The 57,671-nt window shown below is 61.1% G+C and carries 43 protein-coding genes and 2 pseudogenes (2 of these 45 running past the window's edge); 12 read left to right on the top strand and 33 right to left on the bottom strand.

All coding sequences use genetic code 11. The features are described 5' to 3' along the window. On the top strand, positions 1 to 566 hold the final stretch of the coding sequence (locus tag CKW11_RS00845; RefSeq protein ID WP_095135562.1) for a bifunctional diguanylate cyclase/phosphodiesterase. It extends 1,516 nt beyond the left edge of the window; only the last 566 of its 2,082 coding nucleotides appear in the window; the start codon falls outside the window, past its left edge; its stop codon occupies positions 564 to 566. 243 nt (positions 567 to 809) lie between these two features. After that, positions 810 to 1,556 carry an SDR family oxidoreductase gene (locus tag CKW11_RS00850; protein ID WP_095135563.1) on the top strand — a complete coding sequence of 249 codons (747 nt, stop codon included), beginning with the start codon at positions 810 to 812 and terminating at the stop codon, positions 1,554 to 1,556. A gap of 141 nt (positions 1,557 to 1,697) precedes the next feature. Here the strand turns inward: CKW11_RS00850 and mapR are convergent, their stop codons facing one another. The 3 genes from mapR to CKW11_RS00865 form a co-directional block, all read right to left on the bottom strand. Then, entirely contained in the window at positions 1,698 to 3,107 is a 1,410-nt protein-coding gene (mapR, locus tag CKW11_RS00855; protein ID WP_095135565.1) for a GntR family transcriptional regulator MpaR, read from the bottom strand. 169 nt (positions 3,108 to 3,276) lie between these two features. Continuing rightward, a complete protein-coding gene (ccoG, locus tag CKW11_RS00860; protein WP_095136744.1) occupies positions 3,277 to 4,707 on the bottom strand; it encodes a cytochrome c oxidase accessory protein CcoG in 1,431 nt (476 codons plus the stop codon). A 195-nt stretch (positions 4,708 to 4,902) separates the two neighbouring features. Beyond that, the gene (locus CKW11_RS00865) at positions 4,903 to 5,151 is read right to left on the bottom strand and encodes a DUF3203 family protein (protein WP_095135567.1); all 249 of its coding nucleotides are present in this window, start codon (positions 5,149 to 5,151) and stop codon (positions 4,903 to 4,905) included. A gap of 124 nt (positions 5,152 to 5,275) precedes the next feature. Here CKW11_RS00865 and CKW11_RS00870 point away from each other — a divergent pair, with 124 nt between their 5' ends. Beyond that, positions 5,276 to 5,788 carry an MgtC/SapB family protein gene (locus CKW11_RS00870; protein ID WP_095135570.1) on the top strand — a complete coding sequence of 171 codons (513 nt, stop codon included), beginning with the start codon at positions 5,276 to 5,278 and terminating at the stop codon, positions 5,786 to 5,788. A gap of 118 nt (positions 5,789 to 5,906) precedes the next feature. On the opposite strand, the gene CKW11_RS28615 is transcribed toward CKW11_RS00870, so the two are convergent. Beyond that, positions 5,907 to 6,065, bottom strand: a complete 159-nt coding sequence (locus tag CKW11_RS28615) for a hypothetical protein (protein ID WP_003224520.1) — start codon at positions 6,063 to 6,065, stop codon at positions 5,907 to 5,909. 217 nt (positions 6,066 to 6,282) lie between these two features. Between CKW11_RS28615 and CKW11_RS00875 the strand changes: the two genes are divergently transcribed. From CKW11_RS00875 to glgB, 3 genes are all read left to right on the top strand, one after another. Next, positions 6,283 to 8,280 (top strand): alpha-1,4-glucan--maltose-1-phosphate maltosyltransferase, encoded by a 1,998-nt coding sequence (locus CKW11_RS00875; protein ID WP_095135572.1) that lies wholly within the window; start codon positions 6,283 to 6,285, stop codon positions 8,278 to 8,280. A 183-nt stretch (positions 8,281 to 8,463) separates the two neighbouring features. Next, entirely contained in the window at positions 8,464 to 11,805 is a 3,342-nt protein-coding gene (gene treS / locus CKW11_RS00880; protein WP_095135574.1) for a maltose alpha-D-glucosyltransferase, read from the top strand. Positions 11,806 to 11,807: 2 nt separating this feature from the next. Continuing rightward, positions 11,808 to 14,039: a 1,4-alpha-glucan branching protein GlgB gene (glgB, locus tag CKW11_RS00885; RefSeq protein ID WP_095135576.1), complete on the top strand. Its 2,232-nt coding sequence runs from the start codon at positions 11,808 to 11,810 to the stop codon at positions 14,037 to 14,039. A 129-nt stretch (positions 14,040 to 14,168) separates the two neighbouring features. Here the strand turns inward: glgB and CKW11_RS00890 are convergent, their stop codons facing one another. Beyond that, positions 14,169 to 15,239: an autotransporter outer membrane beta-barrel domain-containing protein gene (locus CKW11_RS00890; RefSeq protein WP_095135578.1), complete on the bottom strand. Its 1,071-nt coding sequence runs from the start codon at positions 15,237 to 15,239 to the stop codon at positions 14,169 to 14,171. Between the two features lie 268 nt (positions 15,240 to 15,507). Next, entirely contained in the window at positions 15,508 to 16,290 is a 783-nt protein-coding gene (locus tag CKW11_RS00895) for an endonuclease/exonuclease/phosphatase family protein (RefSeq protein WP_007966768.1), read from the bottom strand. Positions 16,291 to 16,994: 704 nt separating this feature from the next. Between CKW11_RS00895 and CKW11_RS00900 the strand changes: the two genes are divergently transcribed. Together CKW11_RS00900 and CKW11_RS00905 are read left to right on the top strand one after the other, a co-directional pair. Further along, positions 16,995 to 17,366 (top strand): DUF6124 family protein, encoded by a 372-nt coding sequence (locus tag CKW11_RS00900; RefSeq protein ID WP_095135580.1) that lies wholly within the window; start codon positions 16,995 to 16,997, stop codon positions 17,364 to 17,366. 141 nt (positions 17,367 to 17,507) lie between these two features. Then, a complete protein-coding gene (locus tag CKW11_RS00905) occupies positions 17,508 to 17,867 on the top strand; it encodes a DUF6124 family protein (RefSeq protein WP_095135582.1) in 360 nt (119 codons plus the stop codon). Positions 17,868 to 17,959: 92 nt separating this feature from the next. Here CKW11_RS00905 and CKW11_RS00910 read toward each other — a convergent pair whose 3' ends face one another. The 18 genes and pseudogenes from CKW11_RS00910 to CKW11_RS29000 all read right to left on the bottom strand — a co-directional run. Beyond that, positions 17,960 to 22,171 carry a hypothetical protein gene (locus tag CKW11_RS00910; RefSeq protein ID WP_095135584.1) on the bottom strand — a complete coding sequence of 1,404 codons (4,212 nt, stop codon included), beginning with the start codon at positions 22,169 to 22,171 and terminating at the stop codon, positions 17,960 to 17,962. 255 nt (positions 22,172 to 22,426) lie between these two features. After that, positions 22,427 to 23,185: a PIG-L deacetylase family protein gene (locus tag CKW11_RS00915; protein ID WP_095135586.1), complete on the bottom strand. Its 759-nt coding sequence runs from the start codon at positions 23,183 to 23,185 to the stop codon at positions 22,427 to 22,429. A 157-nt stretch (positions 23,186 to 23,342) separates the two neighbouring features. Then, positions 23,343 to 24,029: a glycosyltransferase family 2 protein gene (locus CKW11_RS00920; RefSeq protein WP_095135588.1), complete on the bottom strand. Its 687-nt coding sequence runs from the start codon at positions 24,027 to 24,029 to the stop codon at positions 23,343 to 23,345. Then, positions 24,026 to 24,625 (bottom strand): SAM-dependent methyltransferase, encoded by a 600-nt coding sequence (locus tag CKW11_RS00925; RefSeq protein WP_095135591.1) that lies wholly within the window; start codon positions 24,623 to 24,625, stop codon positions 24,026 to 24,028. The genes CKW11_RS00920 and CKW11_RS00925 overlap by 4 nt, the downstream gene beginning before the upstream one ends. Continuing rightward, on the bottom strand, positions 24,622 to 25,395 hold the full coding sequence (locus tag CKW11_RS00930) for a PIG-L deacetylase family protein (protein ID WP_095135593.1): 774 nt from the start codon (positions 25,393 to 25,395) through the stop codon (positions 24,622 to 24,624). The genes CKW11_RS00925 and CKW11_RS00930 overlap by 4 nt, the downstream gene beginning before the upstream one ends. After that, the gene (locus CKW11_RS00935; RefSeq protein ID WP_095135595.1) at positions 25,392 to 26,390 is read right to left on the bottom strand and encodes an acyl-CoA dehydrogenase family protein; all 999 of its coding nucleotides are present in this window, start codon (positions 26,388 to 26,390) and stop codon (positions 25,392 to 25,394) included. Before CKW11_RS00935 ends, CKW11_RS00930 begins: the two co-directional genes overlap by 4 nt. Position 26,391: 1 nt before the next feature. Beyond that, positions 26,392 to 28,551, bottom strand: coding sequence for a glycogen debranching protein GlgX (gene glgX / locus CKW11_RS00940; protein ID WP_095135597.1), 2,160 nt, complete (start codon positions 28,549 to 28,551; stop codon positions 26,392 to 26,394). Positions 28,552 to 28,774: 223 nt separating this feature from the next. Continuing rightward, positions 28,775 to 29,095, bottom strand: coding sequence for a DUF2934 domain-containing protein (locus CKW11_RS00945; RefSeq protein WP_095135599.1), 321 nt, complete (start codon positions 29,093 to 29,095; stop codon positions 28,775 to 28,777). Between the two features lie 27 nt (positions 29,096 to 29,122). Then, complete coding sequence (locus CKW11_RS00950; RefSeq protein WP_095135601.1) at positions 29,123 to 31,891, bottom strand: malto-oligosyltrehalose synthase; 2,769 nt, start codon at positions 31,889 to 31,891, stop codon at positions 29,123 to 29,125. Then, a complete protein-coding gene (gene malQ, locus CKW11_RS00955) occupies positions 31,888 to 33,966 on the bottom strand; it encodes a 4-alpha-glucanotransferase (RefSeq protein WP_095135603.1) in 2,079 nt (692 codons plus the stop codon). Before malQ ends, CKW11_RS00950 begins: the two co-directional genes overlap by 4 nt. After that, positions 33,963 to 35,765, bottom strand: a complete 1,803-nt coding sequence (treZ, locus tag CKW11_RS00960; protein ID WP_095135605.1) for a malto-oligosyltrehalose trehalohydrolase — start codon at positions 35,763 to 35,765, stop codon at positions 33,963 to 33,965. Before treZ ends, malQ begins: the two co-directional genes overlap by 4 nt. A gap of 18 nt (positions 35,766 to 35,783) precedes the next feature. Continuing rightward, positions 35,784 to 37,370: a glycogen synthase GlgA gene (gene glgA / locus CKW11_RS00965; protein WP_095135607.1), complete on the bottom strand. Its 1,587-nt coding sequence runs from the start codon at positions 37,368 to 37,370 to the stop codon at positions 35,784 to 35,786. 573 nt (positions 37,371 to 37,943) lie between these two features. Further along, positions 37,944 to 38,897, bottom strand: a complete 954-nt coding sequence (locus CKW11_RS00970) for a D-2-hydroxyacid dehydrogenase family protein (RefSeq protein ID WP_095135609.1) — start codon at positions 38,895 to 38,897, stop codon at positions 37,944 to 37,946. Positions 38,898 to 38,910: 13 nt separating this feature from the next. Continuing rightward, positions 38,911 to 39,975, bottom strand: coding sequence for an alpha/beta fold hydrolase (locus tag CKW11_RS00975; protein ID WP_095135610.1), 1,065 nt, complete (start codon positions 39,973 to 39,975; stop codon positions 38,911 to 38,913). Positions 39,976 to 40,061: 86 nt separating this feature from the next. Further along, positions 40,062 to 40,496: a YqaA family protein gene (locus tag CKW11_RS00980; protein WP_095135612.1), complete on the bottom strand. Its 435-nt coding sequence runs from the start codon at positions 40,494 to 40,496 to the stop codon at positions 40,062 to 40,064. Further along, positions 40,496 to 40,942 carry a DUF411 domain-containing protein gene (locus tag CKW11_RS00985; RefSeq protein ID WP_095135615.1) on the bottom strand — a complete coding sequence of 149 codons (447 nt, stop codon included), beginning with the start codon at positions 40,940 to 40,942 and terminating at the stop codon, positions 40,496 to 40,498. The genes CKW11_RS00980 and CKW11_RS00985 overlap by 1 nt, the downstream gene beginning before the upstream one ends. 277 nt (positions 40,943 to 41,219) lie before the next feature. Then, positions 41,220 to 41,747: pseudogene (locus CKW11_RS28995) on the bottom strand (methyl-accepting chemotaxis protein); the annotation flags it as partial. Between the two features lie 333 nt (positions 41,748 to 42,080). Continuing rightward, positions 42,081 to 43,211 (bottom strand): annotated as a pseudogene (locus CKW11_RS29000) (cache domain-containing protein); the annotation flags it as partial. 380 nt (positions 43,212 to 43,591) lie between these two features. Between CKW11_RS29000 and CKW11_RS00995 the strand changes: the two are divergent. Beyond that, complete coding sequence (locus tag CKW11_RS00995; RefSeq protein WP_027612032.1) at positions 43,592 to 44,119, top strand: hypothetical protein; 528 nt, start codon at positions 43,592 to 43,594, stop codon at positions 44,117 to 44,119. A 48-nt stretch (positions 44,120 to 44,167) separates the two neighbouring features. Here the strand turns inward: CKW11_RS00995 and CKW11_RS01000 are convergent, their stop codons facing one another. From CKW11_RS01000 to CKW11_RS28725, 6 genes are all read right to left on the bottom strand, one after another. Continuing rightward, the gene (locus CKW11_RS01000; RefSeq protein WP_095135618.1) at positions 44,168 to 45,091 is read right to left on the bottom strand and encodes a GNAT family N-acetyltransferase; all 924 of its coding nucleotides are present in this window, start codon (positions 45,089 to 45,091) and stop codon (positions 44,168 to 44,170) included. After that, on the bottom strand, positions 45,091 to 46,380 hold the full coding sequence (locus CKW11_RS01005) for a phenylacetate--CoA ligase family protein (RefSeq protein WP_095135620.1): 1,290 nt from the start codon (positions 46,378 to 46,380) through the stop codon (positions 45,091 to 45,093). The genes CKW11_RS01000 and CKW11_RS01005 overlap by 1 nt, the downstream gene beginning before the upstream one ends. Before the next feature lie 49 nt (positions 46,381 to 46,429). Continuing rightward, positions 46,430 to 48,832 (bottom strand): aldehyde dehydrogenase family protein, encoded by a 2,403-nt coding sequence (locus CKW11_RS01010; protein ID WP_095135622.1) that lies wholly within the window; start codon positions 48,830 to 48,832, stop codon positions 46,430 to 46,432. Between the two features lies 1 nt (position 48,833). Beyond that, the gene (locus CKW11_RS01015) at positions 48,834 to 49,964 is read right to left on the bottom strand and encodes an acyl-protein synthase (RefSeq protein WP_095135624.1); all 1,131 of its coding nucleotides are present in this window, start codon (positions 49,962 to 49,964) and stop codon (positions 48,834 to 48,836) included. Continuing rightward, positions 49,961 to 51,217: an MdfA family multidrug efflux MFS transporter gene (locus CKW11_RS01020; protein WP_095136745.1), complete on the bottom strand. Its 1,257-nt coding sequence runs from the start codon at positions 51,215 to 51,217 to the stop codon at positions 49,961 to 49,963. The genes CKW11_RS01015 and CKW11_RS01020 overlap by 4 nt, the downstream gene beginning before the upstream one ends. 263 nt (positions 51,218 to 51,480) lie before the next feature. Then, the gene (locus CKW11_RS28725) at positions 51,481 to 51,615 is read right to left on the bottom strand and encodes a hypothetical protein (RefSeq protein WP_256214187.1); all 135 of its coding nucleotides are present in this window, start codon (positions 51,613 to 51,615) and stop codon (positions 51,481 to 51,483) included. Between the two features lie 157 nt (positions 51,616 to 51,772). Here CKW11_RS28725 and CKW11_RS01025 point away from each other — a divergent pair, with 157 nt between their 5' ends. Further along, positions 51,773 to 51,961 (top strand): hypothetical protein, encoded by a 189-nt coding sequence (locus CKW11_RS01025; protein ID WP_025109975.1) that lies wholly within the window; start codon positions 51,773 to 51,775, stop codon positions 51,959 to 51,961. 18 nt (positions 51,962 to 51,979) lie between these two features. Here CKW11_RS01025 and CKW11_RS01030 read toward each other — a convergent pair whose 3' ends face one another. After that, a complete protein-coding gene (locus CKW11_RS01030) occupies positions 51,980 to 52,357 on the bottom strand; it encodes a fe2+ zn2+ uptake regulation protein (RefSeq protein WP_095135626.1) in 378 nt (125 codons plus the stop codon). Positions 52,358 to 52,634: 277 nt separating this feature from the next. Between CKW11_RS01030 and CKW11_RS01035 the strand changes: the two genes are divergently transcribed. Next, positions 52,635 to 54,980, top strand: a complete 2,346-nt coding sequence (locus CKW11_RS01035) for an acylase (RefSeq protein ID WP_095135628.1) — start codon at positions 52,635 to 52,637, stop codon at positions 54,978 to 54,980. An 89-nt stretch (positions 54,981 to 55,069) separates the two neighbouring features. Here CKW11_RS01035 and CKW11_RS01040 read toward each other — a convergent pair whose 3' ends face one another. Then, positions 55,070 to 56,077 carry a FecR family protein gene (locus CKW11_RS01040; RefSeq protein ID WP_095135630.1) on the bottom strand — a complete coding sequence of 336 codons (1,008 nt, stop codon included), beginning with the start codon at positions 56,075 to 56,077 and terminating at the stop codon, positions 55,070 to 55,072. A gap of 152 nt (positions 56,078 to 56,229) precedes the next feature. Between CKW11_RS01040 and CKW11_RS01045 the strand changes: the two genes are divergently transcribed. After that, positions 56,230 to 56,499 carry a PepSY domain-containing protein gene (locus CKW11_RS01045; protein ID WP_007961867.1) on the top strand — a complete coding sequence of 90 codons (270 nt, stop codon included), beginning with the start codon at positions 56,230 to 56,232 and terminating at the stop codon, positions 56,497 to 56,499. Between the two features lie 54 nt (positions 56,500 to 56,553). Here CKW11_RS01045 and CKW11_RS01050 read toward each other — a convergent pair whose 3' ends face one another. Then, positions 56,554 to 57,671, bottom strand: partial view of a hypothetical protein gene (locus CKW11_RS01050; protein WP_371917848.1) — the 3' portion only. The gene runs 3,709 nt beyond the window's last position; only the last 1,118 of its 4,827 coding nucleotides appear in the window; the start codon falls outside the window, past its right edge; the stop codon is at positions 56,554 to 56,556.

Below are 57,671 nucleotides of genomic sequence, written 5' to 3' on the forward strand. Positions count from 1 at the left end.
ATGAAGCTTGCCGGCAGATGCGCGAATGGTACGTGCTCGGTTACACCGAATGGCGCATCGCGGTGAACCTCTCGGCCTTGCAGTTCTGTCACGCGGGGCTGGTGCAGAGCGTGGCCAGGGCGCTGGCGACGCATCATCTGCCGGCCAATAGTCTGACCCTGGAGATCACCGAAACCACGGCCATGAGCGACGCCGATGCGAGCATGAAGGTGTTGCAGGAGTTGTCGGACATGGGCGTCGACCTGTCGATCGATGACTTCGGCACCGGTTATTCGAGCCTGATGTACCTCAAGCGCTTGCCGGCTAACGAGCTGAAGATCGACCGCGGTTTCGTCCGCGATCTGGAGCACGACAGCGACGATGCGGCCATCGTCTCGGCGATTGTGGCGCTCGGCCAGGCACTGGGTTTGCGGATTGTTGCCGAGGGGGTCGAGACCGGCGTGCAGCAGGATTTCCTCACGCAGTTGGGCTGTGATTCGTTGCAGGGTTATCTGTTGGGGCATCCGATGCCGGCGGATCGCTTCATGCAGAACATTGCCCGTGGAGAGGCTCTGGCCGCTGTCTGACTGCATTTTGTGGCGAGGGAGCTTGCTCCCGCTGGGGCGCGAAGCGGCCCCGTTTTTACTCGGTTGTACCGTATTGGCCGGATTCACGGCTGCTTCGCAGCCGAGCGGGAGCAAGCTCCCTCGCCACAAAAAAACCTTCAGTCTCATGCAGGGTTTTGTCTTTGACAGAGCCCATGCAAAACCGCCCAATGGCGGTTATTCTTCCACCCGACTGTTACGTGTGCATTGGGGGGAAGGGCCAGCATGGATAAAGTCATGGTTATCACCGGTGGCGGGCGCGGAATCGGCGCCGCTACGGCGTTGTTGGCTGCCGAACAGGGCTATCGGATCTGCATCAACTATCAGTCGGATGAACAGGCCGCGCAAAGCGTGCTGGAGCAAGTGCGGGCGCTGGGGGCGCAAGCCATTGCGGTACGCGCCGATGTCAGCATCGAAGACGAAGTGATCGCGCTGTTTCAGCGGGTCGACACCGAACTCGGTCGGGTCACCGCGCTGGTGAACAACGCCGGCACCGTCGGACACAAGTCGCGGGTCGATGAAATGTCCGAATTCCGCATTCTCAAAATCATGAAAACCAACGTTCTGGCGCCGATCCTCTGCGCCAAGCACGCGATCTTGCGCATGTCGCCCAAACACGGCGGGCAGGGCGGCAGCATCGTCAACGTCTCCTCGGTCGCCGCACGCCTGGGCTCGCCCAACGAGTACGTCGACTACGCGGCGTCCAAAGGCGCGCTCGACACCTTCACCATCGGTTTGTCCAAGGAAGTGGCGGGCGAGGGGATTCGGGTCAACGCGGTGCGTCCGGGCTATATCTATACCGATTTCCATGCATTGAGTGGCGATCCGGATCGGGTCAGCAAGCTTGAGTCGGCGATCCCGATGGCCCGGGGCGGGCGCCCGGATGAGGTGGCGGAGGCGATTGTCTGGCTGCTTTCCGACAAGGCTTCGTATGCGACCGGGACGTTTGTTGATCTGGGTGGTGGGCGCTGATCGTTGGGATTTGTGTTGCCTGATCCGGCCTCTTCGCGAGCAAGCCCGCTCCCACAGTAGACCGAGTTCCCCAGATGGAATGCGGTCTACTGTGGGAGCGGGCTTGCTCGCGAAGGCGTCATGAGCGGCAACATCCAACTGTCAGAACGACCGCACAATCCGCCCCAACGTCTCCATCGCCTTCTCCGAATCCTCGGTCCACGGGCTGCCGTAGTTCAGGCGAATACAATTCCTGAACCGCTGGGTCGGCGAGAAGATCGGCCCCGGCGCGATGCTGATGCCCTGCGCCAATGCCATCTGAAACAACTTCAACGAATCCATCTGCGGTGGCAGTTCCAGCCACAGGAAGTAGCCGCCGGCCGGCTGGCTGACGCGGGTCTGAGCCGGGAAATACCGAGCGATCGCTGCGAGCATCGCGCTTTGCTGTTCTTCCAGGGCATAGCGCAGTTTGCGCAGGTGACGGTCGTAGCCGCCGTGTTGCAGGTAGTCGGCGATGGCCGCTTGCGCCGGCATTGAGGCGCAGAGCGAGGTCATCAGTTTCAGTCGTTCGATTTTCTGTGCGTAGCGCCCGGCAGCGACCCAGCCGATGCGGTAGCCGGGGGCCAGGCTCTTGGCGAACGAACCGCAGTGCATCACCAGCCCTTCGGTGTCGAACGCCTTGGCCGGTTTCGGCGCTTGCTGACCGTAATAGAGTTCGGCGTAGACATCGTCCTCGATCAGCGGCACCTGATGCAGGCGCAGCAGTTCGACCAGTTCCTGTTTCTTCGCCTCGGGCATGGTCGCGCCCATCGGGTTCTGAAAACTGGTCATGCACCAGCAGGCTTTGACCGGGTGCCGTTCCAGGGTCTGTGCGAGCACGTTGAGGTCGATACCGTCGCGCGGGTGCACGGGGATTTCCACGGCTTTGAGTTTCAAGCGCTCCAGCACTTGCAGGCTGGCGTAGAACGCCGGGGCTTCGATGGCCACCAGATCGCCCGGCTCGGTCACCGCTTGCAGGCACAGGTTCAGCGCTTCGAGGGCGCCGTTGGTGATCAGCAGTTCTTCCATCGGCAGCATCAGCCCGCCGACCATGTAGCGCAGAGCGATCTGCCGGCGCAATTGCGGGTTGCCCGGCGACATGTCGGTGACCACCATGCGCGGGTCCATCTCCCGCGCCGCACTGGCCAGCGAACGTGACAGCCGTTGCAATGGGAACAGGGTCGGGCTGGGGAACGCCGAGCCGAAGGGCACGGTGCTCGGATCCTTGATCGATTCCAGCACCGAGAACACCAGTTCGCTGACGTCAACTTCGGTGGAGTCGTTGACGTGGCTGCTGATCACCGGCTCCGAGAACGGACTTGGTGCATGGGTGTTGACGAAGTAGCCGGAGCGCGGCCGGGCGCGAATCAGGCCGCGACGTTCGAGCAGGTAATAGGCCTGGAACACCGTCGACGGGCTGACCCCGTAAGTCTGGCTGGCGTAGCGCACCGACGGCACCCGTTGCCCGGGGCCGAGGACGCCGGAGCGGATCAGTTCAGCGATGTCGTCGGCGAATTTTTCGTAGCGTTTCATCGGTATCCCGCGATGGACTGAATTCGGATTGCTTGTTGTGGCGAGGGAGCTTGCTCCCGCTGGGCTGCGCAGCGGCCCCAAAAGCTTGTGAGTGCTGCGCACTCAAGCGGGAGCAAGCTCCCTCGCCACAGGTATCGCATTGTGAAAAAGAGGACTGCATCTTAAAGGCTCAGCGATTCATCGGCGCCACAAACCTGCTTTTCGCCACGCTATAAATCTGCGGCTCGTCGCTGTCGGCGATCTTGAAGCTCAAGGTCTGCGAGCTGCTGGCCGGACGCTCGGTGGTCATCGCTACCGACACCGGTACATCGACAATCTCCCCTGGCGCCAGGCTCAGTTCGGTCTTGCCCTGCAACTGGAAACCGTCGCCGTCCACCAGGCTCAGGTGGTAGTCCTGGCGCTGCTGGGTCTTGTTGATCACCTTGAGGGTGTAGATGTTCTCGATCTGGCCCTGACCGTTTTCGCGGAACAGCCCGCGATCCTTGGTCACGTCCAGCGAGACCATGGGCCGCTCGACCAACGCCAGCGCAAGGGCGCCGATCATCACCAGCAGCACCGCGACATAACCGATCAGCCGTGGTCGCAGCAGATGGGTCTTGCCACCCTGCAATTCGCGCTCGGAACTGTAGCGGATCAGGCCGCGCGGGTAATTCATTTTGTCCATGATCGAATCACAGGCGTCGATGCACGCCGCGCAGCCGATGCATTCCATCTGCAGGCCGTCGCGGATGTCGATGCCGGTCGGACATACCTGCACGCACAACTGGCAGTCGATGCAATCGCCCAGTCCCGCTTCGGCAGGCTTCACATCACGTTTACGCGGGCCACGGTTTTCGCCACGGGCCACGTCGTAGGAAATCGCCAGGGTGTCCTTGTCGAACATCACGCTCTGGAACCGCGCATACGGGCACATGTGCATGCACACCGCTTCGCGCAGCCAACCGGCGTTGATGTAAGTGGCGGCGGTGAAGAACAGCACCCAGAACAGACTGACCCCGCCGATCTGCAGGGTGAACAGCTCTTCGGCCAGAGGGCGGATCGGCGTGAAGTAGCCGACGAAGGTCAGCCCGGTCATCACGCTGATCGCCAGCCACAGGGTGTGCTTGGCGGCGCGCCGGGCCAGTTTGTTCAGGCCCCAGGGCGCGGCTTGCAGTTTGATCCGCTGGTTGCGTTCGCCTTCGGTGACTTTCTCGCACCACATGAAGATCCACGTCCACGAACTCTGCGGGCAGGTGTAGCCGCACCAGACCCGGCCGGCGAACACGGTGATGGCGAACAGGCCGAACGCGGCAATGATCAGCAGCGCCGAGAGCAGGATGAAATCCTGCGGCCAGAAGGTCGCGCCAAAGATGTGGAATTTGCTTTCGGCCAAGTCCCACAGCACCGCCTGGCGGCCACCCCAGTTCAGCCACACGGTGCCGAAGAACAGCAGAAACAGAAAGCCCGCGCCGCTGATGCGCAAGGTGCGGAACAGGCCGGTGAAACTGCGGGTGTGGATCTGCGTGTCGGTGGAGCCGGCCTTCGCCTTCATCGGGCGACCAGGCACATTTTTTATGGTGGGGCTTGCTTCTACGGTTCGGACGGGGATTTGTTCGCTCATGGTCATTCGCTCATCAGCCTCCATCAGGCGAGCGAACTATGAGCGCCGATCTGTTTGCATAACAGACTCAGCTATTTTAATAAAAAGCGTATCAGATGGCTCTGGGCACACATCCTGCGACAACTTGAAGCAGCCCGCAGGCGCAGGCGCAAACGCCTATCGCAGGCGTCTGCGCCGGATGTTGATCAGGGTCAGTCAAATCACCGAATCACTCTCGTCGGCCTTCAGGTGCTTGCGCCCATCCTTCGCACCGGCGACGGTCAAGGCGTCGGCTTCTGCCTCGGTGATGTAGATGCGCCGGTTTTCAACCTCTACAAAAGACATGGCCTTTTCACTATCGGTTTTGACTTCCAGCGTGTCGCAGATGCGAATTTCCTCACCATTTTCGACGCTGAAAAAACACACTTTTGATTCGGGATTGGATTCATCGATTCGAACGGGCATGAGGCTGTCCTTTTTTCATGGGTACCTGAAAGGTTAGGGCGCGTGCTTTGCCAATCGTTCTGCGCAACTGATTAATGGTCGCTGCTGTCCATCCACTAACGACCAAATAAGAAAGGACGGTGCAATGAACGCCTGGTGGCATGAAGTGTGGGAAACGCTGCAAGCGGAGTTCGCCGACATCGGCGATGCCTCGCAATTGACACGCATCACCGTGCGCCTGCTGATGGCGGCGGTGCTGGGTGGGATTCTCGGTTTCGAACGTGAGCACAAGGGCAAGGCCGCCGGGGTGCGCACGCACATGCTGGTGGCGTTGGGGGCGGCGCTGTTTGTGCTGGTGCCGCAGACCTCAGGGGCTGAATCCGATGCGATGAGCCGGGTGTTGCAGGGGGTGATCGCCGGGATCGGCTTTCTCGGTGCCGGGACGATTCTGAAGAATCAGGCAGGCGATGAGGGTCATGTCAAAGGACTGACCACGGCTGCCGGGTTGTGGATGACGGCGGCGATCGGCGTGGCGACCGGGTTGGGCAGGGAAGCCACTGCGCTGCTCAGCACCTTGCTGGCGCTGGGAATCTTCAGTGTGATGCCGCGGGTGGTCAGGTTGTTCGAGAAGGAAGGGGAGAAAAAACCACACCTGTAACAACCTTGGATTAACTACTGTAGGAGCTGCCGAAGGCTGCGATCTTTTGATTTTGCTCTTAAAAACAAGATCAAAAGATCGCAGCCTGTGGCAGCTCCTACAGGATGAGGGGCACTGCTCAGACGATTACTGGGGGCATCGTCGTCGGTGGTTCTTCCTTCGGCGGTGGCGTGGTGCCCGGTGGTTCCTGCTCGGGGATCGGTTGCGGCTCGGTCTCGGGCAGGGTGGGTTTGTCGATGTTCGGATCTGGCGTTTCGGCCGGAATCGGGATGTTCATCTGTAGACCTCCGTGTGGCACATGGCGTGAGAAGTGCTTAAGTGGATTGACCACCGTGTGATGAATTCGATCCGCTTTTCTGTCCAGACAAATCCCTGTGAACTTTTCCCCGCGCCGGTCGCTCGGAACCTAAGTGAGTTCAAGTCGGGGCCGGTGCCTCATTGTGAACACTGTTCCGGCACAAGAGCGTCCTTGGGGCGTTAAGGAGAGATGCTCGATGTCTGCTGAAAAACCTTCAGAGCAGAGCTACAACCCGCACATGCCGCTGTCGCAGGCATTGCTGCTGCCGCGCATCGTGATCGAAAACACCATGCCGACCCTCGATGGCGGGCAGTTTGCCGTGAAGTCGATCGTCGAGCGTGACGTGATCGTCACCAGCAAGGTCTTTGCCGACGGCCACGACAAGCTGGCCGTGCGCATCCGCTGGCGTGCCGAGGGCGAAGAGTCCTGGCACAGCGAGGTGATGAGCGAGCTGGGCAATAACAGTTGGCAGGGGCAGTTTCGTCCCGACCGCCAGGGGCGCTACCTGTACTGCATCGAAGCGTGGATCGACCATTTCGCCAGTTTCCAGTACGAACTGGAGAAAAAGCACAACGCCGCCGTCCCGGTGTCACTCGAACTGCAGGAAGGCCGCAGCATGGTGCAGCAGGCCGCCGAACGCAGCGAAGGTCAGCTCAGCGAGGAACTCGCTGCCTTGCATCATGAATTGTCCGGCCTGCTCGAAACCGAGCAGGTGGCGCTGTTTCTGCACTCGCGTAGTGCGCAATTGATGGCGCAGGCCGATCACCGCGCCTATCTGAGCCTGAGCGCTGAATTCCCGGTGGATGTCGAACGGGAACTGGCCGAATTCGCCAGTTGGTACGAGCTGTTTCCGCGCTCGATCACCGACGATCCCAAGCGTCACGGCACTTTCAACGACGTGCACTCCCGCCTGCCGATGATTCAGGACATGGGTTTCGACGTGCTGTACTTCACGCCGATCCACCCGATCGGCCGCGCCCATCGCAAGGGCCGCAACAATTCCCTGACCGCAGGTCCCGATGATCCGGGCAGTCCGTACGCGATCGGCAGCGAGGAGGGTGGCCATGAGGCGATTCACTCGCAGCTCGGCACCCGCGAAGACTTCCGCCGGTTGGTCGCCGCCGCCGCTGAGCATGGCCTGGAAATCGCTCTCGATTTCGCCATTCAGTGCTCTCAGGATCACCCGTGGCTCAAGCAGCATCCGGGCTGGTTCAACTGGCGCCCGGACGGCACGATCAAATACGCGGAAAACCCGCCGAAGAAATACCAGGACATCGTCAACGTCGACTTCTATGCGCCGGATGCGATCCCCAGCCTCTGGGTGGAACTGCGCGATATCGTCGTCGGCTGGGTCAACGAAGGTGTGAAAATCTTCCGCGTCGACAATCCGCACACCAAGCCGCTGCCGTTCTGGCAATGGCTGATCGCCGATGTGCGGGCGCTGCACCCGGAGGTGATCTTCCTCGCCGAGGCGTTCACCACGCCGGCGATGATGGCGCGTCTGGGCAAGGTCGGTTATTCCCAGAGTTATACCTATTTCACCTGGCGCAACACCAAGTCGGAGCTGGCGACCTATTTCACCGAACTCAACGAGTCGCCGTGGCGTGAATGCTACCGGCCGAACTTCTTCGTCAACACGCCGGACATCAACCCGGCGTTCCTGCATGAGTCGGGGCGGCCGGGGTTTCTGATCCGCGCGGCGCTGGCGACCATGGGGTCGGGCCTGTGGGGCATGTATTCCGGTTATGAGCTGTGTGAGGCGGCACCGGTGCCGGGCAAGGAGGAGTATCTCGATTCGGAGAAGTACGAGATCCGCGTCCGCGACTTCAATGCGCCGGGCAACATCATTGCCGAAATCGCCCAGCTCAACCGCATCCGCCGGCAGAACCCGGCGCTGCACACGCACCTGGGGTTGAAAATCTACAACGCGTGGAACGACAACATTCTGTATTTCGGCAAGCGCAGCTTTGACGGCAGCAATTTCATTCTGGTGGCGGTGAGCCTCGATCCGCATAACGTGCAGGAAGCCAATTTCGAACTGCCGCTGTGGGAAATGGGCTTGCCCGATGACGCGACCACCCACGGTGAGGATTTGATGAACGGGCATCGCTGGGACTGGCATGGCAAGTACCAGTTCATGCGCATCGACCCGGCGTACCAGCCGTTCGGGATCTGGCGGATTACTGCCGCATAAGGTCGTGCACAGAACCTTGTGGCGAGGGAGCTTGCTCCCGCTCGGCTGCGCAGCAGTCGTAACCCAAGTGAACGCGGTGCATCAGAACAAATGCAATGGGGCTGCTTCGCAACCCAGCGGGAGCAAGCTCCCTCGCCACAGGTATTAGCCGCGTGGCTTTCCAGAATTGAACAGGAGTTTCACATGGCGAAGAAACCCAAGGCAGCCACCTTTATCAAAGACCCGCTCTGGTACAAGGATGCGGTGATCTATCAAGTTCACGTCAAATCGTTTTTCGACTCCAACAACGACGGGATCGGCGACTTTCCCGGCCTGATCGCCAAACTCGACTACATCGCCGAACTCGGCGTCAACACCATCTGGCTACTGCCGTTCTATCCGTCGCCACGTCGCGATGACGGTTACGACATCGCCGAATACCGCGGCGTACACAGCGATTACGGGACCATGGCCGACGCCAAGCGTTTCATCGCCGAGGCGCACAAGCGTGGTTTGCGGGTTATCACCGAGTTGGTCATCAACCACACCTCCGATCAGCACCCGTGGTTCCAGCGGGCGCGCAAGGCCAAGCCCGGTTCGGCGGCGCGCGACTTTTATGTGTGGTCGGATGACGACCAGAAATACGACGGCACCCGGATCATCTTCCTCGACACCGAAAAGTCCAACTGGACCTGGGACCCGGTCGCCGGCCAATACTTCTGGCACCGTTTCTATTCGCACCAGCCCGATCTCAATTTCGACAACCCGCAAGTGATGAAAGCGGTGCTGTCGGTGATGCGTTACTGGCTGGACATGGGCATCGACGGCCTGCGTCTCGACGCGATTCCGTACCTGATCGAACGCGACGGCACCAACAACGAAAACCTCCCCGAGACCCACGACGTCCTCAAGCAGATCCGGGCCGAGATCGACGCGAATTACCCCGACCGCATGCTGCTGGCCGAGGCCAACCAATGGCCGGAAGACACCCAGCTGTACTTCGGCGACACCGATGCCGAGGGCGTCAATGGCGACGAATGCCACATGGCCTTTCACTTCCCGCTGATGCCGCGTATGTACATGGCGCTGGCCCAGGAAGATCGCTTCCCGATCACCGACATTCTGCGGCAAACCCCCGAGATTCCGGCCAACTGCCAGTGGGCAATTTTCCTGCGCAACCACGATGAGTTGACGCTGGAGATGGTCACCGACAAGGAGCGCGACTACCTGTGGAATTACTACGCCGCTGACCGCCGCGCGCGGATCAACCTCGGCATTCGTCGGCGTCTGGCACCGTTGATGGAGCGAGATCGCCGCCGCGTCGAGTTGCTCAACAGCCTGCTGCTGTCGATGCCCGGCACGCCGACCCTGTATTACGGCGACGAAATCGGCATGGGCGACAACATCTACCTCGGCGACCGCGATGGTGTGCGAACGCCGATGCAATGGTCGATCGACCGCAACGGCGGCTTCTCCCGCGCCGATCCGGCCAGTCTGGTGCTGCCGCCGATCATGGACCCGCAATACGGTTATCTCTCCGTCAACGTCGAGACTCAGGCCGGCGATCCGCATTCGCTGCTCAACTGGACGCGACGCATGCTCGCCGTGCGCAAGCAGTCCAAGGCGTTCGGCCGTGGCACGTTGAAGATGCTCTCGCCGAGCAACCGACGGATTCTGGCCTACACCCGTGAGTTCACCGACGCTGACGGCAAACACGAAATCATTCTTTGCGTGGCCAACGTCTCGCGCAGCGCGCAAGCGGCGGAACTCGATCTGTCGGCTTACGTCGGCATGGTTCCGGTGGAGATGCTCGGTGGTAACGCGTTCCCGCCGATCGGCCAGTTGAATTTCCTGCTGACCCTGGCGCCGTACGGTTTCTACTGGTTCGCCCTCGCTGCGGAAAACCAGATGCCGAGCTGGCACGTGGAACCGGCGCAGAGCCTGCCGGACTTCACCACCCTGGTGCTGAAAAAACGCATGGAAGAACTGCTCGAAACGCCGACCCGCAACACCCTGGAGCAGAGCATCCTGCCGAGCTGGCTGCAGAACCGCCGCTGGTTCGCCGGCAAGGACGCGGCCATCGAGCAGGTCAATCTGGCCTACGGCGTGCGCTTCGGCGATGCGCAGCATCCGGTGCTGCTCAGCGAGATCGAAGTCACCAGCGCCGGGCAGACCAGCCGCTATCAACTACCGTTCGGCTTCATCGCCGAAGATCAGGTCGGGCCGGCGTTGCCGCAGCAACTGGCGTTGTCCCGGGTTCGTCGCGGGCGTCAGGTCGGTCTGATCACTGATGCGTTCAGCCTCGAAACGTTCGTGCACGCGGTGCTGCAAGGCATGCAGAGCAACACCGTGCTCAATTCCGAACAGGGCGAGATTCGTTTCGCGCCGACCGCGCAACTGGAAAAACTCGGCCTCGGCGCCGAATCCGAGGTGCGTTATCTGTCGGCCGAGCAATCGAACAGTTCGGTGGTGATCGGCAACAGTCTGGTGCTGAAGCTGATCCGCAAGGTCGCCTCGGGTGTACACCCGGAACTGGAAATGAGCGCGTACCTGACCGAGGCCGGTTTCGCCAACATCTCACCGCTGCTCGGCTCGGTGATCCGCCGCGACGCCGCTGGCGAAGACAATCTACTGATGATCGCCCAAGGCTATCTGAGCAATCAGGGCGATGCCTGGGAATGGACGCAGAACAACCTCGAACGAGCGTTGCGTGATGAACTGGCGGACGCGATGTCCGAGCAGGAACAGCATTACAACGCCCTCGGCGAGCTGAAGGACTTTGCCGGCATGCTCGGCCAGCGTCTGGGCGAAATGCACCAAGTGCTGGCGGCTCCAAGCGACAACGCCGACTTCGCCCCGCAAACCACCAGCGCCAAGGACGCCCAAGCCACTGGCAAGGACGTTGCGGCGCAGGTCGAGCATGCGTTGAAGCTGCTCAAGCAGCATCAGAGTCATCTGAGCGCGGCGGATCAGAAAATGGTCGCGCGGCTGCTCGACAACAAAAAAGTCATCCTCGGCCATGTGCAGGAACTCGCGCAGAAAGCCGTGGGCGGCTTGCGGATTCGCGTCCACGGCGACCTGCACCTGGGTCAGGTGCTGGTGATCAAGGGCGATGCCTATCTGATCGATTTCGAGGGTGAACCGGCGCGGCCGCTGCACGAACGGCGCGGCAAACACAGTCCGTACAAGGACGTCAGTGGTGTGCTGCGCTCCTTCGATTACGCGGCGGCGATGACGATCAACGTGCACAACGTCGATCACAGTCCAGAGTCGGAAGCGGCCCGGCATCGGGTTGCCGAGCGCTATCTGCGTGAGGCGCGCGAGGCATTTGTTCAGGCGTATCGCCAAGCGGCAGCTAGTCTTGATCATGCCTGGCAGGATCCTGCAGGTGCCGACGCTGCGCTTGCGCTGTTCGGCCTGGAGAAGGCGGCCTATGAAGTGGCCTATGAAGCCGAAAATCGCCCCACGTGGCTGCCCGTGCCGTTGCACGGTTTGTATGGGTTATTGACGGGGCTTAAACCCTTTTCCGATCTTGGTGGAGAGTAGTCATGAGTTTCTCGAACAAGGAACAGGGTCACGCTAAAGAAGCGTTATTGCCGGCGGCGCGGGACATCGACGCCCTGGTGCGCGCTGAACACCACGACCCGTTTTCCATTCTCGGCCCGCACGGTGATGGTGCCGGTGGGCAGTTCATCCGCGCCTATCTGCCGGGTGCGTTGAAAGTCGAAGTGCTGGACAAGGACAGCGGTGAAGAGCGCGGCGAACTGCAAGCCACCGAAACACCGGGGCTGTTTGTCGGTCACTTCGATCAGGCGCGGCCGTATCTGCTGCGTACTCGTTGGGCCGGCGGCGAACAGGTCGCGGAAGATCCCTACAGCTTTGGCCAGTTGCTCGGCGAAATGGATTTGTATCTGTTCGCCGAAGGCAATCATCGCGACCTCAGCAGTTGCCTCGGCGCACAACTGACCACGGTCGATGGCGTCGACGGTGTGCGTTTTGCCGTGTGGGCGCCGAATGCTCGCCGAGTGTCGGTGGTCGGCGATTTCAACGTGTGGGACGGTCGTCGTCATCCGATGCGCTTGCGCCATCCGTCCGGGGTCTGGGAGTTGTTCATTCCGCGCCTGCAAGCAGGGGAGTTGTACAAGTACGAAATCCTCGGCGCTCACGGCATCTTGCCGTTGAAGGCCGACCCGATGGCCCTGGCCACCAGCCTGCCGCCGGACACCGCGTCGAAAGTCGCCGCACCGCTGCAGATCAACTGGCAGGATCAGGACTGGATGAACGGCCGTCGCGAACGGCAGAAGCATTCAGCGCCGCTGTCGATCTACGAATTGCATGCCGGCTCGTGGCAGTGCGAACTGGACGATCTGGGCGAAGTCGCCCGCCAGTACACCTGGCCGGAACTGGCCGAACGGCTGATCCCTTACGTCAAGGAACTGGGTTTCACTCATATCGAATTGATGCCGATCATGGAGCACCCGTTTGGCGGCTCATGGGGTTATCAGTTGCTCTCGCAATTCGCCCCGAGCGCCCGTTACGGCACGCCGGAGCAATTCGGTGAGTTCGTCGACGCCTGTCACCGCGCCGATATCGGCGTGATCCTCGACTGGGTGCCAGCGCATTTCCCTACCGATACCCATGGCCTGGCGCAGTTCGACGGCACCGCGCTGTACGAATATGGCAACCCGCTGGAAGGCTTTCACCAGGATTGGGACACGCTGATTTACAACCTGGGCCGCACCGAAGTGCACGGCTACATGCTGGCGTCAGCGTTGCATTGGTTGAAGCATTTCCACATTGACGGTCTGCGCGTCGATGCGGTGGCCTCGATGCTGTATCGCGACTATTCGCGCAAGGCCGGCGAATGGGTGCCGAACCGTCACGGCGGGCGCGAGAATCTGGAGGCAATCGATTTCCTTCGTCACTTGAATGACGTGGTCGAGCTGGAGGCCCCGGGAGCGCTGGTGATCGCCGAGGAATCCACCGCATGGCCGGGCGTCAGCCAGAGCACCCAGCAGGGCGGTCTCGGTTTCGCCTACAAATGGAACATGGGCTGGATGCACGACTCGCTGCACTACATCCAGCAGGATCCGGTGTACCGTGCGCATCACCACAACGAATTGAGTTTCGGTCTGGTCTACGCCTGGTCCGAGCGCTTCATCCTGCCGATCTCCCACGACGAAGTGGTGCACGGCAAGCACTCGCTGATCGACAAGATGCCCGGCGACCGCTGGCAGAAATTCGCCAACCTGCGCGCCTATCTGAGTTTCATGTGGACCCATCCGGGCAAGAAGCTGTTGTTCATGGGTTGCGAATTCGGCCAGTGGCGCGAGTGGAATCACGATCAGCAGCTGGACTGGTACCTGCTGCAATACTCGGAACACAAAGGCGTGCAGAAACTGGTCGGCGACCTCAACCGCTTGTACCGCGAGGAACCGGCGCTGCACGATCAGGACGATGCGCCGCAGGGCTTCCAGTGGTTGATCGGCGATGACGCGATCAACAGCGTGTACGCGTGGCTGCGCTGGAGCAAGGACGGCAAACCGGTGCTGGTGGTGGCCAACTTCACTCCGGTGCCGCGTCAGTCGTACCGGGTCGGCGTGCCGTTCGCCGGGCGCTGGAACGAGCTGCTCAACAGCGATGCCGACACCTACGCCGGGTCCAATTATGGCAATGGCGGCGGGGCGTTTACCGAAGAGGTGCCGAGCCATGGCCAGTCGCTGTCGCTGGAGCTGAATCTGCCGCCGCTGGCGGTGTTGATTCTCAAGCCGGAGGGTTGATCCAGACACCGCTAACCCTGTGGGAGTGAGCTTGCTCGCGAAGGCGATATGTCAGTCAACGATGATGTTGAATGTTCAGCCGCTTTCGCGAGCAAGCTCGCTCCCACAGTGATCCTGGGTGATCCGAAATCACCAACGCATCCGCACCCCCAGGCTGCCAATCAACCCGTTCAAGTCATTGTCATCCACATCACTGCTGTAATCGGCGCTGACATACAGGCTGACCGCCGGCGTCACCCGCGCCACCAATCCGAGCCCTAATTCGACCGTCGATGATTTGCGGCTGCTGCTGATTTTGTCGACCTGATCCAGAGTCACCGTGTTGCCGGTATACACCGTGTGCCAGAGGTTGGTGCGCACGTAGGGTTCCACGGGCAGACCGTTCACATCGTAGCTACCTTTGAGGCGGGCGCCGACGCGGCCGCTCCACGCCGACAGATCCGATGACGACGCATTGCCGGAGCCCGCGTACGGCGTGTCGAGGGTGATGCGCTGATTGATCAGTTGCGCCTGGGGTTCAACCACCCAGTTGCCGCCCAGGCCGATCGGATACCCACCTTCGACCGAGAAGGTCATCGCACTGCCTTCGGTGGCCTGGCGCACGCCTTGTTCGTTGCGACTGAAACCGCTGACCCGGCCACCGCTGGCCGTCAGGTCGACATGCCAGCCTTGCGCGCCAGTCAGGCGGTAATAAGCGCCGAGGCTCTGTCCTTGCAGGTTCAGAGTGTCGGCGGCCGGGTCGGCGAGGGCGCGGCTGTTGATCGGGCCACCGCTGTTGGCCTGGATCTGGTTGTATCCGCCAATCAGACCGAGGGTCTGAGTCTGGCCGCCGGCGCTTTGCACGGTGATTACTGGCGCGCCTTTGAAGTCGCCGTTGCCGGGGGTGGCAAAACCTGGTGACAGCACGTCGGTTTGCGCTCGCCGAGCGCTTTGCCCGTACAACTGATCCCAGGCCACCGGTGCCAGATCCTCGGTGATCAGGTCGGCGCCGCGCAGATCGGGACGGGGACTCAGGCGTTGGGGCCCGGGGGTAATAACGGTCACCGGCAGGGTCAGGACGGGCACGTCCTGGCGATACCAGGGGGTGGTTTCATCCGCTGCAGGACCGGCCTGCGCCTCCATGGATGAGCACAGCAGAATCGAACTCGACACTGTGCAAAACGTCACTTTGATTTCTTGCGGGGTGAATGAGCTTTTCATGGAGGTCTACCTTGCAAGCGCATGCGGGCTCTCTTTTCTGGCGTCTCTCCTACCCCGAACGAGGGGCGACCGAATGGGGCGGGGCGAACCGCGGCGCTCGATTTCGCGAGTGCCGGAAGGGTCGCCCCGGTTAGTGATTCCGGGGGTAGTAAGGTAGAGATAAGAAGAGTGATGCCCATGCGTCAAGAAACTGAACGATGAGCGGTACAGCTAAATCAGGCGCTGCAAGTGTTTGTTTTTCTGCACATATCTAAGTCGTTGTCTGTGCTCACAAATGCACTTCGACCGCCAGCGGCAAATGGTCCGACAAGTGCGTCCACGGCTTGTTGCCGAGGATCTGCGGGTCGTGGCTGCTGGCATTTCGCAGGTAAATGCGGTCCAGGCGCAGCAGTGGAAAACGCGCGGGGTAGGTCTTGGCCGGGCGGCCGTGGTGGCGTTCGAAGGCTTCGTGCAGGTAATCGCGGCGGGCGAGGGCGACATTGCCCTGCAACTGCCAGTCGTTGAAGTCGCCGGCAATGATCACTGGTGCATCGTCGGGCAATGATTCGAGCAACTGGCAAAGCAACTGCAACTGCAATTGGCGGTGGCTTTCCAGCAGACTCAGGTGCACGCAGATCGCGTGGACTTCGGCGTGGCCCGGTACGTCCAGCACGCAGTGCAGCAGGCCTCTGCGCTCGGGGCCGGTGATCGATACGTCAAGGTTGCGGTATTCGCGAATCGGGTATTTCGACAGCAGGGCATTGCCATGATGACCATCGGGGTACACCGCGTTGCGCCCGTAGGCAAAGTCGCTCCACATGCTGTCGGCAAGAAATTCGTATTGCGAGGTTTGCGGCCATTCCTGGTAACGATTGGAATGTCGCTCGTGTTCGCCCACCACCTCCTGCAGAAACACCAGATCGGCCGAGGTGCTGCGCACCGCTTCGCGCAGTTCCGGCAGGATGAAGCGCCGGTTGAGGGCGGTAAAACCCTTGTGAGTGTTGACCGTCAGCACGCGCAGGCGATGGATGACGGGTGCGTCTACGGCGTGACGCTTGGGATCGCTGGACACGTTCACTCCTCTGAAAAAACGGCTTCCTGTTCATGCGACTGGTCTGTGAGCGAGCAGTTCCTTCCAGATGCCTCAGGCCGTAATGCAAATCACCAGAGCCGCCAGGAAACCTGTGGGAGCGAGCTTGCTCGCGAAAGCGGTCTCCCGATCGACCAATCTCCGACTGAATGCACTCGGTCAAATTGTGGGAGCTGGCTTGCCAGCGATGACGGCTCACAAGCCGACCAACCTCCCACTGAATGCAAGCATTCCAACTGTGGGAGCGGCGGTGCGACGATTCGACTTGCTCGCGAAGGCGGCCTATCAGACAAAATCAAAACAACAGAGCAAACCCCGCACATAAACATAACCCCGCAACCACGTTTAAAGTACACGAACCGTTACGCCATAACGGCTACAACGCCTTGCGCCGTTACCTACGTGTACGCCAGAATCCGCCGGCTTACACGACCATACCCTGCGCTATATCGTTTCCCTGCCACTGCCCATCGGTGGTTGGGTTTAGTAGCCCGTATGGTTTTAGTAAGTGCATGAGTCCCATTGAGCCAGGCGTATCTATTGCCTGCACTTCGATGGTGGTTGTGCGCAGGGCGCTCTCGAGCGCGCCGGTCTTGCTAATTCCTCCGGTCTACTAACCTGTGCACAGCCGCCACCCTTCTTTTAGTAGAGAACGGTCGCGGCCCTCAATCAGGAATTAGATATTTATGTTCAAAGCCACACCTAACCCCCCGGACACCTCGATCCCGTACGACCCAGCCCTCGACCCGCAGAAGATAAAAGCGGCAACCGACCGCGCCATCAACTTCTACCTCAACCCCGGCGCACTGAAGATCTCGATCCCTTCAGCCTCGTCACGCCAATCGAACAGAATCTTCCTCATCGACCCCACCGTGGACGAAGAAACGTTGCTCGTCGAAGCCTGCGAATCCCTGGCCGCTGCCAGCGATATGGCCCGAGATATCGGCGACTCCATCGACAACCCACAGCGCCGGGCGATGCTGATGCTGCATCAGGTGATCATGCTCAGTGAACTGATGGTCAACCGGGTGCTGGACAGCCGCCGCGTGCCGAACTAACTGCCCGGTCCCCCTGTAGGAGCTGCCGAAGGCTGCGATCTTTTGATCTTGATCTTTAAAAGCAACATCAAAAGATCGCAGCCTTCGGCAGCTCCTACATGAAGTCATTCTTTCAAAGTACCTCGATCGGAGTTCCATCTGATGCCCGAAACCCAACCCAATCCGCCAGTCACAGACCCGCTATCACCCTACGAATCCCTCAACTCAAGAAAACTCCACGAAGCCGCCGAACGCGCCCTTGACCACTACCTCGCGCCCGCGCAAATCATGGCCACACCCTACACCCCCAGCAGCATGTTCCTGGTCAACCCACAAACCGACACCGAATCCCTGCTGGCTAACGCCTGCGAATCCCTGGCCTCGGCCACGGTCATGCTCGGCGATTTCGCCGGGACGCTGGAGGGGCCGAGTCGTAATACGGTGTTGGGCATTGCGCAGGTGGTGATGCTGGGGGAGTTGGCGGTGAATCAGGCGCTGGATAATGTGGTGCCAAAGGAATAGGCGCCAGAGGACGGATTAATGAGTCCGTCCCCTGGTACTCCGATTGTTAAGTCGCGCCTGTTTCACCGGCGTTTTGAAACCACAGACGTTTTTCAGTTTCTGAAAGCAACCGTATAAATATCAAGAGAATTGAGATGCTGAGACGGCACATTCGTCATCACGAACCTGAGTGTATCGAACGCTTGTCCGTTGCTTGGGGCAACGACCCTCTCAAAATCAAGTTGGGGATTGATGCCTTCGAAGAACTCTATTGTGGACATCACCAAATTGTTCTTAAGAAACTCAAGTTGGATGCGACCATTCGTATGCATTCGGTACCTGCCTTTGATTGTCGCACTCTTGGCAATTTCATGTCTTAGTGCCAAGGAGTACTTAAGTGTGCCTGGATCATACCCAGCAATCAGAACGGCCCGCATTGCCCGGAGAGAAGAGATCACACCAACACTCCCGTGTTCCCCGATCGTTGTAATAAGCGTTAGTTTGGTGTGCAACCCCTGAATGGACTCCCCTGGTTCGAGAAACTGGACGGGATATGACTGAAAGTCTTCGACGATGAACGCGGGAGCGTCTACGGTCACAGTCCACTCCCCCGACTCCGTCCCGCTGCCATACAACGCCTTGGCTTTGAACACATGCTTCGTACGCGTCAGCCCGGTCAATTCAACCATCCATATGCCATTCCCATCGGCCTCGACCCTTTTGCCAGTGGAGCTGTTACCGTCAAAAATTTCCACCTCAAGATACTTAGTCGCCGTCCCCCTCAGACGAACAGTGGTGTCACCGGTGCTTCCACCATTGCTGATTGGCTGACCTTTGGAATCCTCCGCACCGGTGATGGCCGGCACGGCCCCATTCAAAACGGTCAGGCGCCAGGTATTCGACGGCGGGTTATTTGCGTATTGACCAATGGCCTTGAAGGTATGCAACACGTCCAGCGATAACCCGCTCACGGTACGGGTCCAGATGGAGTTGCTCTCTGCCTTGGCCTTGCCTTTGGAGACCGCACCGAGGAAAACTTCCACCTCCTGGCCGGCCGGCGCGGAGCCAGTGAATGTGACGCTGGTGTGCACGGTGTAACCGTTTTCGCGGATGTTCCAGTTGCTCTCGTCTTTTACTGATGTGATGGCCGGTGTGTCGGCAGCCACCACTACGACGACCCGCGGAGCCGATTCAACCCCACCGCCATACTGGGCAGTAGCGGTGAAACTATGGGTGTCGGCGCTCAGCCCCGTCACCGGGAACTCCCAGTCACCACTCTGTGGATCGATGTCGGCAATGCCTATCTCGATATTGCCATCCTTGATCAGGACTTTCTGGCCTTTAGCCCCTTTGCCTTTAAGCTTGATCGAGGTGTCAACGGTCGTGGCGCCCGGGAGAATTTCTTCCCCTTTGGAGTTTTCCACCCGAGTGATAGTTGGCGCGGTAGGAGCGGTCACGACCACGACCCACGGATCCGATATCTGCCCATTGCCGTACTGGGCAGTGGCGGTGAAACTATGGGAGACAAGGGCCAGCCCCGTCACCGGAAACTCCCAGTCACCACTCTGTGGATCGACGTCGGCAATGCCTATCTCGATGGTGCCGTCCTTGATCTGGACTTTCTGGCCTTTAGCCCCTTTCCCTTTAAGCGTGATCGAAGTGTCAACGGTCGTGGCGCCCGGGAGAATTTCTTCCCCTTTGGAGTCTTCCACACGGGTAATTTCTGGCCGCACATCCTCAATCGCTTTGATCGTATAAGTGCGCACTGGAAACTCCACCGCCTCACTCTCCACCGAGCTCTGACCAAGCGCCGCTTTAAACACCAATTCCAGGCCGCTGCCATCCTGCAGAGCGTTGAGCTCATCGGCTGGAAGCGAAACAGTGAAGAACCGGTCAGCAATCCAGTCGGGATTGGTGAAGGCCGTCGGCGCGCTCCAGATCTCGCGCAGGTAGGCGCTGCCGTCGGTATTGGTCCCGCACAGGCGCAACCAGACGTATTGGTTGAGGGCGATCAGCGGCCAGTCACCCATGCGTACGGACGCTTGGGTCAGGTTGCCGGTATGCAGTTCCGGGCCGGCGCCGTCGTTGTCGGCCTGCTCGATGGTGGGGCTGGCCAGCGCGCTCTGCGGCATTGCTTGCACCGTCAGGTCAAATACCCGGGACGGTGTTGGATGACCATCAATGATGACGACGTAGGAGATTTTTACCTGCTTACCCAGATTGAACGCCACCACGCTATTCGGGATCGCAAACTCAAGCCCTTCGCTTACCGCGCGCGGCGCTGAGGTATGCGACCCGCCGGCCGGCGTGCCGTCAGCGCCAGTCCAGGTGACGCTGATTGCATGGTTTGGCAGCAGCGCGCTGTTGTCCGGCACCACGATGGTCAAGGTGTCCCTGACCAGCAGCGGGTTGAGTGCGCTGTCGCCGTTGTTTTCCTTGATCGAGGGGGCGAGCAGTTCCAGCGCGACGCCCACGGTGAACACCAATGGATTCGAGAGGCTGGTCTCATTTGTGGCATGGCGCCAGAGCTGGTAGCGGACGGTGATCTTGCTGCCGCGGTTCGGTTCGATGTGTTGGGCGACGAAGGCGGCGTCCAGGTTGATGACCCAGTCTTGCTGGGCGGTTACGGCATTGAATGTGCGGGACCCGGGTTCCTCGCCGGAGATGTCGCCCACCCACTTCCAGGTGGCCTCGTCGTTGGCTACCCATGGCTTCACCACAGGCCTGGGGATGGTCAGTCTACTGGTACCGCCGGGCAGTGTGGCCGGGTCGAGGAAGCCGTTCGCCACCCCGAGGACAATGGGGGCGTCCAGCTCGAATTTCGGTTCACCCACATTGAGCAATTTCGTGTGCACCGACTCCCGTCTGAGGATCTCGTCGCCTTCGGCTATCAGCAGGTCGTACCACCCCTTCAGGGTTCCGCCGTCAAGGAGCTTGAGGTTGTAGTCATCGACGGTGATGACAAAACCTTCGGGATTCTCGACTTCATCCTCCTCCGGAATGTGCCACTCCAACTCAGGCAGGAAGGTGCTGCCGTCCGGACGTTTACCCAACAGGAACAGCTCAATGCCCATGCCGTACTCGATGGCCGGATCGAACGGAATGCGGACGTTGATGGGGGTCTTCGTGGGATCGATGAAGTCACCCTCGGCTTCTTCGATGATCGGTGCGGCCAGGCGGTGGGCTGCGCCGGTGACTTGTACAAACTGCCCTTTTGAGCGTAACGGGTCACTGCTGCCGCTGCGTTCCAGCCGATAGAAGAAACTGACCTGGGTATTGACCAGTTTACGCACGGCCGCAATGGACAGCTTGAACTCGTAGTTATGCGGGATATTGTCGACGGTCTGGGGCAGGGCGGTGACTTCGACTTTTTCGCCCTCCAGGGTGGTGCCGAGCATGGTCAAGTGAATGATGTCATCCATCTCGAAGTCTGGCCGGGTGGCCGTGACATGCACCGTGATGTCGTTATCGCCCTGTTTATCGGCGTCGAGTTCATTATTGACAGCCTCCTGAACAATCGGTGCGGCCAGCAGGTCGATGCCGGTGGTGACGACGATGCGGGTTGCCTTGCACCAGTCTTCCGATTCATTGCCGACGATGTCGCGCACTTTGAAGGTGACCGCCAGACCGAAGAGGTCGGTGTCACCAGCCTCTTTAATAGTGGCTTTGGAGACCGTGATTAATATCGGGTTTGCCGCTGGATCGTTGATCTGCTCCAGGGTCACCGGTGTGGAATACTCAAAAAAGCCCCCCCAACTGAGATGAATGACGTCGCCCTCCGCAATGTCGGGGTAAGGCAAGCCGCTGCCAGACTCGGACCTGATGACAATCGGCACTCCCGCTTCGGCAACGTCTTTGTCCACACCGCCGTTGACGATTGCCGGGGGAATGTACATGTACAGGTTGGAGTGACCAGGGCCCGGGTCGATGTCCTGGCCAGCGGGGAGTTCCAGTTTGACGAAGAGGTTGAGGGGCTTGTCCGGACGCTCTTCTTTTTGATTGGGCTGTTTGATTTCGTAGGTGAGTTGGTAAGGACCTGTCTGCAGATGACGGGGAGCCACCCACAAGAGGGTCGGTTGCTTGAGCTCGGCCTCGTCAATGATGGGGCGCCCGTCGACCTCACGGTCATTGAGCAGCAGCTTGACGGTATCTCCAACAGCCTTGGTGGCCCAGATGGGGATGACCACAAGCAGTCCGAGGTCGGGAAAAGTGAATACCGCCGCCCGGTTGATCCCCCACTGGCCGGAAGGCAGGAGGCGTCCGAGTACTATCGGGTCCAGCAGTGAATGGGGGGCAGAGATTTTCATCTTGGGCTGAACGAGCATGGACGGAACTCCAAGCGAACTGTCGGAAGACAAAGGGCATGGAGTTATTCAGCGCTGAAGATGACGGCTGTGGCTACTGTCAGAAATTACAGGTAGGGACGTATTTGCGATGAACGGTCGTGAGCCATAGCCACTTGCTCGCCGCATATCAATGTGGGAGCGGGCTCGCTCGCGAACAGGCCGGCACATTCAACATCACAGGTGACTGAACCGACGCTTTCGCGAGCAAGCCCGCTCCCACAGGGGGTGGGTGTTTCAGATGAAGACAATTTCGTAGGGCAGGCGCATGCGCTCCAGGATCACCGGCGGCAGCATCGGCGCGATGCCGATCGCCGGTTCGCCCTTGAGCTGGCTGGCATAGGCGTGGGTGGCGTGACTTTTGCGCGCCACGGTCCAGGTGTCGAGGCGCAGTTTGCGTGCACGATCCCAGGGGATCAGGCTCTGCTCGCGCTCCGGCCAGTGCCAGGCCCAGACTGCCACGTCGTGATAGGTGGCTCCGGCTTGCGCTGCCGCTTTGGCACTCGCACGTCCGACCGCTTCGTGGTCGTCGTTGCCGTCGTTGCGCCAAGTGCTGAACACCACGTCGCCGGGGCGCAGATAACGCGCGATGAAGCTGGTGATTTCGGTCTCGCGTTCGAGCAGCGCGTTGTCGGTAAATCCGCCGCGCACCCATTTCAGACTGTGCATCGGCAGGCCGAGCCGACGCAGGGCTTCGACGCTCTCTTGCGGACGGAACACGCTCAGGCGTTTTTCCGACCATTGTCGCGAGCCGGGATGGCTGGCGCTGCCGTCAGTGATCGACAGCAGTTGCAGCGGATGGCCAAGGCTGGAGAGCAATTGCAGGAGGCCGCCGCAGGTCACCACTTCATCACCCGGATGCGGGGCGACGACGACGGCGCGAGCACCGCGGGGAACGAGGCTATGGGTGTTGATGACGGGAATGTTGTCCAACTGCGGGGCACTGTTCCAGATCTGTACCGGCGGCGGGTTTTCGTTGAGGAATAACGGTTTCATGGGTGCTACGTCCTTGTCGAGTCAGGCCCTCAGCCGAATCTGCACCGTGCAAAAGCAGGTGCGCTCGACCCGTGAAGGCGAATGGATTGCTGTGCGACGCTCCCAACCCTGGATTGCCGCGCAGCAGAGTATTGCTCATGAAAACCGGTTCGTCGCGTTACAGATCAATCTGATCCGCTTTTTTTATGTCTAACTGTACCAATTTTCGCAGGTAGTCCCCGAAACCGCCCCGGGCACGGCTGTCCAGACGGGCGCTGGTGTGCACTTGCGGACGGTGGCTCCAGGCGATGTCGGCACCGAGCAATTCCAGTTGCCGCACCAGTTGCACGTCCTCATCGCAGGTCAAGGGCGCGAATCCCCCGGCCCAACGATAAGCATCGGCACTAACCCCAAGATTGGCGCCGTGGATATGGCGATGCCCATCCCGCGCCTGATAGTGGCTGTAATAGCGGATTTGCGCGCTTTCGTCGAATGACGGATCCCAATGTTCGACGGTCACCGTGCCGCAGACCGCATCCGCACCCAGCCCCAACTGCGCCACCAGCCAGTCATCGGCCACACGGCTGTCAGCGTCGGTGCAGGAGATCCAGCGCGCGCCACGCTCCAGCAACACCTGCGCGCCAGCGGCCCGGGCCTGGCCGACGTTGCGCGCGTCGATGTGCAGGCTCAGTACCGGAAAGCCGCTGACGATCTGCGCCGAGCGATCGGTGCAGCTGTCGAGCACCACCAGCACTTCGACCGGTTCGCCGGCCAGCAGCCCGTGTTTACTTGCGCGCACGGCGGCAGTCAGGCACTGCTCCAGCAGGTCTTGCTCGTTGTGCGCGGGAATCAGAATGCCGATCATCGCAGGCCCTCCAATGCGGCCACCGAGCGCGGCTCGCGGCTCCAGACTTCAAGAATGAAGTCCGCTTCCTGATGCAAGGCCAGACGCGGCAGCGGTAATTGCTCGTGGATCAGGTCGTGCACCTGCCGGGCATTGAGCGGGCAGCCGTCGATGGGCGGGCGCCAGTGGCAGGCCAGCAACTGGCCGTCCGCGGTCAGGGATTGACTGATGCGCCGGATCACTTCTGTCAGATCCTGGGCATCGAGGTAGTAGCCGATTTCGCTAAATACAATCAGGTCGAATTTTTCCTCCGGCCAGTCGCCGGGCAAGCGACTCTGACGCACTTCGGCGTGGTCAAACAGGCTCAATCGGGTACGCGCCAAATTCACCGCGGCACTGGCGGTGTCGCAACACAGCAGGCGGTCGCAGCGCTCGGCAAGTTCCGCGCTGAGTTCGCCATTGGCGCAGCCGGGCTCGAAGATCGCCCGGTAATGCGCACGGGGCAGGGCGGCGAGGGTGATCGCGCGTTTGCGCTGTTCGTACCAGCGCTCACGGAAGGCCCAGGGATCATCATTGGCGCTGAACAATCCGTCGAAGTAACGATCATCGACGCTCATAGAAACACCACTTCGAAAGGTTGCAGCAGACGATCCAGCACGTACGGCGCCAATACCGGTTGCAGCCCGGCTTGCGGGTCGCCCTCCAACTGACTGGCGAAGGCATGGATCGCGTGGCGTTTGCGCGCCACCTGCTCGGGTGACAACAGAATTTTGCGCGCGCGCTGCCATGGCACCGAGGCGTCTTCGGGTGAGGCCCAGTGCCAGGTCCATACCGGCAATTCGTGGCAAGTGGCGCCGACCCGCCGCGCGGCTTCGATACTCGCGCGGCCGGCGGCTTCGTGATCGCAGTGGCCGTCCTCGCACCAGGTGCTGAACACCACGTCGCCGGGGCGCAGGTGGCGTTCGATGAACGCGACCAGCGACGGCTCATCCGCAGCGACCTGGCTATCGCTGAAACCGCCGCGCAGCCATTTCATCCGGTGCAGCGGCACGCCGAGGCGGCGCAGGGCTTCGGCTGATTCCTGCGGCCGCACCACGCTCAGACGCTCCACCGGCCAGCGCTCGGAGCCGGGGTGACTGGCGCTGCCATCGGTGACCGAGATCAACTGCAACTGACGCCCGGCGGCGGCCAGCAACTGCAACATCCCGCCGCAGCCGAGCACTTCGTCGTCCGGGTGCGGGGCGACAATCACCGCCCGCGCGCCCGGTGGCACCAGGCTGAGGACATCGACGCTGTCCAGCGCCGCGAGGTGCCGGGAATGTTGCCATTGCAGCAGCGAAGTGCCTTGGTGGCCGATGATCGGATCGGGTTTGTTCACGGCATTCATAGCGTCCAGGCCTCCTCGGGGTGTTCGGCCAGCGTTTGGCCAAGGGCCGCCAGATCACGCTCAGCATGGCTCTGGCGCAGGAACACCGGCAGATCAGCGATCAGACGGGCGAAGTGCCGATCCTTGCAGAACGGCCCGGCACCCAGCGCCCGACCGGTCTCGCGCATCACTTGTTCGGCCGACTGCTCGACCACGGCACGGGCGCGCCGGGCCAACAGTTCGGCATCGGCTTCGGGATGCGCATCAATGTGCAAGGTACTGAAGCGCAGCACATTGGCTGCCGCGTACAACGCCGTATCGACCGCGCCGAGATGGGCGAGGGCGTGCGGCTCCTGACGTTGCGCGCAGTGTTGCCGTAGCGCCTCGGCGATCTGCCGCGCCGCGCCGTACCAGCATGCCGCGATGCCGATCCCGCCTTGCCAGAAACCCGGACGATTCAAGTAGTCACCGGGTTCGCCGATGGCCTGGGCTTCAGCGCCGTCGAACAACACTTCGACGCTGCCGGTGGCACCCATGCCGACCGCTTGCCAGCCCTGATCGGTGATGGTCACGCCCGGTTGATCCAGCGCTACCGCGACCAGTTGCTGACGATCCTCGGCGTCCCATGCGGTGAGCAGCGCATGGCTGAGCACCGCCGCCCCGGAGCACCAGGCCTTGCGCCCGTCGAGGCGCACCATGTGCCCGGCCGGGCGCACTTGCACCCGCGCCTGCGGTGGTTCAGCCGCCCACATGCCCCAAGTGCTGCCCGGCGTGGGCGAACCACCGAGCTGTTCGATGATCGCCAATGCGTCGGTGTGGCCTTCGTAGAGTTTGCACAAGCCCAGATCATGTCCGCCGACTTCAGCCAGACGCTGAAAACGCTCCAGCGTGCGGCCGCTGCCCGGTAACGGCAACTGATCCAGACCGGCCTCGACCAGCGCCCGCAGGCAATGGCCGAGTGCGGCGGTGTCGAGATAGTCCGGCGGGCGGCGCGCCAGATAACTGTGCAGGTCCATATCAGTCTTCTTCTTCGCGTTGCAGTTCGAACAGCAGCAGCGAACGTCCGGTGACCGAATACTCATGGCCGAACTCGAAGCGTTCCTGACCGCGAATCGATGGCTGATTGGTGTCGATCATGCAGGTCCAGAAACTGCCTTCCGGCACCTCCGGCAGGCTGAAGTTGACGATGTCGTGATGGGCGTTGACCACCAGCAGCAACGTCGCATCGGCACCTTTGCGGCGGATCCCGGTTTCCTGCGCGCGACCGTCGAGCAGCATGCCCAGGCAACGGTTGTGCGCGTCATGCCAGTGCTCGGTGGTCATCTCGGTGCCGTCCGGCGCCAACCAGGTGACGTCCTTGACGCCGATGTCCTCGTTGTACTCGCCGACCAGGAAACGGCCCCGGCGCAGGATCGGATAAGCCATACGCAACTTGATCAGGCGTTTGACGAATTTGAGCAGCGCCTTGCCGTCCTCGCTCAGGTCCCAGTTGACCCAGCCGATCTCGCTGTCCTGGCAATAGGCGTTGTTGTTGCCGTCCTGGGTGCGGGCAAATTCGTCGCCGGCGACGATCATCGGCGTGCCTTGCGACAGCAGCAGCGTGGCGAAGAAGTTGCGCATCTGCCGATGGCGCAGTGCATTGATCTCCGGGTCATCGGTCGGGCCTTCGACGCCGTGGTTCCACGACAGGTTGTTGTTGCTGCCGTCCTGGTTGTTCTCGTCGTTGGCTTCGTTGTGCTTGTCGTTGTACGACACCAGATCGTTGAGGGTGAAGCCGTCATGCGCGGTGATGAAGTTCACCGACGAGTACGGCCGCCGTCCGCGCTGATTGAACATCTCGCCGGACGCGGTCATGCGACTGGCGAAGTCGGCGACCTGGCCGTCATCGCCCTTCCAGAACGCGCGCACGGTGTCGCGGAATTTGTCGTTCCACTCGACCCAGCCCGGCGGGAAGTGGCCGACCTGATAGCCACCGGGGCCGCAGTCCCACGGCTCGGCGATCATTTTCACCTGGCGCAGCACCGGGTCCTGGCGGCAGGCGACGAGGAAGCTGTGACGCTCATCGAAACCATCGTGATAGCGCCCGAGAATCGTTGCCAGGTCGAAGCGGAAGCCGTCGACGTGCATCTCGCTGGCCCAGTAGCGCAGCGAGTCGGTGACCATTTGCAGCACGCACGGATGACTGAGGTCGAGGGTGTTGCCGGTGCCGGAATCGTTGATGTAGTAGCGCTTATCGTCCGGCATCAGGCGGTAGTAGGAAGCGTTGTCGATGCCGCGCATCGACAGGGTCGGACCTTGTTCGTTGCCCTCGGCGGTGTGGTTGTAGACCACGTCGAGGATCACTTCCAGATTGGCCTCGTGCAGGTGCGCGACCATCTCCTTGAACTCGGCGATCTTGCCGCTGGCCAGATAACGCGGATCCGGGGCGAAGAAGGCGATGCTGTTGTAGCCCCAGTAGTTGGTCATGCCCTTTTGCAGCAGGTGCTGGTCATTGACGAAGGCATGGATCGGCAGCAATTCCACGCTCGACACGCCGAGTTTGCGGATGTGCTCAAGAACGTCGTCGACCATCAACCCGGCAAAGGTACCGCGCACGTTCTCCGGCACCGAAGGGTGACGCATGCTGATGCCGCGTACGTGGGTTTCATAGATGATGGTTTTGTCCCACGGCACGCTGACGCGGTGGTCGTTGCCCCAGGTGTGCGCCGGGTCGATGACCTTGCACTTGGGCACGAACGGCGCGCTGTCGCGTTCATCGAAACTGAGGTCGGCGTCGGGGTGGCCGATGGTGTAGCCGAACAGTGCCTCGGACCATTTCAACTCGCCGACCAGTTGTTTGGCGTACGGGTCGATCAGCAGTTTGTTGTGGTTGAAGCGATGGCCGTTGGCCGGGTCATACGGGCCATACACGCGGTAGCCGTAGATCAGCCCCGGGTGGGCGTCGGGCAGATAGCCGTGGTAGATCTCGTCGGTGTATTCCGGCAGTTCGATGCGTTCGAGCTCGACTTCGCCGGCATCGTCGAAAATGCACAGTTCAACCTTGGTGGCATTGGCGGAAAACAGTGCAAAGTTAACCCCCAGACCATCCCAGGTCGCACCGAGCGGGAAGGGCAGGCCTTCACGGATTCTCGAAGGTTCAGCGTGCGCTGCGGGCTCGGTATTCTTTGGACGGGTCATGATTGCTCCTGCAAAACGGGGAAATTCTCGGCTGATACAAAACCTTGTAGGAGTGAGCCTGCTCGCGATAGCGGTCTGCCATTCGATCTCGATTTCGCCTGATACATCGCTATCGCGAGCAGGCTCACTCCTACAGGGAGGTTGTATGTTTCTTGAGGACGAGTTAGTCCTCGGTGGCGAGCAAACCCGCCACACGGTCATTCAGTTCAATAATCCGGGTGTGTCAGTTGGCCGGGGGCTTGCGTGGGGCGCGGGGCTTTTTCTCGGCGGCTTTTTCACCCGGTGGTACGACTTTGGCGGCGCCGGCCGGCTTGGCCTTTGCGGCCGCTGGCGCCTTGGGCTTGGCCGCCGGGGCCTTGCTGTCGGTGCCTTTGCCGGCGGTCTTGCTGCCCGCCGCTTTCGGTGATTTCTTCGGCGCCAAAGCTTCGGCTTCAGCCAGTTTGCGCGCCATCTCCCAATGACGGGCTTCGTGACCTTCCGGCTTACCTTCCGATTCCCAGATCTGATAGGCGAACTCGCGGATGCGTTTATCGTCGGTACTCATCGCAATGCTCCTGAACTGAACTCGTCGTTACGTAAAGAGTTGGATAAAGAGATTGACCGGGATATCCCCCAGCGCGGCGCTGACGTTCAGCTCCCTGTTTTTTGTGACTGCGCTGCTGTGAAAAAGTCCCTTCAGGTTTGTGTCGGAGGCGGCGAACGGTAAAACCACCCGCGTGTCGCCCCAGTGCAGCGCATCGACCTGAGGGATGGCACTGTTTTCCAGCAACGTCGCACAGCGGACCGGCACGATCACGATGGCGTAGCGGCCCTCGTGCTCACGGGCGAACGCGAGCACGTTGTGCGCCTGCTCGCCCAGCACCTCCAGGGCCTGATACGTGCCCCGGCGAAACAGCTCGGCGTGTTCGGCCCGCAGGTTCAGCACTTGAGCGATCAGCGATTGCTTGATGCGCCCGTCACGCCAGTTCGCCAGCAGTTCCTGGAGCGGCGCGTGTCCGTCCAGGGCCTGCGCACGCGCGGCGTAATCCACCGGCCGGCGGTTGTCCGGATCGACCAGGCTGAAGTCCCAGAACTCGTTGCCCTGATACAGATCCGGCACCCCCGGCACGGTCATGCGCAGCAAGGTTTGCGCCAGACTGTTAAGGGCGCCGGCTGCCGCGATGCTGTTGACGGTCTTGCTCAGTGCGGCACGCAGCAGCTCACCTTCATCACCGGTGAGCAGGCGTTGGGTGAACGTCTGCGCAGCGTTTTCGTAGGTTTCATTCGGCGCGCTCCAACTGCTTTGCAACTTGGCTTCGCGCAGGGCTTTCTGTTGCCACTGCCAGATGCGCTCGGCGTAGTCGCTGAAACCTGACTGATCGTCATCGCTCAGTTGCAGCGGCCAACTGCCGAGCAACGCCTGATACAGGATCAGTTCTTCACCGGACGACGGCACTTGGTCATCGTCGCGCAACGGCCGGGCGAGGGCGCGCCACAACTCGACCTGTTCGGCGTACCAGTGGCTGCGTTCACTGAGCACCCCCAGTCGTGCGCGGGTGTCTTCGCCACGTTTGTGATCGTGGGTGGCGGTGGCCAGCAAGTTGTCGGGGAACGCCGCCAGCCGTTGCTGATTGACCGCATGGAAATCACTGACCGGTGCGCTGAACTGCTCGGTGTTGTAGCCGACGTCATTGCGCGACAGCAGCACCGCCGAACGATACAGCGCGGTGTCTTCGACGGCTTTGGCGGCTGCCGGCGAAGTCAGTTGCTGGAAGCGTACGCAAGCGTGCTTGAGGATCTTGCGCGAGCGCCCGCGCGGCTTGTGCCGCCAGGGCGTGCCACCGAGCCAGGCCGCCACACAATCGAGCACCGGCCAGTCGCCTTCGCCCAAGGTCTGGCGGGCACCGTCCATGGCTTGCTGGAAAAACTGTTCATCCTGCGCCGAGCGCCCGAGCGCGCTGATGTAAGTGCGATACACCGGGAAATGCACGATCAGCGCCTGCAACACCCGGCGGATTGCGCCGAGGGTCAGGTCGCGGGTCATCAGGTCATCCCGGGCCACTTGCAGCAGCGCCTGGGCGACGCTTTCGAAGTCACTGGCCAGCGAGCCGTTGAGGATCTGCTGGCGCGCCAGTTGCGCTTCTTCGATGAACGCCGCCGGACGCTCGGTGCGGCGTTGCCAGAGGTCGCCGAGGACGTGTTCGCCATCCGGGTCGTGTTGCAGCAACGACAGCTGATTCATGAACTCGTAACCGGTGCTGCCATCCACCGCCCAATCGGTGCGCAGGGTTTCGCCTTCGCCGAGAATCTTCTCGACGTAGATCGGCAAGTGCCGACCCGGCGCAAGCAAATCGAGGCGCCGGCGTAACTTGCGGCAGTAACCGCGCGGGTCAGCGAGGCCATCGATATGGTCGATGCGCAAACCGTCGACCAGGCCTTCGGCGATCAACTGAAAGATCTTGCCGTGAGTCGCTTCGAAAACGGCGGGGCGCTCTACGCGCAGGCCACCGAGCTCGTTGATGTCGAAAAAGCGCCGCCAGTTGATGTCGTCCGCTGCGGTACGCCAACTGGCGAGACGGTAGCTCTGGCGTTCGAGCAATTGATGCAGCTTGTCGAAGCCTTCTGCAGTCGTGGAGTCGTAATGCGCGAGAATTTTCTCGATCGAGGCGAGAATCTGCGGATCGCTTGCCAGCTCTTTCAGTTCAGCCTTGAGCGGCATCGCCAGCGCATGCGCGTCGGTCTGGTAGCTCAGGGCGCTGAAACGATCGGCCAGGGATTTCAGCGCTTCGACCGGTTTGAGCAAGTCGCCGTAGTCATTCGGGCAGATCGGAAAGTGATGCTCGTAATGCTCGACGTGGAAGCGACCTTGCTGCGCATCGAAATGCAGTTTCAGCGTGCCTTCCTGCAGCGCCACACCGTAATCGCTGCCGAGAAACGGCAGCAACAACTGGCCTTCCATCAACGGGTCCGGTGAGTGCCACTGGATGTCGAAGAACTCGCCGTACGGACTCAGGCGGCCCCATTCCAGCAGATCGAGCCACCACGGGTTGTCACCACCGCCAACCGCCATGTGATTGGAGACGATGTCGAGGATCAGGCCCATGTTGTGATCGCGCAGGGTGCCGACCAGACGCCGCAGCGCCGGTTCGCCGCCGAGTTCCGGATTGACCTGGGTCGGGTCGACCACGTCGTAGCCGTGCATCGAACCGGCGCGGGCCGCGAGCAGCGGTGAGGCATAGATGTGGCTGATGCCGAGGCGGGCAAAGTACGGCACCAGCGGCACCGCCTGTTCCAGAGTGAAACCCTTGTGAAATTGCAGGCGCAGGGTGGCTCGCAGGGGTTGGATGAGGGTCTGGTTCATTGGTCACGCTCGGCAGCTTGCAGGCGGGCACAGGCCAGCAGTTCCAGACGGCGCGCGGCATCGGCGCCATCAAGCAAGGCTTCGCTGTTGCCGGGCAGGCGTCGCGACCAGTTCGGGTGGCTGTCGATGGTGCCCGGCAGGTTGGCCTGCTCGTCGATGCCCAGCGCATCTTCCAGCGGCAGCAACACCAGCGGTGCGCGGGTATGACCGAGGAAACGCACGCTGGCATCGACCACTTGATCGGCTTCATGGGACTCTTCGCGGAAGTTTTGCGGGTCTTGGCTCAAGGCCCCGCGCAGGCCTTCGCGCTCGCGCTGGCGATGGCGACGCCATTCGATTTCACCGTTGGGGTCGACAAATTCCAGACGCGCGTTCCAGTCGATATCGCGGCCATGCCACCAACCGTTGAGCGTCGGCAGGTCGTGGGTGCTGGTGGTCGCCAGCGCGTTGTCCGGCCAGTCGAGGATCGGTTTGAAATACGTGTTGTCCTGTTCGAACAGCAGCACGCGCATGCCGAGGATCGCCCGCGCACTGAGTTTTTCCCGCAGACCGTCGGGCACGGTACCGAGGTCTTCGCCGAGGACGATCGCCTGATGCCGATGGGACTCAAGAGTCAGCAGGCGCAGCAGATCGTCAAACGGGTAATACAGATAAGCGCCATCGGCCGGGGCCGCGCCGTTGGGGATAACCCACAGGCGTTGCAGGCCCATTACATGGTCGATGCGCAGCCCGCCAGCGTGGGCGAAGTTGGCGCGCAGCATGTCGATGAACGCACGGAAGCCGTTGCGGATCAGGCCTTCGGGGGAAAACGCGGAAATCCCCCAGCCCTGACCGGAGCGATTGAGAATGTCTGGGGGGGCGCCGACGGTGAGCGAGGCGAGCAGTTCGTCCTGAAAGCTCCAGGCCTGACTGCCGGCGCCGTCGGCACCGACCGCGAGATCGGCGATCAGGCCGATGCCCATGCCGGCACTGCGCGCAGCCGTTTGCGCGCGCTCCAGGCAGCGGTGGATCAGCCACTGGCAAAAGGCGAAGTAACTGATGCGTTCGGCGTATTCCTCGGCAAAGGCTTCGAGGGCGGCGCCGCGCGGGTCATGCCAGTGTTCCGGCCATTCGCGCCAGTCGAGGCTCTCGCCACGGGCGGCGCGCATTTCCTGAATGGCTTCGAAACGGCAGTGGTTTTCCAGGGCTTCGCCACCGGCATGGCGGAAACTGGCGAAGTCCGGATGCAACGGATGCTCGCCCGCGACGAAGCCGTCGTACAAGGCTTGCAGCAATTTCTGTTTGGCGTCGGCGGCGGTGGGCCAGTCGATCAGCTTCAAGTCTTCCAGTTGCCGGAATTGCTCGGCCAGACCGCTGGCGTCGATCGCATCGCGCAGTGCGCGTTCGCCAAGGATGGCGCCCGGTGCGGCATACAAGGCGTTGAGAAACAGGCGACTGGACGGCGAATAAGGACTGTAGCGCCCGGTGTCGGCGCTGAACATCGCATGCAGCGGACTGATTGCCAGCGCATCGGCACCGCGCTCGCCGGCCACCCGCGCCAGTTCTTCCAGCGCCTGGGTGTCGCCGAAGCCGCAGTCGCCGGGGCGGCGCAGACTGTACAACTGCGCGCTCAACCCCCAGACGCGAGGGATCGGGTTGTCTACCGCATCGCCGACGCTGAAGCAGCGCTCGGGGGCCACGGCCAGGGTGAAATATTGATCGGCGATGTGCACCTGCTGATAACCGACCGGGATCAAACCGGGCAGTTTTGCTTCGGCGTCGAGTTTGAGGTTAAGCCGTGAGCCGTCTTCGAGGTGGATTTCGCAAGGCGTTTCAGGCTCGAAATAGCGGGCCAGGTCAACGCTGACCCCGACATCTGCGGTCAACAGTGGCGGCAGGTGGCGATCCTGCTGCACTTGCTGCAGTTGCAGCAGACTGGCGTCGATTTCCTGTGTGGTATTGGCCGGATGACCCAGGCCGGTGAGAACATTGCGCAGCACCGCCGGGGCGACTTTCTGCGGGCGGCCGTTGGCGTCGATCCAGTCGACGGCGAGGCCGGCGCGGCTTGCGAGTATTTCCAGTTGCGCATCGCTCATAGGCGCTCTCCATCCAGAGGTTGCAAGGGGGTTGCGGCCGTGAGGCTGACAAGCGCGCAATACGCGGGCAGTACGCCCGGTTCCGACAGGGCAACGGCGGGCGGCTGCTGAAACAGCCACACGGCGTCGGTCTGTGCAGGGTTGACCACTGGCGTATCGCTGAGGTTCAGGTCAATTCGCAGCTCGCTGCCATCACCCAGACGCCAGCGCGCACTGACCGCGCCATGGCCGAGCATGTGCGCCCCAAGCGCCTGGGTGCCGGACAGATGGGGAATGATGTAGCGGTGGCGCAATTGCAGCAGTTGCCGGTACAGCGCGAGGGTTTCCTGCTGTTTCGCGCTGCCGCTGCCTGTGAGGCGCGGCTGCGAGGCGTGGAAAGTCTGCTCGGCATTCGGATCGGGAATCTGCTCGCGCTTGTGCGGATCGGTGAAGGCGCTGAACCCGGCGAATTCATTGCGCCGACCTTCGCGCACCAGATCCGCCAGTTCACCGTGGTGGCTGGTGAAGAACAGGAACGGTTGCTCGGCGGCGAATTCGTCGCCCATGAACATCAGCGGAATCATCGGTGACAGCAGCAACAGCACAGTGGCAGCCTGCACCGCGCGCGGATCGGCCAGGTGATGCAGACGTTCGCCGAAGGCCCGGTTGCCGATCTGGTCGTGGTTCTGCAGGAACAGGATGAAAGCGGTGGAGGGCAGGTGTTCGCTGGGCTCGCCGCGCGGTTCGCCGTGGCGGGTGATGTGGCCCTGAAACACGAAGCCCTGGCTCAAACACCGCGCCAGTTGCTCGGTGGGTTGCAGCGCATAGTCAGCGTAATAGGCGTCGGTTTCGCCGGTCAGCAGCACGTGCAGGGCATTGTGGCCGTCGTCGTTCCACTGCGCGTCGTAATCCTCTTCGAGCAGGCTCGACTGATTGAGCTCGTTTTCCACGGTGAGCCAGACGTGGCGGCTCGGATCGATCTGCTGACGAATACGCTGCGCCAGTTCGGGCAGGAAATCCGGGCTTTCGATCGCGTGCACTGCGTCTAGGCGCAGCCCGTCGAAGCGGTATTCGAGCACCCACATCAGCGCGTTTTCAATGAAGAAGTCCCGCACTTCACGGCGGCGGAAATCGATCGCCGCGCCCCATGGCGTGTGCTTGTCTTCGCGGAAAAAACCTTTGGCGTAGCGCCCGAGGTAATTGCCGTCGGGGCCGAAGTGGTTGTAGACCACGTCGAGAATCACCGCCAGACCATGGCCGTGGGCGCTGTCGATCAGATGTTTGAGTTGTTCCGGGGTGCCATAGGAGGCTTGCGGTGCGAAAGGCAGCACGCCGTCATAACCCCAGTTGCGTGTGCCGGGAAACTGCGCCAGGGGCATCAGTTCGATGGCGGTAATGCCCAGCTCGACCAGACGCGCCAGATGCTGCTCGACTTCGGCAAAGCCGCCGAGCGCGCCGACATGCAGCTCGTAGATCACCGCTTCGCTCCACGGCCGGCCGTGCCAGGTGGTATGTCGCCAGTCGTAGGCCAGCGGATCGACCACCACGCTGTGGCGGTCAAGGTCGCCGTCCTGGGCGCGGGAGGCCGGGTCGGGCACCTCCAGTTCACCATCGATGTTGAAGCGGTAGCGGGTGCCCGCCGGGCACCGGGTCTTGATCACGAACCAGCCATCGGCCTGCGGTAACATCGGCAAGGACTGGCCGGTTTCAAGTTCGACACTGACGTAAAACGCATCCGGTGCCCACAGCGCAAACTGAGTGTGTTCGGCGTCCTGCATGATCGCGCCGTGGGGCCAGTTTTCTTGGGTCCGTAACGGCATTGTGAAAAGCTCCCTGAGTTATTTGTGGCCGGCTTTACCCAGCGCCTTGGCGACCAGTTGTTCGTAGAGTTCGGCGTAGGGTTCGACCGCTTTGCACCAGTTGAACGGCGCAGCCATTGCCCGGCAGCGCATGGCATTGAGCAGTTCGGGAAAGGCAAAGACCTTGAACGCGCGGCTCAGGGCTTCGCGGTAGCTCTCGACAGTGGATTCGTCGAAGAGGAAACCGGTGACGCCGTTCTCGATGGTGTCGGCCAGGCCGCCGGTATTGCGCGCCACCGGCAACGAGCCGAAGCGCTGGGCGTACATCTGGCTCAGGCCGCAGGGTTCATAACGCGACGGCATCAGCAGGAAATCGCTGCCGGCGAACATGCGCCGGGCGTCGGTTTCATTGAAGCCGATGCGCACGCCGATCTGCCCGGGGAAGCGCAGCGCCAGTTCACGCATGGCCTGTTCTTCTTCCGGCTCGCCACGGCCGATGATTGCGATCTGGCCGCCGTTCTGCACGATGTATTCGGACACCGCTTCAGTCAGGTCCAGGCCTTTCTGATACACCAGACGCGAAACCACGGCGAACAGCGGGCCGCTGGAATCTTTCAAGCCAAACAGTTCACGTACATGGGCGGCATTGATCGCTTTGCCTTCCCAGTCGCCGATGGCGAACGGCGCGAACAGGTGCGGATCAGTGGCCGCGTCCCAGCTCTCGTCGATGCCGTTGGGGATGCCGCTGAGCAAGCCTTGCTGGGTCTTGGCGGCGAGAAAACCGTCGAGACCGCAGCCAAAATCCGGAGTGGTGATTTCCTGCGCATAGGTCGCGCTGACGGTGGTGATGTGGCTCGAATAGGCCATGCCGGCCTTGAGGAACGACATCTTGCCGTAGAACTCCATGCCTTCCTGTTGCAGGGCGTGGGTCGGAATACCCAGCTCCGGGCACGAGCCGAGGCTGGTCACGCCTTGATAGGCGAGGTTGTGAATGGTGAACAGGGTCGGCGTGCGCTGCCCGCGCCAGTGCATATAGGCAGGGGCCAGACCGGCCGGCCAGTCGTGGGCGTGCACCAGATCCGGGCACCAGTGAATTTGTGCGAGGTTGGCGGCGATGTCGGCAGCGGCCAGGCCCAGACGGGCGAAACGGATATGGTTGTCCGGCCAGTCGCGGCCGTTGTTCGCGCCGTAGGGCGAGCCTTCACGCTCATACAGTTCAGGGCAGATCAGGACGTAAATCACCAAGCCGTCCGGCATGTCCATGCGGCCGATCTTGCACGGAGGCAACGCGGCATGGCCGCCGAGTTCGCCGATGATGTGGATCGGGTTCTCGCTGTGCATCACCTGCGGGTAACCGGGGATCAACACGCGCACATCGTGCAGGTGCGCCATGGCGCGGGGCAGGGCGGCGGAGACGTCCCCCAGACCACCGGTCTTCACCAGATCGGCGATTTCCGAGGTGACGAACAACACTTTCTTCTTGTTGGGATTCTGGCTGGCGACCGGCGTCAGCGTTTTGGTGCCCGGGACGTTGATCGACCGGCTGCCGGGAAGACTCACCGTGCTCGATTCACCAACCGCCTGCTGAGCACGCTCTCCCTGAATATCCAATGCCGCACTGATCATATGAATCTCCCGTGTCGTTGATCTGATTCTTGTATCGAACAAGCTGTGGCCAAATCCTGTGGCCGGGCGCAAAAGCGCCACGCATCGGTGAGCAAACGCTACCCAACACGTGCAAGCAGAATGGGTGAAGGGGCCGTTGCAAGGATTGCACCACTCGCGTTGACCCTGCCTTTCAGATGACCCGCCGCCATCTGCAAAAGTTTCGACAATTTTTCGGGTTTGTAACTGACCGGTTTTAACCCGTGAAAATCAGTCTAGGCCAGATCCTAGAGCGGGCGGCAGCAAACGGGTAAATTGTTCGACAATCGGTTGGCAGGCAGCGAAATCCGTGGTGTTCAAGCAGGAGCGCACCGACGAAGGGCAGGTTTTTTTCAGGGAGAGGGCTAAAACGGTGACTGATCGGTCACGATTTTGTGCTAGTGGAGAGGCAGGGCGCACTGTTGTGGTGCGGGCAGTTTGTTGATTTCGTGTCTGCTGAAGTACCTGTAGGAGCTGCCGAAGGCTGCGATCTTTTGACCTTGATCTTAAAAACAAGATCAAAAGATCGCAGCCTTCGGCAGCTCCTACATAGGATCAGTTGAGGATTCGGATTGGATTACCTGCTGCCCAAGCCTGAATATCCTCGATCATCTGCGCAAAGAACTGTGCATAGTTCTGCCGGCTGACATACCCCACATGCGGCGTGGCCAATACGTTGTCCAGGGTGCGGAACGGATGCAAATCAGGCAGCGGCTCCTGATCGAATACATCCAGCGCCGCCCCGGCGATCTTCTGTTTCTGCAGCGCCTTGATCAGCGCTGCCTCGTCGACGATCGGCCCGCGGGCGGTGTTGACCAGCAGCGCAGTGGGTTTCATCCAGTCCAGCGCCTGCGCATCAACCAGCCCGCGACTGCGCTCGCTGAGCACCAGATGCACCGACAGCACGTCAGCCTGTTCGAACAATTGCTGCTTGCTGACCCAGGTCACGCCGGCCTGCTGTGCGCGTTCGGCGGTGAGGTTTTCGCTCCAGGCAATCACGCGCATGCCGAACACCTGGCCGAATTGCGCGACCTTCTGGCCGATGCTGCCCAGACCGAGGATGCCCAACGTCTTGCCGTGCAGGTCACCGCCCAGCCCTTGCTGCCAGCCGCCGGCGCGCAGGGAGTTGGCTTCGTTCAGCAGATTGCGCGTGGCCGCCATGATCAAGGCCCAGGTCAGTTCCGGCGCCGCGTGTTTGTAGCTGTCGGTGCCGCAGACCTTGATCCCGAGGCTGGCGGCCGCCGGCATGTCCAGGGCTGCGTTACGCATGCCGCCGGTGACCAGCAGCTTGAGATTGGGCAGGCGCTGCAGCAGGTCCTGAGCAAAACGCGTGCGCTCGCGCATCACGCAGATCACCTGGTACTGGCCCAGACGTGCGGCCAAGGTGGCGTTGTCTGCCGGGTAGTCATGCACAAACGTCACTTCGCCGATGCTGTCGAGCTGCGACCAGTCGACCACCTCCCGCGCCACGTCTTGCCAGTCATCGATCACTGCAATCTGCACCGCCATCAGCCTTACCTCATCAACGAACGGGATCGGGGTTGTTCAGCCAGCCGAGCAAGGCCTGGTGAAACTTCGCCGGTTCTTCCATCTGCGGCGCGTGGCCCATGCCGGGAAACTCCACCAGCGTCGATTGTGGAATCAGCTTGGCGACCTGCTTGCCGAGCACCTCATAGTGGCCGATTTTCGCCTTGACCTCGGGGGACGCGAGGTCCTTGCCGATGGCCGTGGTGTCCGAGGTGCCGATCAACAGCAGGGTCGGCATCTTCAGGTCCTTGAACTCGTAGTACACCGGCTGGGTGAAGATCATGTCGTAGATCAGCGCCGAGTTCCAGGCCACCTGGGTCTTGCCCGGGCCGTTGCTCAGGCCGGCGAGCATGTCGACCCAGCGCTCGAATTCGGGTTTCCAGCGGCCGTCGTAATAGGTGTTGCGCTCGTAGTCGCGAATGCCTTGGGCGGTGACTTTCAGCTCGCGCTGATACCACTGGTCAACGGTGCGATACGGCACGCCGAGGGCTTTCCAGTCCTCCAGACCGATCGGATTGACCAGCGCCAGTTGTTCGACCTGATCCGGGAACAGCAGCGCGTAGCGAGTGGCGAGCATGCCGCCGGTGGAGTGGCCGAGCAGGGTGGCTTTCTGGATGCCCAAGGCCTTGAGTAGTTGTTGGGTGTTGGTCGCCAGTTGCTGGAAGCTGTACTGGTAGTGATCGGGTTTGCTGGAGGTGCAGAAGCCGATCTGGTCCGGCGCGACGACCCGGTAACCGGCCTCGCTCAAGGCCTTGATCGAGCTGTCCCAGGTGGCGGCGCAAAAGTTCTTGCCGTGCATCAGCACCACGGTGCGCCCGTTGGCCTTGCCGTGGGCGGCGACGTCCATGTAGCCCATCTGCAGGGATTTACCCTGGGATTGGAAGGCAAAGTGCTTGAGCGTGTAGGGGTATTGGAAACCTTGCAGCTCCGGGCCATAAGTCGGGGCATTGTTCGGGACTGCAGCGGGCGCTGCTTCAGCGGGTGCGGCGGCGTGGGCAAACAGCGGCAGCGCGGCGCTGAGGAACAGGCCGGGCAGCCAGCGGGTGAGCGTGACGGACATAAGGGCAAACTCCATGGAAATCGGCCGATGCTGGAACGCCCGGATTAGGGCGACGTTAACCACAGGCAACGCCATGGCCGGAATGTTCAACCGAGCCAGCCCAGGGTCAGCATCGCCACCACGGCGTAACGCGCAGCTTTGGCCAGCGTGACGATCAGCAGAAAGCGCCCGAGCGGCTCGCGCATTACGCCGGCGATCAGGGTCAGTGGATCGCCGATCACCGGCAGCCAACTCAGTAGCAGCGACCAGTGACCATAGCGCTCGTAGTGTTTGCGCGCAGTGGCCATGTGGTTCGGGCTGACGGGAAACCAGCGTCGATCCTGAAAGCGTTCGAGGCCGCGCCCCAGCCACCAATTGACCAGCGAACCGAGGACATTGCCCAGCGTCGCCACGCCCAGCAGGCCCCAGAGCCAGTAACGATCACTGACGATCAGGCCGACCAGCAGCGCTTCGGATTGCAGCGGCAACAGCGTCGCAGCGCCGAACGCGGCGGCGAACAGCCCGACGTAAGCGGCAGGCATCAGTGAGCCGGGTAGTCCGCCACCACCACATCTGTGCCGTCCTTTTTCAGGCCGATCACTTGATAGGCATCGCTCATGCCGTCCATTTCCATGCCCGGCGAACCCATGGGCATGCCCGGTGCGGCTATACCCAGCAGATCGTCGCGCTTGCTCAGGGCCAGCACTTGTTCAGCCGGCACATGGCCTTCGACGAACTTGCCGTTGATCAGTGCGGTATGGCACGAGCCCAGACGCGGTGGCACGCCGTGTTGCTGCTTGAAGCTGCTCATGTCGCTTTCGACGTGGTCTTCGACTTTGAAGCCGTTGGCTTCGAGGTGGCTGATCCATTTTTTGCAGCAGCCGCAATTGGCGTCGCGATGCACTTCGATCGGGATCAGATCGGCGGCCTGGGCCAGGGAGGACAGGAGCAGGGCGCTGAGGGCGGCCAGTCGCAGGGAGGTTCGCATGGTGGGCTCTCGACAAGGATGACGGTCAAAAAGGAAAGTATTTTGACTGGATTATCCTGCCGGGCATCAACGGAGTGTTTCAAGTTGATACAAGACAGGCTGGCAGGATGATCATGGATCAAGCCTGACAGCCTGCTGAGCGAGAGATTACAAATCTGTCAGATAAAACACGACCCCTGTAGGAGCTGCGGCACGCTGCGATCTTTTGACTTTGATTTTTATGAACCAGGATCAAAAAGATCGCAGCGTGCCGCAGCTCCTACAGGAGAATGGGGGGTCACCGGACTTTGAACCGCCCCATGATCGCGCTCACCCGGTTGTTGGCTTCCAGCAACTGGCGGGTGTTGCGCTCGCTGACCTCGCCGCTGTGCACCAGTTCTTCGACCATGTGGCGGATCTGCACCATGCTGCGGTTGATCTCTTCGGTCACCGCACTTTGCTGTTCGGCAGCGGTGGCGATCTGCGTGCTGAGGCTGTTGATGTGGCTGACCGAACCGGCCATTTCATCCAGACCCGAGTTGACCCGCGCCGTGGCGTCGGCGGCAGACTGGCAGCTGGCTTGGGTGTTTTCCATGGCGCTGACCGACGAACTCACGCCTTGGGTCAGGCGGCTCAGCATCTCGTTGATTTCCGAGGTGCTGGCCTGAGTGCGGGCGGCGAGGGCGCGGACTTCGTCGGCGACCACGGCAAAACCGCGACCCTGTTCACCGGCCCGGGCGGCTTCGATGGCGGCGTTGAGGGCCAGCAAGTTGGTCTGGCCGGCGATTGCGCCGATCACTCCGAGAATCTCGGTGATGCGCTGCGCGTCTTGCTGCATGTTCTCGACTTTCTGGGTGGCGCTGGCCACTTCATCGATCAAGGCCACTACGCTGTTGGTCGCTTCACCGACCACCACCCGTGAGCGATCGGCGTTTTCATTGGCGCGCTGGGTGAACGCTGCGGTTTCAGCGGCGTTCTGCGCGACGCTCTCGGCCGTCGAACTCATTTCGGTGATGGCGGTAACGGTCTGATCGGTTTCCGAAGCATGGCGCAGCAAAATCTGGCTGGTATTAGCCGACGTACGCTGCAGGTCGTCCAGGCTCGAAGCCATGGCGCCGGTGGCCTGGGTGACTTCACCGATCATGTTCTGCAGGTAGGCAATAAAGGTGTTGACCGAGTGGCCGATGGCGCCCAGTTCGTCTTCGGCACGGATGGTGATGCGCCGGGTAAGGTCGGCATCGCCGCTGGACAGCAAGTCGATATTGGCTTTCAGCGCTTTCATGCGCGAAACCAGTTGGCGGATCGCGTAGACCTGCAACAACACCAGCAGAATCACCAGCGGAATCTGCAACAGGCTCAGGCTGCTGAGCACGTCGTCACGCTGGGCGGTGAGCATTTTCGTTGGCAGGGCGGTGGCCAGGAACCACGGCGTGCCTTCGATCGGGCGCATGAAGAAAGTGCTGGCTTCGCCGTTGTTGTCGAACTCGACCCGTTGCGCCTGATCGCGGTTCTGCAGGCCAGCCTTGACCTGACTGGCGAAGGTCGAACCAGCGGCCAGTTCGCTGATGTTCTTCAGCACGATCGGACCGCTGATGCGCGAGCTGTTGCTGATGATCTTGCCGTCGGCCTCGACGATCAGCATTTCAGCGTTGAGGTCTTTTTCCTTGCGCGCCACCAGATCGTTGAAGAAGCCCAGCGTTACGTCGATGGTCGACACGCCCCACGCTGCACCGTTTTTCTGGATCGCCATGGCGCAGTTGGTACGCGGCTCGGCACTCGCATCATCTTTATAGGCCGCAGCCCAGGCGCACTGGCCGCGCGGTGTCTGCATGCCGCCCTTGTACCAGCTCTGGTCGTAATAGTTGGGCGCCGCGTCGCTGTTCCAGAAGGTGTTCACCGCCAGTTTGCCCGAGGCATCGCGGTGCCAGAACGTGCTGAACTTGTTGCGCCCGGCTTCACGCTGACCCGGCAGTGGCCAGATCCCGCCACCGAAGACTTTCAGCTCGCCGTACTGATCCACCAGCCCCGGCAACACCGTGTCAATGGCCGCGCTGTCTAGCAGCGGAATGGTCTGGGTGATGCTGCGCTGTTGCGCCTGGACTTTGTTCAGTTCGCCCTGGATCTGTTCGGCGACTTCGGCAATCCGGTTGAGCACCACCTGTTCTTCGGTATGCCGCAGCTTGGGTGCGACCAATTGGCTGATGCCGACCACGGTCAGCACCGACAGCAGCAGGATGAACAGAACCAGAAATAACGTGTAGCGAGCCTGAATGGTGCGGAATGCGGGCATGGATACCGGTCCTTGAACTGCGATTCTTATTGTGGGGTCGGGGGAAAAACGGCGGGGTCACACCAGCGTATCGTCGGCGAAGGGGGAAGCTTTAAGTACTTTGGTGCAAGAAAGTGTCGGGCTGACGGAAGGGGCGTGTCGACTCCGATACAAATGAATCGAGCCTCTCGTCAGCTGGCGCAAAAAAGCATCGGATGCAATCGTCAAACTGCCATGAAACCGCGACACAGTAAGCTTCTGGCAATTTGTATCGAGAATGTACAAAAATTGTAAGCGACTGCACTAAAAGGGTTGGTGCCACCAGTTCGCCGGTAGATACTTCCCGGCATTCAAGTAGTCCAGCAAGGACATTTCATGGTTATTTCACAGGGAGTCTTCTCATGACGATCGGCATTGTCGGCGGCTGGGAGAGCAAGGCAGGGGTGCTGGTTCGCAATACAGGCGCGAAGAAGGAGGTCAAGCAAAGCCTCAAGGTGCAGCAGATGCTCGCCAAGGTCGGCACCAATCCGACCGCGCTGAACACTGCCGAAATGGACAAGCAGGGCCTGCGCAAAAATATCAAGGGGTTCGATCCGGCGAATGTTTCGGTCAAGCAACTGAGCAATCTGAGTGTTTTCCTGCGTGAACGTGGACTGATTTCCGACATCACCTCCTTTACATTGCTCAATGCCGGCGACAAGTTCGACCGTTTCGGCGTGACCAAAGACCCTGATGCAAAATTCAATGCGCTGGAGTATTTCGCCACCCAGCTCGACGCCATTCAGAACAATGGCCTCAATGGCAATGCCTACGGCAAGAACCTGATCCCCGAGTACAAGAAGGCGATCTACGTGCTGCAGAACCTGAAAACCTACGGTGAAGGCAACGCGGCGAAACCTGTGGATCAAGGCGTCAAGTCCAAGGCCTGAGCCGGTCACCCACGGCCCACCCATTGATTGGGTGGGCCGTTTTCGTTTTTAGTCCTGATACCTTTCGCCGGCCTGCTGGGCCTGATCCTGCAGGTGCTGCATGTGTGGACAGTGCAGGCTCAGCGTTGAGGCCTGGTAGCCACGATGAAACAGTGCCAGCCAGCCATCGCTGTAGTCATCGGGGACAATCCCGGTGAAAGCGAATCCGGCATCGGCCAGTTTGTGCAGCGCGCTGGAAAACCCTTGGGCGAGTCTGAGTCTGATCGAAATCAGCCAGTGCGCCGGCAGTTGTGCCAATTGCTCGAGCAGGTTGTCATCGAGGGTCTTGAGCAGCAGGTCATAGCGCCCTGATACGTGATCGAAGCGGATCTTCGGGCCTTTCCATGGCACGGCATTGTCGGTGGTACCGAACACCGCCTCCAGACGCGACATCAGCTCGCGGCAATCCTGCGGCCAGGCGAGTGCCGGCAGCGGGCGCTGATAACCGTCGATGCTGCAGTGACCGACAACAATCGTCTCCCGCCCTGTTCCACCGAACGGCGAGGGTGCGTAATCGGGCAACAGACCACAGCTGTGAAACCCCAGGCCGGCGGCCATGCGCTGCGTATACGGGTGGTGCGTGACCTGCTTGATCGTCACGCCTCGGCAATCCAGCGCCTGGGCATGAATCAGCAGCTGCTGGCCCAATTGCGTGGCGATGTTTTGCCCGCGAGTGTCCGGGTGCACCACAGTCAGGGCCAGCTCCGCCAGTGCGCTTCGGCCAGATTGGCGAAATAACGTGGCGTGCCCGCAGATATGCTCGTTGACCACCGCTACCAGCGAGTGCCAGCGACCGTCACTGTGGTTCTGGCTGATCATCCAGGGCAGATACACGTGGGGTTGAGGGTAATGCACGCCGTAGATTTCTTCGAACAGGCGGCTGACTGCCGGCGCATCGGCGACGCGATAGCGGCGGATGATTGTCGTGTCCATCACGCGTGCCCCTGTTGCGGATGGTCGTAAACCCGTCGATCCACGACCCGCTGATGTTTGCCGGAGCGTGGATGACAGGTCAGTTCATCGTTCGCACAGGCGATCACGTTCAGCTCCAGCAATTGATCGGACTGCAGCTTCTCGATCAGCGGGTATTGGTCGATCAGCGCACGGCGCAGGGTTGAGCTTGCCTGGCTGATGTCAGCCGTTTGCGTGCAGGGTACCCACTTGAGGCTCAGCAGATCCTGGCTGGCTCGCTGTTCGATGAGCAGTTGCCAGTCATCGCTGGCGGCGATCTTGCGCACCAGCTCGCCGATGTCACCGGTATCCAGACTCAACACGCTCACCCGCACGCGCTGGCTGTTCATGCTGCGGCCCATCAGGGCGAACTTGCGCATCGGCGTCCCTGCCGGTTCACGCCAGCAGGCGAGGTCGCCGACCGGATAGCGGATCACCGGCATCAAGCGCCGGGTGAGGTTGGTCAGGACCAGCCTGCCGTTACGGTTGCACTCTTCGATGACCTCACCGCTCACCTCGTCGATGATCTCCAGTACGCTGTGCCGCTCCAGCATCCGGTGTTCGCCCAGGCTGCAATCGCGGGTGCTGACGCCGATCAGTCCGGCATCGACGCTGGCGTAGCCGATAGAGGCAATGCGTGCGTTCGGGAACACCCGCTGGAGCGTTTGCAGTTGGGCGGCGAACAGGCTTTCGCCGCCGTAGAGCAGGGTTTCGACGCCCTCCAGGATCCGTGACTGGCGTTCCAGCCAGGCGGCGAATTTGAGCATTTGCGCCGGCAGACCGGCCAGCACATTGATCCGGTACGCAACGATCGACTCGGCCAGTACGGCGCTGTCGACGGCCCCGGTGAAGGGAAATTCGCTGACGGGGGTCTGGACATGTGCCAGGGCGTCGTGGAGAAAAATGAAGCTGGCATACAGGTCGCCGACGAAGAACAGATTGGCGACCCGGTCGCCGGGGTTCAGTTGCGCCGTGAGGTGGTTGCCGAAATCGCGCACCAGGGTTTGCCATTCTGCGCGGGTAAACAGCGAGAGTTTTCCCGAGCCGGTGGTGCCCCCGGTTTTGAAGACCATCGCGTCTTCCAGCGGGCCTGACAACACTGGCCACCGGTGCGGATGCTGACTGTCACGCCAGTATTGTTCCGGGTCGATCAGGGGCAGTTCGGTCAAGGCGCTGATGGGGGCCGCGACATCTCTGAAGTGTTCGCGGCAATAGGCCGAATGTTGCCGGGTAAAACCGAGCAAGTTGTTCAATTCAATGAGCGTGTTCATGATTTCTTCTTGTATGAAGTGGCGATGGGCCGCGTGCAGGTTTCTGCTGTCAGCGGCGCGTATCAATCAGTAAGGGTGTTTTGCCGCTGTGCCGGTTTCGGGCGAACTGCTCGACGGCACATTGCTCGACGTCCAGCGTGAGCAAACCGGTCTGCACCAGCGTGGTCAGCGTCGAATAATTCTGCAGCTGTCGATGGGCCTCGGCCGGTTCCAGAGGGCAGCGCAGGCGCATGCGTTCCAGGCCGTCAGGGCCATGATCGAGAACCAGTTGAAACGGCGTCTGAAGGTGCTGCTCCAGAATCACCAGTGAAATGAAATCGGTGCCGATGCGCAGCAGGTTGCCGTGGCGTTGCAGCAGTTCGAAGCGCGGCGAGGTCAGACCGCAGGCGCACGGGCCGGGTAACCAGCGTCCGCTGTCGCCAATGTCATAGCGCTGCACGGACTGGCCCTGACGCCCACGGGAGGTCACCAGCAGACGACCGGATTCGCCGTCACTGACCGGCGCGTCGTGTTCAAAATCGACAATTTCCAGGTGCTGGATGTCGCTCATCAGATGGAACACGCCATCCGCCGTGGCCCGGCAGGCATGCCCCAAGGGGCCGGCATCGACGCTGCCGTAGATCGCCGAGCGGATCAGGCTGACGCCGCAACTTTGCAAGAGCTCGCGGGTTTGCTCACTCAGGTGTTCGCCACCGAGAAAGACTTTGTCGACGCCACCATAGCGCCGCAGTATTTGTTGTTCGTTGATAAACAACCGATGCAGGGTGCCGGGCATGCCGATCAGCACGGTAATCCGTTGAGCCTCGATCATCTGCGCGATCTCACGGTAATCGTCGTCCGCCGGGGCGCCCATCGGCCAGTGTCGGGCCTGCAGTTGTTCCAGCACTTTGGCAAAACTGGAAAAGCCGCCGTACAGCCCGCCGCTGAAAAACAGGTTCATGACCCTGTCCTGCGCCGGGTCCAGTCCGGCCGCGAGCAAGCCATCGGCGGCCGCCTGCATCTGGCGCTGGAAGTCGTGGTAACTGAAGCCGGAAAGCACGGGTGCGCCACTGCTGCCGCCGGAGCGAAAGAACAGCTGCGCCGCTGAAGTCGGCGGCTGGCCGACGAATTGTGGCTTGTCCATGATTGGCCGGCCGGTCAGTTGTAGTGGGGCTGGCAGTTGATCAAGTGTGGAGTGGCTGGTCAGTATGTTCGCCGGCAGACTGACCGATACGCGCCGACTCAGGCGCTGCAGGGCATAAACGCCGTCGTGGGGTTCGCCGTCGTAGCCATCGTGAATAGTCTCGATCGGGGTAATGCGCGTCACACCGGCGGCAATCAGCGTTTGTGCCAGTTCGGCGATCTGCGCCTCGGGACACAGCAAGGCGCAGCTCTGCAGCACGTTGCGCCAAGGCAGCAACGTAGCGCTGAGCCGCTCGCGGGGCAGGGGTTTGAGCAACAGGCTGCGAAACAGCGCAGAAGGTTCGAGCTGGCGATCATGACTCCAGATCACCCGCCAGCCCGGCGCACTCCAGACCCGGCCGGTCTGCCCGGCAAAACTCTGGGCCAGCCGGGCCATCGCCGTGCAGGTGGTGATTTGTGAAGCCTCTTCAAGCGTCGGCGCAAGGGCCGGCCATTGTCCGGCACGGCGTTCGAACGCGGCGGCCAGTTGTGTCCCGATATCGTTCAGTACGCTCGCGTCGTCGCTGTCCACCAGCAACCATTGCGGGCTGGAGCAGGCTTGCTGATCGAGGCGGCAGACTTCATCGACAATCGCATCGAGGACGGCGGGCGATGCCGCGTCCGGGGTCAGGTAGGCGAAGCTGATGCGGTGCCCCCAGTCGATCCAGCGACAGCCTGGCGGGATCTGCTGGCGGATGGCTTGCAGCGCGGTTTCGCCGCCCCACGCCGCGACACCGTTGGCGTGCCTGCACAGCTGGCCGATTTGTTCGGTGCGGGTCGGCAGCACTGCCACGTAACCATTGAGTTGTCCGCTTGCATCACATGCAACTAACGCCTGAAGCAGACGCGCGGTGAAGCCAGGGTCACTGCTGCTGGGGCGCAGCCAGTTGACGTTGCCGCTCAGCAGACTCTCGATCACCGCACAGAACGCCAGCAGCGGCGCGTTGGCCGGAGTGATATGCACCACCAGGCCCAGCGGACTCCAGCGCTCGAAGTGTGACTGTCGATAGTCGATACGGCGCAGCGATTCGGGGCGCAAGCCCAGTTCACGATCCAATTTGGCTTGCAGGGCGGCAGGCTGGCAGAAATCGATCAGTGCCTCGCGCTGACCGGGAGCCAGTGGCAGTTCCGTTTCTTCTTGTTGCAGGCGTTCGGCGAAGGCCTTGGCAGTGGCAAGCAGTGTGCTGGTTTGCAGTGGAAGCTGCAGCCTTCGTGGCAACTCCAGCTGAAGTTGGTGCAAGGCGCTGTCGAGGCTGCACTCGGTGTGCAACTGACCGTTGATCAAGTACATATCAGTGCCTCCCCAGCAGTTCGGACGCGGCCATGGCACAGCTCCTCGCGGCCGTGGTGCCGGCGCGGCCATGCAACTGGAACCAGTCGCTGGCCAGACCGCAGGCACAGCTGGTGCCCGGATGCAGCGTGGCCAGATCGCTCATGACCACGGCATGGGCCGGGCTTGAGGAAATGTAGGGTGTTACCAGATTCAGCAGGCCACGCTGGCCATAGGGCAGCACCGAAAAATCCACCGGGCTGCGTACGTACACTTTTGCGTAGACCGGTACGTGAAAGTGATGGTGGGCACATTCGACGTAAGGCACCGCGTGTTCGACGGCGCCATAACCGTCGCGGCAGTCTTGGGTCGCGATGCCCAGTTGTTGCTGGATCCGCGCATACAAGGCTTGTCTGGGGACTTCTTCGGCGGCACGGGTTTTCCAGCCGCCGCCGAAAAATGCCAGCGATCCGGCCGGCAGTTGCAGGTCTGCCACGCCGGTCGCGCGCATGCGTTGCAGGGTTTCCCAGAGAAAGGCGGGAAAGCCGAAGATGCGCACCGGCAGACCTTCTTCGGCAAAGGCCTGCAAGGCGCTGATCACGCCGAACAGGTCAAACTGGTGGCCGTCACCATTGCGTCGCAGGGCGTAAACCACCCGATTGGCGGGAGCAAAACTGCACAGGAACTGATCGGTGAAGGATGTGCCCAGGGTGTTTTTCTGCTCGGGCTCATAGCCGAGCAATAGGTAATTGCACGGGGCATGCGGGGTAATCCAGCCATATTGGGCGAAAATCCGTTCGACCATGTACTGCGCGGCGCCCAGGCTGCGCGCGTCATAGCGCATGCGGCTCTTTTGCCCACTGGTGCCGGAGGAGGTCAGCTCCAGAGCGTCCTCGCCCGTGGGACTGAGCAGCATTTGCTGCTTGAAGAAACTGGCGAAAATCGGTGGCAATTGTGACCAGTCGTCGAGCCCGTCCAGGTCATCGACAGCGATTGAATGGGCGCTCAGCCAGTGGTTGTAACCGGGCGTATGGCGAGCGTGGAACCGGGTGATTTCGCTCATGGCCTGATTGAACAGCCCCTTGGGCACGGCATCCGCGCAATAGGGCTGCGGCAATGCGCAAAGCGCATCGCTGTGGGGAAACTGAGTCATCGAATATCCTTATTGATGTGTGGTGGGTGCGGCGAGTGCCGCAGAAGGCGGTAGAGCAGGGGCAAGCACAGCAGGCCACCGAGGCCTGCCAGCAGGGAAAAGGATTGCAGGCTCGAACCACCGCCGATGACGGCGATGAGCGAGCCGCCGCAGCCCATCACGGCAATCGACAGCATGCCGATCATGGCCGAGACCAGCCCCTTGCCCGCATCGCTGGAAAACAGCGCCAGGCGGTACAGCGCGGCGTTACTCATGCCAAGCCCCAGTGCATACACGGCCAGTGCGCAAACGGCCAATGGCAGCGCAGCCGAACTCAGGGCAGCAGCGATCAGCCCCAGCAGTCCGAGGCAAAACGGCCACAGGGCCAGACCGATCACCTGGGCGAGCGTGTGCCCGACGAGCAATCGATCCAGTAGTAAATTGCCGAGGATCACCGCCGCGAACACCGGGATCTGCCACAGGCCATATTCCAGCGCAGACAGCTCCAGGCGTTGCATGAGCAGCACCGGTGCCAATCCGATCCAGGCAATCAGCGGCAGGCTCATCAGGCCCAGTGTCAGACTGGCGCCGATGAATCGGCGGTTGTGCAGCAGCGCGAGGTAACCGAGGCCGATTTGCCTGAGCGAAAACGCCGCGGGAGCCTGTCGCTGGCCGTCACGGCGCATCACGCCGATCGTTTCCGGCATCCAGGCAAACAGACCGAGCCAGACAACCACACTCGTTGCCGCCAGCCCCAGAAACATCTGTCGCCAGCTCAGCCATTCCAGCAGCAGGCTGCCGAGCAATGGGCCGAGGAGCGGCGACAGCAGTGCCACGTTGCCCAGTAATGCCATGAGGCGCACCGCATCCGCTTCACAGAACACTTCCTGCAGGGTCGGGTAGCTGACGGCGACCACAAAGCCCAGGCCCATGCCCTGGATCAGGCGCAACGCATTAAAGGCTTCAATGCGCTGCGTTACGACTGCGGCGATGCACGCCAGGCCGAACAGCGCACAACCGAGCAACAGCAAGCGACGCCGGCCGTAACGGTCAGAAAGGGGGCCGATCAGCCATTGCAGGCATACGCCGCCAATCAGATACAGGTTGAAGGCGTTGGCTACATGCCGGGTATCGGCGTTGAACTCGCCGGTTACCGTCAACATGGCCGGCATGATCATGTCGCTGGCCATATAGGTGAGCAGCTCAAAAGCGGTAATGGCCAGGCAGAAGCCGATAATCTGCACGGGCGCCATTACGATCAAGGTTCTCTGCATAAACATCCCTGTTTCAGTAAGCGAGAAAAGTTCGCAGAGACTAGAGGCAGAGTTGGCGCGGCAGCCAATGCTTTGCTGCGACATGAAATTTCAAATACTTACAGCGTATTTACTTTCCCCCGCAGGCCGATCGACAAGGCGTTTGCGAGCACAGGCGCGCCAACAAAAATGCCCGCTGGCGGGCGGGCATGGTTGGCATTGAAAAGGCTGGTGAGGTATCCCGACCGGTATTTCAGGCGTACCGGCGGGCGAACGACCCTGTTCTATCGATGGTAATAACCGGGGCCTTCCTGATAACGATGGTGGCCGTCATGCCAGCCGCCGTGGGGGAAAATGATGCAGCCGCTCAAGGTCAGTACGGCAAGGAGGGGAATCAGCCAGGTGATTCGACGGAACATTTCAGAAATCCTCATGGTTACGCCGTCATGAAGCCAAAACTCTTCATCGGCTGTAACATGAGACCGCGTTCGGCCAGGCCCATCCCCGCAACACGGTATGTGCATGGCATGCAACCGGATACAGACCGGATACATTTGAAAGTTTCAGGAACCCGCAATGACTCAGAAGCAACGTTTGAAATACTCGATACTGATCGCCCTGTCGGTGCTGGCGATCATGCTCGGCCTGTCCTGGCTGCAAAATGCCGGGATGATCAGTGAGAAAATGTTCCAGTACATCGCCATCGGTGTGGCGGTGGTCGTGGTGGTGATCAACGGGGTGATGCGCCGCAAGGTCAAACCCTGACGGCGATCGCGGGACGCTTCAATCGTGATTGAGCACTGCAGCAGCCTGTGGATGCAGGCTGTAACTCTTGTCCGGGTTGAAGGTGACCACCCCTTCGGCGCATAGACGCTTCAACACTTCGCGCACGCTGAGAAAGGACAACGGAATATCCAGGTTCAGCAGTTGACTGTGCACGCCGCGCACGCCCAGGCGTCGATCGCTTTGTGCGGCGACCAGCAGGGCGTCGATGACTTTCAGACGAATCAGGCTGGTGCGCAGGCCGAAGCTTTTCAGCAACAGACGAATACGCTCATTGCCCTGACGCTCGGGGCTGGGGGCGAAGCTGCTCGCGCGGGAACTCATGGAAGCTCCTTGTGACGCCTGGCTACCGTCCATTGGTAGTTGCGAGTTGTACATGGGATTACTCCTTTTCAGAGCCCGATCAGGAAACGTTTTGACTGCTCTCAGTAAACAAGACGTTTCAGCACGACAAATCATGAAAGGAAATATGTAGAAATTTTGTCGGTTATTCGTTGTTTTCCCGTAATCAGTGGATTGCACCCCCGTCAATCGGGCTAAATTTTTTTTCTCGCATTCGTTTCCTGAACAGCCGTCTTGCGCCCAGGCGCATGAATCAATTTCAGAGCGGATCCGGCGCAAGCGCCGATCCTTGTCTTGTCGTTCAGGAGCGAGTGTGATTATTTCCCGACAGTTAACCGGACTGGCCCTCGCCGGTGCGTTTCTCGGACTCAGTCTGTCCGCCCATGCCTTCAGTCCCGCTGCACAAGCCAGTGCCGATATCCGCCGCACCTCCTTTGGTGTGCCGCACATCCGTGCGGAAAATGAACGCGGACTGGGTTTCGGCATCGGTTACGCCTACGCGCAGGACAACCTGTGCCTGCTGGCCAACGAGATCGTCACGGTCAACGGCCAGCGCTCGCGTTATTTCGGGCCGGAGCAGTTCACCGTCGAACAACGCGAGAATCGCGTCAGCGACCTGTTCTTCACATGGCTCAATACGCCTGCAGCGGTGAAGGCGTTCTGGGACGCGCAACCGGCGCAGGTGCACGACCTGGTGGAAGGTTATGCCGCGGGCTACAACCGCTATCTCGCCGAGCGCCGCCAGCAGGGTCTGCCGCAACAGTGTCAGGGCGAATGGGTGCGTGATATCGCCGCCGAAGATCTGGTCAAACTCACTCGGCGCTTGCTGGTCGAGGGCGGTGTCGGGCAGTTCGCCGAGGCGCTGGCTGGCGCGACACCGCCGCAGGCCACGGCCCAGCTCGGCAGCAATGCCCAAGCCTATCAATTGGCGGACGCGCGCCTGCAGCGCTTCGCTCTGGATCGCGGCAGTAACGCCGTGGCGGTGGGCAGCGAGCGCTCGTTCAACGGGCGCGGCATGCTGCTGGCCAACCCGCATTTCCCGTGGGTGGGCGGCATGCGCTTTTACCAGATGCACCTGACCATTCCGGGCAAACTCGACGTCATGGGCGCTGCCTTGCCGGGGTTGCCGATGATCAACATCGGTTTCAACCAGCATCTGGCGTGGACCCACACCGTGGATTCATCCAAACACTTCACCCTGTATCGTCTGCAACTCGACCCGAAAGACCCGACCCGCTACATGCTCGACGGCAAGTCCCTGCCGCTGAACAAGCAGACGGTCACCGTGCAGGTCAAACAGGCGGACGGCCAGGTGGTGCCGGTTTCGCGCGATGTCTACAGCTCGCAGTTCGGCCCGATCGTGCAATGGCCGGGCAAGCTCGACTGGGATCATCAGTACGCCTACAGCCTGCGCGACGCCAACCTGGACAATGATCGCGTGCTGACGCAGTGGTACGCGATGAATCAGGCGTCGAGCCTCAAGGATCTGCAGGATTCGGTGCACAAGATTCAGGGCATCCCCTGGGTCAACACCCTGGCCGTGGATGACCAGGGGCAGACGCTGTACATGAACCTGTCGGTGGTGCCGAACGTCAGCGCCAACAAACTGGCCAAATGCAGCGACCCGCGCATCGGCTTGCAGATGATCGTGCTCGACGGCTCCAACAGCGCTTGCGCCTGGGATATCGATCCGCAAGCTGCGCAGAAGGGCATCTATGCCGCCAGCCAGCTGCCGCAACTGTTGCGCAAGGATTTCGTCCAGCACTCCAACGATTCCGCGTGGCTGGCGAACCCGGCACAACCGCTGACAGGGTTCTCGCCGCTGATCAGTCAGGACGGCCAGCCGCTGGGCCTGCGCGCGCGATTTGCGCTGGAGCGCCTGAGTGCTCTGGGCAAAAAAGGTCCGTTGGCGGTGAAGGATCTGCAACAGATGGTGATGGACGACAACGTCTATCTGGCGACTCAGGTGCTGCCCGATCTGCTGAAGTTTTGCGCTGCGGATCTGGGTGCGGACGCGGCCGCATTGAAGCCGGTTTGTGCCAGTCTCAAGGGTTGGGATGGCCGGGCGAATCTGGATTCGGGCATTGGTCTGGTGCACTTCCAGAACATCATGCAGGCGCTGCAAGCGTCGCCGGATGTCTGGCGCGTGCCGTTCGATCCAAAAGACCCGCAACACACGCCACGCGGTCTGGCGATCGAGCAACCGGCGGTGAGCAAGGCACTGCGTGAAGCGCTGCTGGCGTCGGCCGCCACCGCGCAGAAACTGGGCCTGAAACCCGACACCCGCTGGGGCGATATCCAGGTGGTGAGCAGCGGCGCCCGACAAACCGCGATTCACGGCGGGCCGGGAACGCTGGGGATCTACAACGCGATCCAGAGCGTGCCGCGTGAAGATGGCAAACTTGAAGTGGTCAGCGGCACCAGCTATCTGCAAGTGGTGACCTTCGACGACAAGGGCCCGCACGCTCAAGGGCTGCTGGCGTTCTCGCTGTCGAGCGACCCCGAGTCGAAATACTCCCGGGATCAGACCGAGGCGTTTTCGAAAAAGCAGTGGAGCGTGTTGCCGTTCACTGAGCAGCAGATCGCTGCCGATCCGCAATATCAGGTGCAAACGGTTCGCGAGGTGGCGGGCAAGACTGCCGGAGTGGCTGCGCAGTAAGTTGTCCTGAACGAAAAAGCCGCTGCTCCTTGACAGGAACAGCGGCTTTTTTGTTGCCCTGAATTTACCTTGGCAGGTGGTGCCCGGTTTCAGGTTTTTGGTGGCTGCCGCGGCATCGAGTTGATCACCGGATCACCGTCGGTGTTACGCGTCAGGTAGACCGGCAGCACCTTGGGCAGGGTGTTGACGAGGCCGCCGAGTTCTTTGATGTTGTAGACGCCGCCGACGCGGATTGCGCCGGTACTGGCGTCGGCCAGTTTCAGCGGTTTGCTCAGGTAGCGATTGATCAGCGGCAAGGCTTCGTTCAGTGCCAGGTTGTCGAGCACCAGTTTGCCGCTGCGCCAGGCCAGGGCGTTATTGTTGGCGTAGGTCTGGCTGATCTGTGGCGTGTAGTCGCCATGCCGGTACTGCGCCTGCATGGCCGGCCCCAGGCGCAGACCGTCGCCGGGCAGGGCGGCGTTACTGGTCACCAGCACCGAGCCTTCGATCAGATTGACCCGCACCTGATCTTCGTAGAGCCAGACATTGAAGCGGGTGCCGGTCACGCGGATCTTGCCTTCGCCGGCCCTGACCACGAACGGGTGGGAGAGGTCATGGCTGACTTCGAAAAAGGCTTCACCCTTTTTCAGGGTGACCCGCCGCTCGTCCTTGTAATTGCTGAAGGTCAGCTCGGTGTTGAGGTTGAGCTCGACCTGACTGCCGTCCTTCAAGGTGACCTGACGGACATTGTCGGTGGCTTCGAAATGCTGATAGCTGTTGGGCAACCAGCCCAGATTCCAGCCACTGTACGCCGCCAGTGGCAAGGCCAGGGCGCAGACACTCGCGGCAATTGCATAGCGCCGCCAGGCGGGCACCGCATCGGTCAGCGGCACATTGAGCGTTGGTGGCAGCGGCGGACGCGGCAGATGTTCGGCAACGTCCCAGATCTCCAGCATGGCCTCATATTCGAACGCATGCAGCGGATGAGCATCGCGCCATTGCTCGAAAGCCAGACGCTCCTCGACGGAGCAGTCTACGGCGTGCAGACGCATGCACCAGTGCGCGGCGGCATCGGTGATCGCATCGTATTCGGCTTCCGAGAGGGATTCTTGGGTCATTGACTCGTCCTGATTTGCTGCATTCTAACCTTGAGAGCCGGGTGCCGAGAACATCCGTCATGGCAATTGCCCATCAAAGTGGAACTTATTTTTCCGTGTGACGCCAAAATTCAGGACGTCTGACGTACATCATCTACAAATGGAGTGAAAAAATGATCAAAAAAACCTTAGCCGCTGCAATCGCCACTGCCGCCTTGTTCAGCGCCGGTGCCGCCATGGCTGATCGTCCCGGTGCGGGCTGGGTCACCATCGAAAAGGCTATCGAGATCGTGAAAACCAAGGCCGGTTACGTCGAAGTCTATGAAATCGAGGCCGACAATGACGGCTACTGGAAAGGCGAGGGCCGCAAAGCCGACGGTTCGGTGTATGAATTCCGCATCGATGGCGCCTCGGGCAATGTATTGCGTGACCAGAAAGACTGAGTTCACCCAGCGATAAACAATGCGCAGGCCAACCGCCTGCGCATTTTTTTTGCCTCAGTTGAGCCCTCCGTGAGGTTGGGTCACCGGATCGAGCTGGCGGCCCATTTCGCAGATCAGGAAGGCGATCGAATCGGCGTTGCGCAATATCGTGTCGATGCGTGGATGCGGGTTGGTCGGGCTGAGAAACGCCGTTCTTGCGTCTTCCAGATTCCTGGTACGCGTGGTCTTGAGAACTTCCCTGCGCACATGTTCCATGCCCTCAAACTCGTCGATATCCAGCCACTCCTGAGCGTCATTGCTCCAGCGCGAAAACAGCTCAACGTGGGGCGTGGACAGTGACAGTGCTTCGCGCTGAAATCGTGTCTGTACCTGTTTGCGGGCCGCTCCGTAACCGGTCACCGTAGCAATCAGATCAGCAAACGGGCGCCGCGCTTCCAGGGAGGCAATGTCGACGGTCTTGCTGAACTGATGGGAAAACTCGTGGATCAGCGTCGCCGCCCGTGCATGCCCGTCAACATTGAAAGGTTCGGTCAGGCCCGTGTTGTACCAATCCAGCCCTTGATTGAAGAACTTTTCGGTGAAATGGACTTTCTTGAGTAAATCGCCACCCAGTACAAAGGCTATTACACCCGAGCTGCTGTGTCTGTTCGAGCCGACCACAAAGCGACTGGTGTTCAACAGGTCTTCCGTTGGATCGACCAGTGCATCGCAGATCGGCACGATCGCCTGCTTCAATTTGTCGAGAATGTCGGCATCAATCCGTTGCACACCAAAAAAAGACTTGAGAAAAGTATCGAGGCGGGTGCCCGGTACATAGTTTCTCAGTTGGGCAAGATTGTGCAGGCTGTTGAACGCGTAATGCCGGGCCAGATCAATCGCCTCGATCAACATGCGGGCTTTTTCCGGATGGCGGGCGCGGATTTCCTCCATGCCTTGCGCTTCGATATTCAGCATGTACCGCGCCTGGCGATCGGTGGCGTAATGGTTGAACATCGTCGACATGGCCTTGCCGAAATGCACGGTGTGGCGATCCGGATCCAGCACCAGTTGCCGGGAAGCGGTGTGTTGCAGCACCGGGCCTGGCTGCTCGGCGCCCTTGATTTGCCAGACGGCTCCCGGCCGCTCCACGGGATAGACTTTGCCGGCGATAGGGGCGTAACTCGCTTTGGTTT

It is taken from the genome of Pseudomonas sp. Irchel s3a10, assembly GCF_900187525.1.
Classification (GTDB): domain Bacteria; phylum Pseudomonadota; class Gammaproteobacteria; order Pseudomonadales; family Pseudomonadaceae; genus Aquipseudomonas; species Aquipseudomonas koreensis_G.

Coding starts and splice junctions, on each gene's coding strand:
- CKW11_RS00850 (WP_095135563.1), top strand. CDS start 810: ATGGATAAAGTCATGGTTATCACCGGTGGCGGGCGCGGAATCGGCGCC.
- mapR (WP_095135565.1), bottom strand. CDS start 3,107: ATGAAACGCTACGAAAAATTCGCCGACGACATCGCTGAACTGATCCGC.
- ccoG (WP_095136744.1), bottom strand. CDS start 4,707: ATGAGCGAACAAATCCCCGTCCGAACCGTAGAAGCAAGCCCCACCATA.
- CKW11_RS00865 (WP_095135567.1), bottom strand. CDS start 5,151: ATGCCCGTTCGAATCGATGAATCCAATCCCGAATCAAAAGTGTGTTTT.
- CKW11_RS00870 (WP_095135570.1), top strand. CDS start 5,276: ATGAACGCCTGGTGGCATGAAGTGTGGGAAACGCTGCAAGCGGAGTTC.
- CKW11_RS28615 (WP_003224520.1), bottom strand. CDS start 6,065: ATGAACATCCCGATTCCGGCCGAAACGCCAGATCCGAACATCGACAAA.
- CKW11_RS00875 (WP_095135572.1), top strand. CDS start 6,283: ATGTCTGCTGAAAAACCTTCAGAGCAGAGCTACAACCCGCACATGCCG.
- treS (WP_095135574.1), top strand. CDS start 8,464: ATGGCGAAGAAACCCAAGGCAGCCACCTTTATCAAAGACCCGCTCTGG.
- glgB (WP_095135576.1), top strand. CDS start 11,808: ATGAGTTTCTCGAACAAGGAACAGGGTCACGCTAAAGAAGCGTTATTG.
- CKW11_RS00890 (WP_095135578.1), bottom strand. CDS start 15,239: ATGAAAAGCTCATTCACCCCGCAAGAAATCAAAGTGACGTTTTGCACA.
- CKW11_RS00900 (WP_095135580.1), top strand. CDS start 16,995: ATGTTCAAAGCCACACCTAACCCCCCGGACACCTCGATCCCGTACGAC.
- CKW11_RS00905 (WP_095135582.1), top strand. CDS start 17,508: ATGCCCGAAACCCAACCCAATCCGCCAGTCACAGACCCGCTATCACCC.
- CKW11_RS00910 (WP_095135584.1), bottom strand. CDS start 22,171: ATGCTCGTTCAGCCCAAGATGAAAATCTCTGCCCCCCATTCACTGCTG.
- CKW11_RS00915 (WP_095135586.1), bottom strand. CDS start 23,185: ATGAAACCGTTATTCCTCAACGAAAACCCGCCGCCGGTACAGATCTGG.
- CKW11_RS00920 (WP_095135588.1), bottom strand. CDS start 24,029: ATGATCGGCATTCTGATTCCCGCGCACAACGAGCAAGACCTGCTGGAG.
- CKW11_RS00925 (WP_095135591.1), bottom strand. CDS start 24,625: ATGAGCGTCGATGATCGTTACTTCGACGGATTGTTCAGCGCCAATGAT.
- CKW11_RS00930 (WP_095135593.1), bottom strand. CDS start 25,395: ATGAATGCCGTGAACAAACCCGATCCGATCATCGGCCACCAAGGCACT.
- CKW11_RS00935 (WP_095135595.1), bottom strand. CDS start 26,390: ATGGACCTGCACAGTTATCTGGCGCGCCGCCCGCCGGACTATCTCGAC.
- glgX (WP_095135597.1), bottom strand. CDS start 28,551: ATGACCCGTCCAAAGAATACCGAGCCCGCAGCGCACGCTGAACCTTCG.
- CKW11_RS00945 (WP_095135599.1), bottom strand. CDS start 29,095: ATGAGTACCGACGATAAACGCATCCGCGAGTTCGCCTATCAGATCTGG.
- CKW11_RS00950 (WP_095135601.1), bottom strand. CDS start 31,891: ATGAACCAGACCCTCATCCAACCCCTGCGAGCCACCCTGCGCCTGCAA.
- malQ (WP_095135603.1), bottom strand. CDS start 33,966: ATGAGCGATGCGCAACTGGAAATACTCGCAAGCCGCGCCGGCCTCGCC.
- treZ (WP_095135605.1), bottom strand. CDS start 35,765: ATGCCGTTACGGACCCAAGAAAACTGGCCCCACGGCGCGATCATGCAG.
- glgA (WP_095135607.1), bottom strand. CDS start 37,370: ATGATCAGTGCGGCATTGGATATTCAGGGAGAGCGTGCTCAGCAGGCG.
- CKW11_RS00970 (WP_095135609.1), bottom strand. CDS start 38,897: ATGGCGGTGCAGATTGCAGTGATCGATGACTGGCAAGACGTGGCGCGG.
- CKW11_RS00975 (WP_095135610.1), bottom strand. CDS start 39,975: ATGTCCGTCACGCTCACCCGCTGGCTGCCCGGCCTGTTCCTCAGCGCC.
- CKW11_RS00980 (WP_095135612.1), bottom strand. CDS start 40,496: ATGCCTGCCGCTTACGTCGGGCTGTTCGCCGCCGCGTTCGGCGCTGCG.
- CKW11_RS00985 (WP_095135615.1), bottom strand. CDS start 40,942: ATGCGAACCTCCCTGCGACTGGCCGCCCTCAGCGCCCTGCTCCTGTCC.
- CKW11_RS00995 (WP_027612032.1), top strand. CDS start 43,592: ATGACGATCGGCATTGTCGGCGGCTGGGAGAGCAAGGCAGGGGTGCTG.
- CKW11_RS01000 (WP_095135618.1), bottom strand. CDS start 45,091: ATGGACACGACAATCATCCGCCGCTATCGCGTCGCCGATGCGCCGGCA.
- CKW11_RS01005 (WP_095135620.1), bottom strand. CDS start 46,380: ATGAACACGCTCATTGAATTGAACAACTTGCTCGGTTTTACCCGGCAA.
- CKW11_RS01010 (WP_095135622.1), bottom strand. CDS start 48,832: ATGTACTTGATCAACGGTCAGTTGCACACCGAGTGCAGCCTCGACAGC.
- CKW11_RS01015 (WP_095135624.1), bottom strand. CDS start 49,964: ATGACTCAGTTTCCCCACAGCGATGCGCTTTGCGCATTGCCGCAGCCC.
- CKW11_RS01020 (WP_095136745.1), bottom strand. CDS start 51,217: ATGCAGAGAACCTTGATCGTAATGGCGCCCGTGCAGATTATCGGCTTC.
- CKW11_RS28725 (WP_256214187.1), bottom strand. CDS start 51,615: ATGTTCCGTCGAATCACCTGGCTGATTCCCCTCCTTGCCGTACTGACC.
- CKW11_RS01025 (WP_025109975.1), top strand. CDS start 51,773: ATGACTCAGAAGCAACGTTTGAAATACTCGATACTGATCGCCCTGTCG.
- CKW11_RS01030 (WP_095135626.1), bottom strand. CDS start 52,357: ATGTACAACTCGCAACTACCAATGGACGGTAGCCAGGCGTCACAAGGA.
- CKW11_RS01040 (WP_095135630.1), bottom strand. CDS start 56,077: ATGACCCAAGAATCCCTCTCGGAAGCCGAATACGATGCGATCACCGAT.
- CKW11_RS01045 (WP_007961867.1), top strand. CDS start 56,230: ATGATCAAAAAAACCTTAGCCGCTGCAATCGCCACTGCCGCCTTGTTC.